This window comes from Dyadobacter sp. BE31, assembly GCF_031457695.1.
Taxonomy (GTDB): domain Bacteria; phylum Bacteroidota; class Bacteroidia; order Cytophagales; family Spirosomataceae; genus Dyadobacter.
The window spans coordinates 57,672-111,801 of the sequence record NZ_JAVDXA010000009.1; the positions used below are offsets into that span (position 1 = coordinate 57,672).

The following is a 54,130-nucleotide window of genomic DNA, read 5'->3' on the forward strand; positions in this document are numbered from 1 at the left end:
TTTCAGCCTTTTCCAATGGCTGATGCCCTGGTGCAATTTAGGAAAGAACTTGAAGCCTGCCGGTGTTTTGGCGTACCACGATTCGATGGTTTCGACGGGGAAGTTATTGTAAAAGGTCGCATTCAGCTCGATGCTGTTGAACTGCGTCGCGTAGTAGGCCAATTCGTCCTTGGTGCCTTTGGGGTAGAAACCTTTAAGATCGGTTTTGTTCCATTTGGCGCACCCGATATAGATCCCGGGCTTTCCGCCCTTTGCTGCATTGAGCAGCGCTTTGTTGGCGGGATTGTCGGGTGGTAATGTAAAATCTATGCTGTCGGCGTCGTCAACTTTTCCAAATTTCATGACTGGTCAGGTTAGGATGAGTAAGAACCGATCTGGCAGGCCATTTCGACCTGCCAGATATTGATAATGGCGATATTATCTTCCGAAATCGTCCTGTACGCGAACGATATCGTCTTCGTCCGAAGGATTGGAAGGGTCGGTATGCTGCCAGATTTCGGCTACAAAACCCCATTCGTTCACACCCACAAGGCGGTGACGCTCTCCTTTTTTGAGGTTGATAACCGTGCCGATCGGCAGTTGCTGCAATTCGGTCTCTTCGTCTGTATCGCTGATCACGATGCCGGCACTTCCGCCGATTACTTTCCAGATTTCGGCGCGGCGGTGGTGGTATTGCCATGAAAGGCGTTTGTTAGGTGCCACCACGAGAATTTTAGGGCTCAATTTCTCATAACCGGCAAAGTCGGCGAGCGACAAATGCGGGAAAAATGTAGAGATGAATTTGGGTGCCTGGCTTTCATCGAGTACGAAGAAACCTCCCCATGGGCGGGAGTGGTCTTTGGCTACAACGGTGAATCCCTGCTCATCTATAAACTGCTGTACTTTTTCAAAAACTTCATTTTTATCGGCATCAGCCGCAAAAGATTGTATCATAACCGTGAGTAATTAGTGATTCAGGTGAATTTCAAAATTAGGATAAAAAACAAAAAGATGCCCCAAAATATTCAGGGCACCTTTTGAATTATATCTACTAATTTTTCCTATTTGTCCCACCAAACTTTGGTAGTAAAGTCGTCGGGTAAAGTGGCGCCCGTCTGGTAGTTCGGGTTACCTGCCACCTCGCTGGTTGGATATTTGAGCCTTACGGGAATCGTTCCGTTGGTAACGTTGCCCGGGTAGTTGGTTGGCGTCAGCTTAGGAAAGCCGGTTCTGCGCCAGTCGTTCCACGCTTCCCACCAGTTGAAGAACTTGTTGACCCACATTTGTTCCCCGATCATTTCCAGCGCCGGTTTGGTCGTGCCGTAAGGATAAGTCGTCAAGTAAGCTGTTACCGCGGCGTCCGATACCGTCAGCGATGCGTCGTAAGGGGTGTACATTTGCATGGATGCCTTCACACCCGCTTCATAGTGCGATTTCGCCGTTCCATTAATCCCGCTTCCGATCTTCCGTTCGATCGCTTCGGCCAGCAGGAATTCCACTTCGCCATAGTTCATGATCATGTAAGGATCGGAATCCTGCAACATTTTGACGTTGATGCGGGAGTAGGTTTTGGAAGCAATCACGGGTTTTCCCTCCAATTGGTCCAGCATGGCCTGGTCGTATCCGTTGGGTAATCCTTTTTGTTTCAGTGGGTCGGTAGTTACCGGCGTGAATACGCCGCCTGCCCAGTCGCCGATACCACTGCTGAGGATCATCAGGCGGGGATCATCATCGGCTACACTGTTTGCATTGGCGCCTTTCAGGAAGTTCACCATCGTTGCGCTCAGAAATGCCGGCTGTCCGCCGTCGCCGGGGTCAAACGCACGCGAAATACCGTTCTGGTTCACCCATTCGCTGGGGCCATCGGCCAGTGGAACCCACATATTGTCGGCATTGCTGGTGAACACGCCACCAGCTACCGCTTTGCTGACATACGTAGCGGCTTTGGCCGCATCAACGTTCGAGATACGCATAGCCAGGCGTAACATCAGAGAGTAACCGAAACGCTTCCATTTGTTGATATCCCCCTTGTAAATGAAGTCGGCGTCGGTAAATCCTTCGTCGCCGTTGGAGGTATTCATGGCCGCGGCCGCTTCGTCCAGCTCTTTGAGCAAATCGGTGTAAATGACGTCCTGCGTATCGTATTTAGGGAAGAAAATACCCTCGGTACCCTTGTTGGCCTCGGTGTACGGCACGCTTCCGTAGAAATCGGTCAGGCGGGCAAAACTGAATGCACGGAGAATGCGGGCTGCATTGCGCATGTTGACATACTTACCCTCCGCAAATCCGCCGGGACCCGATTGTTTCAGGATTTCGGCGATGTTTTTCAGCTGGTCATTATAGGTAAATTCAAATGGGGCCGCATTGGTTTCGAGGTTCACCGAGTATTTATCTCCGGGAGCGATGCCGCCGCTGGCGTTGCCTAATTGCTGGATCGCGTAGGCGCACCAGCCGATGTTGGTCCGCCAGTCGATGTAACGGTTATCACCACTGGAACCGTTGGAGGCTATCGCCAGCTCAGCGGAAGTAAAAATAAAGTTGAGGTCGACCTGGTTCAGGGCCTGGGGGTTGATGTTGAGGTCATGCAGTTCTTGTGTATCGCAACCCGTCATCAACACCGCTGCCAACCCGTATTTGATGTATTTTTTGAAGTCTTTCATGTTCTTGGAATTAGAATGTTGCTCTCAGGTTGAAACCATAACTGCGTGTAGAAGGGAAACCGAAGTAATCGAAGCCTTGCGAGTTTCCGTTCGAGTAGGTAGACTCCGGATCGACGTTGTCGATGTTTTTGAACAGGATCGCGAGGTTCCGGCCTACAAACGACAGAGTGAGGTTTTGGAGCGGTGTTTTTTCAAGCAGTTTTCTTGGAAAAGTGTAGCCCAGCGAGAGTTGTCTCAGTTTAATGAAAGAAGCGTCATAAAGGAACTTCGTCGTTACCGGGTTAGCTTCTCCACCCACTGACTGCCAGTAGTCATAGGCCTCACGCGCAGTGAGTGTTTTGGTGAAAGGTTTGTACTCAGAGCCTTCCTGGGTAACGCCGGTAACTGTCAGCGGAGCTTCGCCGTCGCGCCCCTGCAACGATTGCTTGCTAACGCCCCATTGTGTGAGCCGCATGTTCGTTCCGGACAGGATATCTCCACCCCATTTGAAGTCGACAAGGAAGGATAAATCGAAGCCTTTGTAGTTAAATGAGTTGGTCAAACCGCCGGTCAGCTTGGCAATACCGTTTCCGATAATCTGGTAATTGCTTTCCGAAACCGGGCGTCCATCGGCGAAGAACACCGGTTGGCCATCGGGTGAATACTTTTGAACCTTACCGGTAATCATTCCGAACGGATGGCCGACGATATTCTTGATGAAGGCGTTTCTTGTTCTCGGTTCTTCCATTACCAGTTCAGTGGAGCCTTCGATCAGCGCTTTCACCTTGTTGTTGTTCTTCGCCAGGTTTAGCGAGACATCCCAGGTCAGGTTGTTGGTTTTGAGCGGAGTAGCCGTTATCAACAACTCAATCCCCCTGTTCTGCATTTTACCAAGGTTTACGGATGTACTTCCAAAACCGCTGGCACGTGAAATGGTGGCATTCAGGATATCGTCCGTTGTCTGTTGGTCATAGTAGGTGAAATCAACCCCCAGTTTGTTATTGAACATGCGGAAATCGATACCGAATTCTGTTTCTGTAACGGTCAGCGGTTTCAGGTTCGGGTTAGGAATGTTCCCGTTGTTGCCCATCGCCGAAGAGAAAGAAGCCATTGGGTGATCCAGGTGCGGGTTTCCATTCAGGGAGTAGGTCATGTTGGTTGAATACTCGTCGATGGTTGCGTTACCCACCTGCGCCCACGAAGCACGGACTTTACCATACGACAGCCAGGCCGGCAGGTTTTTGAATGCATCTGAGAATACAAAGCTCGTTCCTACGGAAGGGTAGAGGATGCTGTTGGTAGCCGGGTTCAATACGGAGAACCAGTCGTTACGCGCGGTTGCATTCAGGAACAGGTAGCCGTCCCATGAAATTTCGGCAGAACCCAGCAGCGAGTTGATGCCTCTTTCCCTGAAATCATAATCCCACAGCTTGGTTTTCAGGTTCTTGATCGCCGGGAAGAATGCCACGTTGAAGCCGGATCCGTAAATGTTTTCGTATTCGTATCTTCTTCTCATCCGGTTACCGCCCGCGAATACATTTACGCCCACTTTTCCGAATTCTTTGTTGAAGCCGACCGTATATTCCAGATTCAGCTCCTGCACATTCCACGATCCCGCGTTACGCGCACCGCCCAATTGGTACCCTGTACCTTCCGGCGTGAGTCCTTCCGAGCGGCGCTGATATTTGTCGAGGCCGACACGTCCCTGGATATACAGCCAGTCGGTGACCTGGTATTTCAATGCGCCTGAGGTAATGAAACGGTCTTTATTATCGGTTTTGATAAACTGGTGGGTTACCCAATACGGGTTTTGGCCCCAGTTGTTAGCTGCCTGCTGGAACTCCTGCCCCACTTTTTTACCGAAAATACTCAGGCTGTTGGCATCTGTGCCGGCTGGTATAGCACCGGGTTTGGCAGGATCGCCGTAATAATCCAGTACATTATAGTTGCCGGGGATGCGCCATACCGACTGGATTGCATTACCAGGCGAATCGGACACGTTCGGACGGTTTTTAGCCTTTTCCTCTGAATACAACACTTTGGCGTCCAGCGTCAGTCGTTTGCCGAATTTGGAATTGGTAGAAAGCGAGAGGTTGATCCTGTCGTAACCTGAATTCGGGATAATGGTGGTGCTGTTCAGGTTAGTGACAGACGCCCGGAAGTTCTGATTTTCATTTCCGCCCGACAACGCGATGTTGTTGGTGAAGGCGTGGCCTGTTTTGTAGAAGCGGGAAAAATTGTCACCCTGGTTAGCATATGGCCGCATTTTGCCGTCGAAGCCTATTACCTGACTGTTGTCGTATTTGGGGCCCCAGGAATCATCACCCCAGTCGTAGGCCTGTGCCTGGGTGGTGGGCTTGGAAGCCACGCCATTCACGTATGAGCCGCTGCCGTAGCTGTGTTGCAGGTCAGAGAGGTCATTGAATTTTTCAAAAACATAGTTGGAGCCTATTTCGATGCCGATACCTTTTCTTTTGGTACCGCGCTTGGTTGTGATGTTGATAACCCCGTTCGCAGCACGCGAACCGTAAAGGGCGGCAGCGTTGGCACCTTTCAATACCACCACCGACTCAATGTCGTCCGGGTTGATACTCGAAAGGCCATCCCCTTCATCGGAACCACCCCAGAGACCGGCTTGTCCGAAGTTATTATTGTCCATCGGAATACCGTCGATTACATACAACGGCTGGTTGTTGCCCTGAAGGGATTTGTTGCCGCGGATGATCACGCGCGACGAGCCTGCGGGCCCGGAGGCGATCTTACTTACGTTCACGCCCGCCACCCGTCCGGCGAGCGCGTTACCCAGGTTGGGTTCGCGGGCGGCTGTCATGTTTGTGCCGGCCACCTCGGTAATGGAGTAGGCGAGCGACCTTTTTTCGCGGCTGATACCCAATGCCGTGACGACCACTTCATTTAGTGCCGTTGCTTCGGCTGCCAGTGAAATGTTGAGAATAGTGGCATTGGCGACGACCTCCTTGGTAACGTAACCGATATAGCTGAAAGCCAGGGTTTTCCCTTTTTCGACAGTAATGCTGTATTCACCTTTGTCATTGGAGGTAGTACCTCTGGTGGTACCTTTTACGACCACATTCACACCGGCAATTTCACCGCCGGCGGCGTCGCTTACTTTCCCGGATACCGTCATTTCCTGCGCATACCCCCTGATGGAGAGCACAGTGAACAGTATCAGCATTTTAACGAGTAGATTTTTTTTCATACAATCCGTACATCGATAGGTTAAATGGATACTTCATTGAGGAATAGTTGCTGAAAACTGAGTCAAATATACCGCGGTTGACTCCATATGTACATAGTGCTTTTTTATCTAAAAATAACACATTTTTAACACCTTTTTAATGAGTGTATTGACACTATTCTACTTCGAGATAGGACTATTCCGTATCGAAAGTGACACTTGAAGGGTGTATGTGGTAATGTGAATTTATGCCGACACAACAGAAATACTGTATGTCCGGTTGTGGATATACGTACCGGGATGGGGCTATGTTAAAACGGGATATGCAGAGCCGCCCTTCGTTTGGCCCGGGGTAAGGAGAGCAAGGTTGCGGTCGATGAGGCTGGTAAGGGTTTTCCGGGAGGCGAGAGAGGTGAAACCATCCGGCGGGGTGTGGGTAACATAGTCTAGAAGCCGCTCTACGGATGTGGTGGCTACGTGCAGTCGGGTGTCGGAGGAGCCATAGTAAATGAATACCGAGCCATCATCATCCATAATCCAGCCGTTTGAAAATACTACATTGGAAACATCCCCCGTGCGTTCAATGCCCTCCGGTGCGAGGAAGTAGCCTGCGGGTTTGTAGATCACCTTTGCGGGATCGGCGATATCGGTCATGAAAAGGTAAAGCACGTAACGCAGGCCGGCGGCGGTGTGCCTTACACCATGGGCCAGATGGAGCCAGCCCAAGCGGGTTTTGATCGGTGCAGGGCCCTGGCCGTTTTTGGATTCGTAAACGGTATGGTATTTTTTGGCGTCAATGACCGTTTCGAGGGTTATTTGCGCATTTTCGATGCAGGGAGCCAATCCCAATGCAATACCGCCGCCGTGCCCCGCCTCAATGAACGAGTCCTGCGGGCGCGTGTAGAATGCATATTGGCCGTCGATGAATTCCGGATGCAAAACGACGTTTCTTTGCTGGGTGGACGGTGTGCGCAGGTCGGCAAGCCGTTCCCATGTGCGGAGGTCACGCGTGCGTGCGATCCCGCATTGCGCTACCGCGCGCGATTCATCGCCGGGCGCCGCGGCCGGATCTTTGCGCTCGGTGCAGAACAGACCGTAAATCCAGCCATCTTCATGTGCCGTAAGCCGCATATCGTAAATATTCACATCCGGCTCCCGAGTTTCGGGCATTTCGAGAGGATATTGCCAGAACTCGAATCCATCGGTGCCGTTGGCGCTTTCGGCCACGGCGAATAATGATTTCCGGTCATAACCTTCCACCCGGACGACCAGCAAGTACTTGCCGCTGAGCTTAATCGCGCCCGCATTGAAAACGGCATTGATCCCAAACCGCTTCATGAAATACGGGTTGCTACGGGGATCGAGGTCGTATTCCCAGAAAAGCGGCACGTGTGCGGCGGTGAGTACAGGGAACTTGTAGCGCTCGCACAACCCGTCGCCCGAGGCCAGTTTTTTGTTGGGCGTTTCGGTTAGCCGCTCCTTTTCGCTTTTGATGCGCTGAAAACGCTCTTCGAAGATTGTCATGGTCGTTTTTGTCAGGGATTGTGCATACTCACTGATGCGGGAGGTTTTTGTACCATGTTTTCCAGAGAATGAGGGAGGAGGTTAAAAAAATGGCCGTTGCCACGAGTGTTTCCCGCGGCATTTTGAGAATGCCAAAAACGGGTATAGCGGTAATGGCGGTCTGTGCGACGATGCCGAGCACTACATTGAAGAGATCTCGTGCAAAACCCTTGTTAGGTGAAAACGAGGGATCGCTTTTGAGCACTTCTTTCCGGACGGGTCCCCAGAAACCCCACGGATTGACCGTTCGGTAGAATGCTTTGAGGACTTCCATCTCCGTAGGCTTCGTGGCAAGCGAGCCGCCCACCGCCCCGATTATTGAAATGCCCAGAATGAGAGGGAAATAATAGAGCGGCAATGTGTCCTTTAAAACATACGGGCACACCAGCGCACATACGATACCCGCCAGCATCCCCCAGAAAAATCCCGAACTGTTGAATCGCCACCAGTACCATTTCAGGACATTGGAAGCAATATATCCGCCCAATAGCGCGGATACGATCCATTGGAGAATGCTGTTCACATCTTTTGCCAGCAAGCCCAGCGATATACTGATGCACACGATCACAATGCCGGAAAGGTAGCTTATCCGACTGATTTGGCGGTTGCCGGCACCAGGATTGACGGACCGCAGGTAAATGTCGTTTACAAAATAAGCCTGCGCAGCATTGAAAGTCCCTGCAAATGTGCCCATGAATGCGCCCATGAGGCCGATCAGTACCAAACCCAGCAAGCCGGATGGGATATAGGTATTGAGTACCGCGGGCAGTATTTTCTCAAAATCGGTGCCGATAGCAGCCGAAATGCCGGGTTGACGAAAATAAAGCAGCGCGAAAACGGCAATGCCGGTAATGAAGAGATACCGAGTGGGCAGTAGCACTATATTTACGATCATGCTCATCAGCGCTGCTTCTCTTGGAGAGCGTGTTGAGAGGATTTTTTGCATATCGTAGTTGGGGGCCGGGCCTGCAAGGCTTGCGAGAATGCCCTTTGCGGCCATTAATGTGAAGAAATAGCCGAAGGGTGTGAAACTGTCGTTCCGCAGCTTCGCGGCGGCGGTCGGCAGGCGATGGGACCAGTCGAGGCCAAGGTCTTTCCCAAAGAAAAGGTTTGCCCAACCGCTGGGTACGGGCAGGCTGTCCGCGCCGGGTAAAGCCATGTACGCCATAGCAGCCACGGACGCGCAAACGATTACCATGATCAGGTAATGCAGCATATCGGCCCATACAATGCTTTTCATGCCGCCAAGCAATGCATAGCAGGCGGTGAAAACCGTAAATAGTATCCCGTAAAAGTGGGCGGTATAGGCCGGCGGCAGATGGAATGGGAGAAATGCCCTGACGACCTTCCAGGGAATGAAGATTTCAATGAATTTACCCAACCCGATAAAGCCGTAAGCCATAAAACTCAGGCAACTCAGCAATGCAAAAGCGATGATGATCTTGTGCGAAAGGCCGGCGCCGTGGCGGTCGCCGAAACGGAACAGCATCCATTCCGCACCGGTAGCCGCATTGGAGCGCCTTAGCCACATCGAGAGGTAGACCATCATGAATATCTGGTTAAATACCGGCCACAGCCAGGGCAGCCAAATGCTTTTTACACCATAAACCACCATGATAGCGACCATCCAGGCTGTGCCGGAAAGGTCGAACATGCCGGATGCATTGGAAATACCCAGCATCCAGAAAGGCATGGATTTCCCGCCGAGCAGGTAGTCGTTTTTGCTTTTCGCTGCCTGCCGTTTGAGGTAAATGCCGATCACCAGGACCGTTACCAGGTAGAGTAATATCACGAGGAGGTCGATCGCCTTGATGTTCATCGGTGGGCGTGGTGATCGATCCGCGTATGGTACAAACTTATTGACAAAACTGCCGTCGGGTATAATACTTTTTTATCCATGATTAGACCAATACTAACAGTTTATAGGATTTTGGGAAGGGTTACGGGTGGCATTATCAATAATTAATCTTTAAATTGTTACCTCAATATAACATAGCGGAGGGACACCGGCCGCCTTGTTTTCAATTTAATTAAAAAACACAATTTAGCCTATGAGTGAAATCTACCGAGAAATTACCCCGTTGACACAGTACGATTGTTTTACTGTTTTTGACCGCAAAAAGACGATTTTCGACTTCCCGCTGCATAGCCACGAGGAGTTCGAATTGAACCTGATCTTGTCGGGAAAAGGAGTGAAGCGGGTCGTCGGCGATCATACCGAAGTGATCGACGATGCGGAGCTGGTGCTGGTGGGCAACAATCTGCCACATGGGTGGCTCACGCATTCCTATCGTTGGCAGGAAGGAATGCCGGAGATCAATGAGGTGACCGTGCAATTTCACCGGGATTTGTTTGATGACAAGTTTTTGAAACGGAACCAGCTGTTTTTTGTCCGCTCGCTGTTGGAGAAATCGTCCAAGGGAATCGCATTTTCAAGGGAAACGATCGAGCGGATCAAGCCTCGGCTTACCAGCCTGGCACAAAAAAGCGGATTCGATTCTATGCTCGAACTGATGTCTATCCTGCACGACCTCTCCGTCTCGCGTGATATGCGAACGCTTTCCAACAGTACATTCACCGACGAGAACATCAATTTTAACAGCCGGCGCATCGAAAAGGTGTTCGCCTATATGCGCGACAATTACGATAAGGATGTGAATCTGGCGGATGTGGCTAAGCTGGCGGGAATGTCGGAGGTGTCGTTCAGCCGGTTTATCAAAAAGCGCACGGGCAAGACATTCGTCGAAAGCCTGAACGAGATCCGCCTCGGGCACGCCTCACGGTCGCTGATCAATACTTCGAACACGATTTCGGAGATCGCTTACAAATGCGGGTTCAATAACCTTTCGTATTTCAACCGGATTTTCAAGAGCAGAAACGGCTGCACACCCAAGGAGTTCCGGGATAACTATTCGGGGACGAGGACGTTTGTGTAGCGTCCAACGTTTTTGCAAGGGAGAGGTTCAGTCAGTAGGTCAGTAGGTCAAGTATTGTGTTTTAGATAAATGAAAAAGTGCTCAAAGTTTCGGGATAAACCCTGGCTTTGAGCACTTTTAATCTTAACTACAAATGACCTACTGACTATTTCTGACTATTGACTTCTAAACTTTCAGCATCCAGCCAAAAATATCCTGCTCTTTGCCGGTACGAAGGTCGGTCAGGTAAGTTTTTACTTTGCTTACGAACGAGTCTTCCTTGATTTCCGGCAATGCGTAATCCACGCCTTCGTATGCGATCGTCGCAAATGGGGAGATTACCACCGCAGTTCCGGCCCCGAATGCGGCTTCGAGTTTTCCGGCTTTCAATGCGTCGATGATCTCTGCTACGCTGATACGGCGTTCTTCCACAGGAATACCCCAATGCTCGGCGATAGCTACGATGCTTTTACGGGTGATACCGTCCAATGTAGTTTCAGAAACGTGCGGGGTAAGCAACTTACCATCCAGCATGAACATGATGTTCATCGTTCCCGATTCTTCGATGTAGGCGTGATCGCGGGCATCGGTCCAGATCAGCTGGTCGTAACCTTCCTGCTGGGCTAGTTTCGCCGGGTACAGCGAGCCGGCATAGTTACCTGCGCATTTGGTAGCGCCCACGCCGCCTTCCGCAGCGCGGATGAAATGCGTTTCCACTTTCACGCGTGGAGGTTTGGCATAATAAGTGCCTACCGGGCTGGTGAAAATGATGAAATAATATGAATCCGACGCTTTGACACCAATGTAAGGATCGGTGGCAAACATGTATGGACGAATGTACAACGAGCAGCCGGGCTGTGACGGCACCCAGCCGGCATCCAGGCGGAGCAGCTCAGTAAGGCCGTTCATGAAGATTTCTTCCGGGATTTGCGGCATGCAAAGGCGCTCAGCTGATTTGTTGAGGCGCTTCCAGTTGTCGATGGCGCGGAAAAGCAGTACTTCGCCAGCGTCGTTTTTGTAGGCTTTCATTCCCTCGAAAATAGCCTGACCGTAATGTAGTGCGGCGGTAGCAGGGCTTAGCGAGAGGTCGCCGTAGGGGACGATGCGCAGGTCTTGCCACTGTCCGGCTTTGTATTCGGCGATAAACATGTGGTCGGAGATGTTCCGTCCAAAAACGAGGTTGTTGAAGTCAACCTCCTGCAAACGGGATTTGGTGGTTTGCTGAACTTCTATTTGTACTGTGTCGGCTGTCATGATGCCAAAAATTTAATTTTTCAAACGCTTTCCGAAGCTTATCCTTGGAGAAAAGGCAGGATTTGGAGATCCCGGCGCATTCTCTCTAAGTCCCGCAATTTAAAGAATTTAATCTATAAATAATTGATATTTAGTATAACAATTATTTTTGTCTGGAAACCCTCGGTTGCCATGTAACCTCCTCGATTCCGAGCTCGTGCGTCATGGCCCGGCAGAGCATAAAAAGGTAGTCGGAAAGACGGTTGAGATAGCGGATTACGATGGGCTCCACTTCCTCGCCCTGCTGCAAATGGATCACCGCCCGCTCGGCCCGGCGGCAGACCGTCCGCGCGATGTGTCCGAAAGAAACCGACGGATGTCCGCCTGGTAGTATGAACGAACGCAGTGGGGGCACAACCGTGTCGATCGCGTCCATTTCCTTTTCCAGTAGCGCTATGTCCTCGTCGAGCAAATCGGGAAGAATTTTCTTCTTTTGATCAGATTCGGAAGCCAGATGGGAGCCGATCGTGAACAATCGGTCCTGAATTTCTTTGAGCAGGTCTTTGCGGGCTTCATTTACAGGCTGGTCGCGGAGCATTCCGATGTAGCTGTTCAGTTCATCGACCGTTCCGTACGCGTCTATGCGCACATGGGCCTTACTCAGGCGCGTGCCCCCGATGAGCGAGGTCGTGCCTTTGTCACCGGTTTTGGTGTAGATTTTCATGTGTGGATTAAGCCTTTGCTTTCTTCGCAGATTCGGATTTAATGAGTTCTTCGATGGTGCACTTAAGAGGCTCCTTCTTGATGAATTCTTCCTCAATTTCGCGCATCTCCTCTGCGGTATGGCTGTTTTTGATAACGGCAATCCTATTTGCCTTGTATGTTTTCATAATAGTAGCGCGCAGTTTGTTTGTTGGCGGACCAGCAGCTGATCGGCCTGATTATTCCATTGTTAACTGAAAATATAGCCACTTTTACGTTTTGCGAGTTTCCCCTTCCAACAGCTTCGAACCGCTGCTCCACTGCGTTCCTTCTGCCGACGCTCAGAATCAAATCTGGATCCCTGAATATGCTTTCAATCTCCTCAACCGTATTTTCCCTCTCAGGATAATCATCAATAATATGTCTTAGGTTGTGATAATCCCACTCAAAACGCATTGCATAAAGTTATAATGTGTGTTTGTTGAAAGCCAATTAGGTTTTAGAAACTCCCCGACCTAATTTTGCGGCTTGATTTACTATGGCGAAAAGACCTCTATTTAGGTTACCAATTCATGAAAGTTACAACATTTGCAATAAAGATCTGGCGCTGGGCATCTTTATTATTCGTTATCGGGGCGCTCGTTTGGACGTATTCGCTTTTCCCGGAAATGGTGGCCGTCGACTTCGCGGATAGCGGCCTGGCAGAGCGCTACGTTGAAAAAGGACACATTTTCTATATCGTAATGGGCCTTTTTCTGCTCAATAATGTGGTGATTACCGGCATCGCCCGCCACATCCCGAATGTCGACCCAATGAACCTGCCTATCCTGAAACGCAAGGAATGGGCGCAGCACCGCACGGAGCTGAATGAGCACCTTATCAACTGGCTTTTCTGTCTCGTTGCGGTGATTAATACGATCACCGGTTTCTGCTTGCTGGCATTGGCGACGATCAACAGCACCAACTACAAAATGGACGTATTTGATTTCTCGTGGCTGTATTATGCAAGTCTTGCTCTCGTTCTGGGTGTATTCCTGCTTCCATTGCGCTTGCTCTGGCCGCCTGTACACGACGATAAACTGTAATATTGCCGGGTATGGAAGGTAAAATGGACGCAGAGGAGAACCCGGATGCATTGTGGCGGAGAGAAGCGGAGGCGATCGATCTGGAAAGTTATACCTACGACCTGCCCGACGACCGCATCGCGAAGTACCCCATGGAAGTTCGTGATCAGTCGAAACTGATGGTATATAATGACGGGTCTATTAGTCACTTACGGTTTACGGACATCACTTCTCAGCTGCCCGCTGATACGCTCCTTGTTTTTAACGATACGAAGGTTATTCCCGCACGGGCGCATTTCAGGAAGGAAACCGGTGCGGTAATAGAACTGTTGCTGTTGCATCCAGAGCTGCCTACCCGTGTCATCAACGACGCCATGCTGGTACAGCATTCGTGTGTGTGGGAATGTATGATCGGGAATAAAAAGCGTTGGAAAGCCGGCGATACCTTGTCAAACGTCATACCTGTAAATGGACAGGAAGTGCATTTGCAGGTTTCTTACCACGATTATGAGCACAATCTGGTGAAGCTTAACTGGGATGCCGACGTTACGTTTCTGGATCTGGTAAAAGCGCTGGGTGAAATCCCGCTGCCGCCGTATCTCAACCGCGATACCGAAGAGCCGGACAAGGAAACCTATCAGACCGTGTACGCGCACCATGACGGGGCCGTGGCCGCTCCGACAGCCGGGCTGCATTTCACGCCAAGGGTTTTTGACGCATTGGAGCAAAAGGGTATTCGAAAAGCGTTTCTCACTTTGCACGTCGGAGCGGGTACCTTTCAGCCAATTAAGGTAGAGAAGGTTACCGAGCACCGGATGCATTCGGAGCAAGTGGTTTTCACACGGGAATTAATACAGAATCTGCTTCAATCGGTGGGGCATGTTGTACCGGTAGGTACTACTTCGCTGCGTTCGCTGGAAAGTTTGTATTGGTACGGTGTGAAGCTTTTTAAAAAGGAAACCACCGCGTTTAACATTGAAAAACTCTATCCCTATCCGTGGAAAGAGGCAGAACTCCCTTCCGCGACACAATCCCTGCAAGCCATTGCCGACTACATGGATGCTTCGGCGCTTCAAGAGATTGTAGGCGAAACAGAAATATTCATTTTCCCGGGTTACCGATTCCGTTTATGCCGCGGGATAATTACTAATTACCATCAACCTGGCTCCACACTCATCCTCCTTGTAGCCGCATTTGTCGGAAAAGACTGGAAAACGATCTATTGTGAGGCATTGGCTAAGGGTTACCGTTTTTTAAGCTACGGTGATTCTTCACTCCTTTGGCTAAATGGTGGCGTATCCTGATCTTATTTGTTGACCTTTTCCTGTAAATTGTTTGTTAAAAAACAATAAATTATGGGATGCACACAACTAATTGAGGTAAGAATGACTGTCGAAGAATACTTCGAGTTGGAGAAGCAAAGCGAGATCCGTCATGAATATTACAATGGTAATATTTATGCAATGGCAGGTACGACTTTGAATCATAACCGAATTGTTGGGAAAGTCAGAAATTTGCTGGGGAACCACTTCCTGCCGCGTGGATGCGACGTTTTCTCGGAGAATGTCAAGGTGAAGGTTTCGGATAAATATTACCCATATCCGGATGTAATCGTTACCTGTGCTCCCAAGGACATTTCCGGCACTTATGTTGTGGAACATCCGAGCATTCTTGTGGAGGTAACTTCTAAACACTCCGAGGGCAATGATCGGGGCCTAAAACTTCAACAATACCGGACGATATCTTCTCTCCAATATTATCTTTTGGTTTCTCAAATTGAGCATAGTGTAGATATATATGCGAGGGTTGAAGGAGACAATCTTTGGACCTGGCGTTCCTTTGAAAATCTGGAAGATATCATTCGTCTTGAAGCGTTCGATTTTGAAATAAGCCTCAAAGCTATTTACGAAAATATCACATTTGAACCGGAAATAGTTCAATAAGGCCTGCTATTTCACACCCACCACCTTACTTGCCACAGATACCCCATTCTCGTTAAAAGCCTCAATGGCAAAATAATAAGGCACGCCTACATTCAACGCGCGCAGCTCGAAGGTGTTCGGCTCGTCGTTCCAGAATTGATAGGTTTGGTAAAGCTTATCCGGCGCGATGCCCCATAGCACATTGTAGCCGATCGCTCCCGGTACTTTTTCCCACTTCAAATCTGCGTTGCGTGCATCTTTTTGCCGGACGGCTGTGAAGGCTGCGGGCGTCTGCGGGGCTTTTCCGAAACCATTTCCGAAAATCCTGAATTCGCTGATGGCCAATATCGGCGAGGCCACGTACACGTGCTCGTAGCGCACGTAGCGCGCACGCACGGGTGCCGCGAGCTCGATATAGGCGCATGGACGGTCGCGTTTGGGCTCCTTGGTGAGGTCGCTGGCGAGGTTCCACTTTTTACCATCCTTTGAAGTCCAGATTTTGAACTGCGTGTATACTTTTTCAGGCTTGTTGTCAAAAATGTCGGATTTGTAGTCGGTGTAGTTGACCTGCACCGCTTTTACCTCCTGTTCGGTTTGCAGATCGATGGTTAACGTTTCGCCGGGTTTGTTTTGTTTCGCTGCCCAGAATGTCCGCGGGTTTTCGTCGGTGATCTTTTGCGCAGCCATGGTATCAAGTGTCGACGAGGCGGTTGCAGGCTTTTTGTAGGATAGGAGCATCCAGCCGGTGAAAAGCTCGTCGCCTTTGCCTGTCCAGGTTTTGGTAGGCATTTTATGGGGGAAATCGCCGAAGCGCGTGTTGGCGAACATTTGTCCGTCGTTATCGAAGCCGGCCGCGTAGCGTACAATGCGGCGCTCCATCGCCCAGTTCAGGCCGATCCACGAGGTGCCGGTGTTCCAGTAGTTGCCAAAATTATCCTGAAAAGTATTGCCGTGCCCGGCACCGGTTGCGAAACCGCCCGGTTTGTAGGAAACGGGGTTGTAAGGAGCATAAGTAAATGGTCCAAGCGGCTGGTCGGACACGTAGGTGCCATTGGCATATACATTATATTCCGTGCCCGGCGCGCCGTATTGCAGGTAGTACTTGCCTTTGTGCTTAGTCATCCAGGCACCTTCCGTGAATGGTTTGAAAGGGTCCGAGTGATTGGGCCCGAAGCGCTCCCAGCCGTGTTCGTACTGATTTAACCAAAACATGGACTGGTATTGCCCCTTGAATGCAAGCCGTTTGGAATAATCCAGCTCCGAGCCGAAGATCGGGTACACATTCGAGGAGCCCCAGTACATATACCATTTGTCGGTGTCGGGATCGTGGAACAATGCCGGGTCCCAGGGGCCGATGTCCTTGGGTAGGCGCGGCGTCCAGCGGTTGTAGAATTCCCAAATGCCTTTTTCAGGGGCAACCGAGTATAGTATCGGGCGCGATTCGAAGGTGGATTGGAATAAAAACAAGGTATCGCGCACGGAAACTGCCGCCGGAGCGCACATATCCTCGAAAGGCCAGCGGTTGGCGGTGAGGTATTTCCAGTTGATCATGTCTTTGGAATGCCAATACCCGCCGGAAATCGTCACGAAAAGGAAGTACTCGCCTCTATGGTTGATGATCACCGGATCGGCGCCGGAGCGGTAGCTGATGTTTTCGTTAAGCTGCTCAAAATTGTATTTGTAATCGATGTCCATCGGATTACAATAGGTGCTCTGGCCTGTGGCGGGCATTGCATTGAACACGAGTATAAAACCGATGAATATTCCGAAAGCGCGTAACAGCATGATTTTGTTGATGATAGGGTGCATATTATTCTTTTAATTTTACAAAAATATCTGTTTTTGGATTAATAATCTTTCGCGCAGGCAAAACCATTGCGTCTTTAAGAAGTTTTGAAACCGATAACCTTTACCTTTGCGCTCGATTTTGAAATAAGCAACAGTTTTTAGAATGGCGATTGATTTTATAGAGGAACTACGCTGGCGGGGCATGCTGCACGACATGATGCCGGGAACACATGAGCAACTTCAAAAGGAGATGACATGCGGTTACATCGGTTTCGACCCGACGGCTCCTTCGCTGCACATCGGTAACCTGGCTACCATTATGCTTTTGGTGCATTTCCAGCGCGCGGGCCACAAGCCTATCGCATTGGTGGGTGGCGCTACCGGGATGATCGGCGATCCTTCCTTCAAGGCGGCCGAGCGGTCGTTCCTCGATGAGGATACATTGCGGATCAACCAGGAGGGTATCCGTAAGCAGCTCGAATCATTCCTGGACTTCAATTCGGGCGAAAATTCGGCTGAAATGGTCAATAATTACGACTGGTTCAAGGATATCGGCTTTTTGCAGTTTCTGCGCGATGCAGGTAAGTATTTGAGCGTGAACTATATGATGTCGAAAGACTCTGTAAAAAAGCGTTTGGAAACCGGCATTTCGTTCACCGAGTTCTCGTACCAGCTTTTGCAGGGCTACGATTTTTATCATTTATATAAAACCAAAAATGTCCGGCTGCAAATGGGCGGTTCGGATCAATGGGGCAACATTACGACCGGTACGGAGATCATCCGCCGCAAGGAAGGCGACGATGAAGGCTATTTCAAAGCCTATGCATTGACCACGCCGCTCGTTACCAAAGCCGATGGCTCCAAATTCGGGAAAAGCGAGGGCGGTAATATCTGGCTCGATCCGGAGCGGACTTCGCCTTACCAGTTCTACCAATTCTGGCTCAACCAGAGCGACGACGACATGCCGCGTTACCTGCGCGTGTTCTCGCTGAAAGGCCGTGAGGAAATTGAAGTGCTGGAAACCAGCCACACTGCCGAGCCGCATTTGCGCATTATGCAAAAGGCGCTGGCATCCGAGCTGACGATCCGCATTCACTCGCAGAAGGCATTGGACCTCGTATTGAAGGCTTCGGAGGTTTTGTACGGTAAAGCGACGCTGGAAACGCTCCAAAGCATTGAAGTAGATGAATTTGACACCATTTTCGATGGCGTACCGCAAACGGAAATCACCCGTGCAGAATGGGACGAGTGCGCAAATATTACGGACCTGGTTTCCACGGTTACCCGGGGCGAAGTGTACGCCTCCAAAGGTGAAGCGCGGCGGGCTATCCAGCAGAATGCGGTAAGTGTGAACAAATCAAAGGTGACTGCGGCTGAGCAACCGTTAACCGATTTTGCATTGTTGCAAGATAAGTTTCTGTTGATTTCAAAAGGCAAGAAGAACCACCTGATCAAGGTAATATAATGTTTTGAACGGCTTGGCGGGCAATTATGACTTGCCAAGCCGTTCAAAACTGAAAATTTCGGCGTCCTTATTTTTCTTTCCCGCGATAATATCCGTGATAATGCCGGCGGCGATAATGCTGAAAAGGATGCCGTTGCCGCCAAAACCCAATGCGAACCAGGTGTTCGGGTGCTCTTTCACGCTGCCAATAAAGGGCAGTCCGTCCTCCGTCTCTGCAAAAGTGCCACACCAGGCATAATCCGTCACGAAAGGCAAATCAGGAAACATACTCCTGGCATTGTTTTCCAGTTCTTTGGATTTTCGATAAAGCAGCTTGTCCCTCTTGATCGCACTTTGAAACATCTCATCCTTTCCGCCAATTAGCATGCGGTGATCCTCGGTAGTGCGCAAATACAAATATGGCCGGGCACTTTCCCACAGTAATGCATTCTCATACCAAAGTTCCTGCTTTTCAGGCATCGGCTTGCTCACGATTGCATAGGAAGAATGCAGGCGCACGAAGTTGTGGGGAATCAGCTTTTGCGATTCATAGCCGGCTGCTACGATCAATTTCTTTGTTTTGACGATGCTTCCATTATCCAACACCAGCGTTACGCCGCGCTGCTCATGCCGGATGTCGGTGATTTCGACGGTGTCATACACGCGCGCACCCTTCTGAATGCACTCCTGCAAGAGCGCGTGTGCGAGCGCGTAGGCATCTACCTGCGCGGCGTCGTACGAGAGGATCGCGCCGCTTTTGCGGATGCCGGGGAAATGGGAACGTAATGTGGCCCGGTCCCACCATTCCACATCGATGCCGATCTTGCTACGCGCTTCGTATTCTTTTTCCAGCAATGGCAAATCAGCTTTTTTGGATGCGTAATACACACTTTTAACCAGCGAAAAGCCGGTTTTGACGGGTAGCGAATCCACAATCTCCCTGGCTTTGTGAATGGCTTCCACACATAAAAGATAGCTGCGTACGGCATGCTTTTCCCCGACAAGTTCGATCAGATCGGTGAGCATCGTGTCGATCTCATATTGAAGCAATGCCGTGGAGCCTGAGGTGCTTCCCATTCCGATGTGTCGTTTTTCCAGCACCACAACGGGAAAGCCGGCTTGCGTAAGGTGCCAGGCCAATAATGCACCGGTAATGCCGCCGCCCATAATCACGATTTCGGCAGTCAGATTCTCTGATAATGCAGGGTAAGAATAGAGAGCCCCATTTTTATAGAACCAATGAGGCTGGCCACTGAGTAGATCCATCGGGTATTTTTGTTGAACTGATGAATCCGGGTGGTTAAAATTCTGTACCAGCTATATAAAGTTTAACTAGCTCTTCCCGGTGAACGTATTTAAAACCGGGGCGGCCGTCGGGTTATATTGATACGACTGCCAGGTGTGGTCGTTGTAGATTTCGACAATGCGGTAGCCTTTGTAGGCCGTTCCCCAGTTGCCTCCGAAGTGACCGTCGAAGAAGTAGGGCTTTTTGCCGTACATTTTTGTGCTGTCCTGGTCGTGGTCGTGGCCATTGAAAATGGCTTTCACATTCGGCGTGTTTTCGAAAAGGTCGATCACTTCTTTGCATTCAATGCCGTGCGTCGTCCACTTGGCCGGGGTGATGTGAAGGAAAATGAAAATACCTTTCTTATCCTTATACCTGGCGATTTCGCTGCGGAGCCAGGTCGCATCGGGGCATATATATTCACCTTTCTCGTTGGAAGTATCGCCTACCACAAACGCATACTCGCCCTTCGCAAAGCTGTGGTTGGTGGGGTAGCCCCAGGTGCTCTGCCACACATCGAGCCCCACTTTGTCGTGGTTACCCCTGCTTACATAGTAAGGTACGCTCAGATTCGAGATCGCGTTTTTGAAGTCATACAATAAGGTCGGATCATCGTGGATAAGGTCGCCATTGAGGAAGAGGAAGTCAACGCCTTTTTGCAGTTTTTCGCGGTTCACCCAGCTCACCAGATCAGCGTGGAAGGCCTTAAACTCTGTATTCGGCTGCCCGTAATGCCCGTCGGACGCGACGATGAACCGAAGCGCAATGTCTGCGGCGGGCTGCGCTTTGGCAGGTTCCGACAAATAAGTGATTCCGGATAATGCAGGTAGGAGTTTAAGAAAAGACCGTCTCTGGAAAGTCATGGTTTAAAGGGTTTGGATGAACAGAAATAGGGGTTTCTTGTGCTTCCAAAAATAGTTATTCGTCCGTGATATTTCCTTAATCTTGCACATTGTTAAGCATATTTAATAAAAACCTGAATACATGGACCGGCTTATTCTGCAAAAAGCGGCTTCCTACTGTGCCTACCAGGAGCGAACGCAGGACGAGGTGAAGCAGCGGCTGAAAAAATGGAATGTGTGGGGCGACGAGGCCGATGAGATCATCGCCGAGTTGATTTCCATGAATTACCTGAGTGAGGAACGCTTTGCGAAAACCTATGCCGGAGGCAAATTCAGGGTCAAAAACTGGGGCCGGATGAAAATCAGGCAGGAGCTGAACCGTCGCGGCCTGAGCACTTACAGCATTGAAAAGGGGATGAACGAAATCGGCGACGAGGATTACCTATCGGGTTTGCGGGAATTGCTCTCGAAGAAACGGGATTTGCTGTCGAAAACGGAGACAGATCCCTTTAAATTGAAACAGAAACTGGCGAGGTTCGCGATGGGAAAAGGCTACGAAAGCGAGCTGGTGTGGAAGGAATTAGGGGAGTTATGAGGGGTGTCATGCTGAGCGAAAGGAACCGTTCGCTCAGCATGACAAACCGCTTAGAAGTCGGAGTCGAACGAGATTTTGTGCGCGGATTCTTTATCCTTCACGCCGCTCATTACGCCTGCTTTCTGATATTCCCCTACGCGTTTTTCGAAGAAGTTGGTCTTGCCGGGAAGCGAGATCAGTTCCATGAAATCGAATGGGTTGGCCGAGCCGAATTGTTTCGGGCAGCCGAGTCTTTCGAGCCAGAAATCGGCGATGTATTCGATGTACTGTTTCATCAAATCGGCGTTCATGCCAATCAATGATACCGGAAGCGCCTCGCTCACAAACTCTTTTTCGATTTCAACGGCGTCCATCATGATCTCGATCACGCGCTCTTGCGGCAGCTGGTTCAGAATATGTTTGGTATACAACAAACATGCGAACTCGCAGTGAAGGCCTTCGTCGCGGGAGATCAGCTCGTTGGAGAATGAAAGCCCCGGCATCAGGCCGCGTTTTTTCAGCCAGAAAATCGAACAGAACGATCCGGAGAAGAAAATCCCTTCCACTGCGGCAAATGCGATGATACGCTCTGCAAACACCGGGCTATTGATCCATTTCAATGCCCATTCGGCTTTTTTCTGCACGCAAGGGATCGTCTCGATCGCACGTAGCAGCCTGTCTTTTTCAACCGGATCTTTAATGTAGGTGTCGATCAGCAGCGAATAGGTTTCGGAGTGAATGTTCTCCATCGCCACCTGGAACCCATAGAAGCATTTTGCTTCCGCATATTGCACTTCGCTAAGAAAATTGACAGCCAGGTTTTCGTTGACGATCCCGTCTGATGCCGCAAAGAATGCCAGTACGTGGGAAATGAAATGCCTTTCTCCGTCATTCAGGTTCTCCCAGTCCTTCATATCCTGCGACAGGTCGATTTCCTCGGCCGTCCAGAACGAAGCCTCATGACGTTTGTACATTTCCCATATATCGGAATGTTTGATGGGGAACAAAACAAACCGCAAGGGGTCTTCGGTCAACAGGGGTTCCTGTCTGGTAAGTTCTTGTGACATAGTTAATTAGAGTATTTTACGGGGATCTGAAATATATAACGTTAGTACTTGCCGTTGGCTCTGACAGCCGGGCCGGAAGAAAACAAAGCTACATGCTTTGGGCTAAAAATCAAACAAGTTGGCGGACATGACGCCGTAGGAAAACCGGAACCGGAGCGCTTGCTCATTATTAACTTGGTGCGAATGAGACTGTGGGTATAATGCAGCGGGGTAGTGCTTTGGATGTCTACCCCCGAAATACTCCATATTGTTAAAATCACAAGCTATGCCCGTCGCAGGTCCGAGGAGATACATTAATTTGTTCCGGAACATCGGTAACCCGTTCCAATACATTTTCGATAAACTGCACGATCGGGGCAGGATGCTACACTTTGTCACGAAACCCAACAAGATTGTCTTCGATGTACCAGCCAGTCTGCACCAGGTATTTAAGGAGATATTTATGGCCGACGTATACAACATCGGGGAGCTGATGCGCGTATTGCCTGATGATCCGCTGGTAATTGATATCGGCGCAAACGCCGGTTTTTTTGATATATTGCTTTTATCTAAAATAAAGAATGCCCAAATTTATGCGTATGAGCCTCTGAGCAGTAATATCGAACGAATGCGGTCTGTTGCATCCTCCAATCGCCGGTTTGATAAAAGCGTGATCATCAATCCTTTTGCCGTAACAGGGGCGTCCTGTGAAATGTTGCGGCTATACGCACAGGACACGGAAGATAATCAGGTGGTCGCTTCTTCGTTAAAAGGTTTTAATACTGATAATACAAAGGAGCTGTGGATTCCGGCCATTTCACTTTCAGAAATAATGGCCAATATTCCGAAGGCGAAAATCGATTTGCTGAAAATGGATTGTGAAGGGAGTGAGTATGATATTGTTTTGAATACACCACCCGATGTAGTGCGCCGGATCGAACGAATGCTGGTTGAAGTGCACGATGTTGATAGTCAGTTTAATATAGATACATTCAGCCGGTATCTCGGTGAACTGGGCTATGATGTGAATTATACGTCCATTAACGGTTTTTGTTATGCACTGGAAGCGTGCAAAAAATGAATAATCATTTTATGTTGAAAAGAATTCTAATTGATTGTGAAAGGATGAGACACCCTCATACCGGGCTTTATCATTATTGCCTTCAATTAGGGAATTCTATTTTAAAGAAAGCGGGAGGGGATAAAGAAAAGATTGCCTTTTACCTGCCCACTTCGGCCGAGCATGCTTTCGGAGAAAATGCTAATTATGTTTCCCAGCATTTTATTCACAAACTTTTTTTTCCGGATACTAAATCGGTAGATATCTGGCATTGTACTTACCAGGGATCGAGGTATTTCCCTTTTGGAAAAAAGGTGTCCGTGGTATTGACTGTGCATGATTTGAATTTCCTTTATGACGGCAATAGATCTGAAAAGCGAATCAGTAAATACCTGAACAGGCTACAACTGAAAGTAGATCGGGCCGACCATATTGTTGCTATTTCCTATTATGTATTGGAAGATCTTAAAAAATACCTTGAATTAGGTGATAAGCCGACTTCCGTGATTTATAATGGCTGCAATATCGATGATAGTGGGATTATTAATGCGCCCGAGAGGCCCATCGAACAGCCATTTCTATTCACGATCGGGACCATTGTCGGTAAGAAGAATTTTCACGTGCTGCCAGCATTGCTGGTGGGGAACGACTTCAAACTAGTTATTGCGGGGATTGATAGCAGTCAGGAATATAAGAAGAGGATTATCCGCGAAGCACAGAAACTGAATGTGCTCGACAGGCTGGTTTTTACGGGCCCTGTCTCGGAGAATGATAAGAAATGGTATCTCAGTAACTGTACCGCTTTCGTCTTTCCTTCGATTGCGGAGGGTTTTGGGTTGCCGGTTATCGAGGCCATGTACTACGGCAAACCCGTGATCCTGTCGCGCTGCACATCATTGCCTGAAATCGGTGGGGATTGTGCCTACTATTTCGATAGCTTCGAGCCCGGTCATATGCGTAACGTGCTGAGTGATAGTCTTGAAGATTATAAAAAAACGAAGCCCAGAGAAAGAATCCGGGAACGGGCCAGATTCTTTTCCTGGGACAGGGCGGCTTCGGAATACTTGGATTTATATAGAAGCCTTGCTAATTCAGTTTAATTACCTGCTGGTATTTTAGCATCATCCGGAAGTTATTGATCACATCGATGATGCCGATATCTGACTGATGTTTTTTCATTTCACGATTAAAAGCCACCTTCTTCGCTTGCAGGTTGCCGCGATTTTTGAAGAAATCCCAATAAGCTTCTACCTTAAAGAATTGCAGCGTCAAAAGTCCCAGCAATACATCGCAAAGCAGGATTTGCAAATGCCATAATTTAAGATCCATCCCTTGCAGGTGCAGGTAATGCACGTAATAGCGATTCCTGAAATGGATTCTTTTGATCGCTTTTTTATGGTTGTGGTTTTTGGTACTTGCCGAAACCTCATGCCGGCAAACCGCATCATGCTCGTAATAACATTTCCATCCTAATCGCCAGGCTCTGATCGAAAGCTCCTGGTCTTCGCCATAATAAGGATTGAACATTTCGTTGAACCCGTTAATGGCTTTTAGTTTTTGAGTATCCATTAATGCAATTGCACCGGATAAATAAAATGTTGGTGTAAATGCATTGATGTTTTGCAAATGAAAGAAATCCGAAGACTTTATTTTTCTTCCCGATATTTTAGGTTCTCTCGCAGCTTCACGGATCAAATCATCGTTCATTCCGATGACTCTCCCCATTACACCGAAAGTATCTTCTAATTCAAAATACTTATAGAGTTTTTCCATGTAACCGGGTTCAAGGGTTACATCGGTATTGAGGAGAAAGATCAGGTCATTGGTGGCATTCTGGATACCAATATTGCATGTTTCTGAAAATCCGGAATTGGTTTCTTTACAAATGAGAGTGATTTTATCGGCGTAATGTTCTTGTAAATATGCAACAGATTCGTCTGTGGATGCATCATCAATTACAATAATCTGAACATTGGTTTCTAGTTTTTGAAGGACCTTATAGTTATGCTCAAAATATTTTTCGAACAGGTGTTTCCCGTTATAATTGGGAATTACTACTGATATACTTTTCATATACAATCGGTTATCAAGTTAGTTGAGAGTTTTTTCAATACCCGATTCTTTACTACTTCCTTGTAACAGGATGGCGTTCATGATCTTCTCCTTTGGTGAAATTATATAGCTCATTTCCATATCCTTGCGGATATTTTTTGTACAAATATCAAGCCAGCGTTTGCGGGAGCTACGCCGCCTGAACTTATGACTCTGCTGTTAGGGAAATGGTTGGAAGAGGGTTGGTTGCACCAGGCACACAACCTGGGTGCTGAAATATAACTTCTATACTAACACTATGGCGAAATATTTATTGTATTCTCCCGCCACAATAAAGATTACATTAAAATTATACCCGCAACGTATAATGATTAGAAAAAATAGCTGGCATAGAAATATTCTTTTCTAAATCCATTTTTTTCTCCTGAAAAACCAAAGAACGATGAGGGATGAAAAGACCATGAGCAGCAGCGAAAGCCAGAATCCCCACGGTTCACCGGTAGAGGGTATGTGTTGGTAGTTCATGCCGAAAATACCGGCGATCAGCGTTGGCGGCATGAAAATAATCGTCACCACGGTGAATATCTTGATCACCTGGCTCTGTTCGAGGTTGATCAAACCCATAAAGGTGTTCTGGAGGTATTCGAGTCGTTCGAAATTGAATGTGGTATATTCGAGGAGAGAATTAATGTCTTTCAGAATAATACGCAGGTGTTCCTTTCGGTCTTCCGGGAAATACTGACTCCGGAGAATGCCCGAGAGCACACGTTGCTTGTCAATACTTGTTTCGCGGAGCATCATGGTGATCTCCTGCAAGCCGCTGATGCGGATCAGGACTTCCTGCCGTGTCTTTTGCTCGTGCGTGAGATCCTTACTGATCGCCGAAATATCCCTGGAAATACCTTCCAGCGCGTCGGCATCCGCCTCTATACGTGTTTCGAGGAGTAAGAGCATAAAATCAACCCCGCCCTGTATGCTATCCGGGCTCACTTTCATCTTCTTGACCGTGTCGGCGAATGTTTTCGAATCGCCGCGACGATAAGTAAAGAGCACATTCTGATTCAGAATGAAGGAAACCGGATAGGTTTCGTAACCTTCCCGCTCTATTTTGAGAAAGTTGGAGTTGGCATTAATCGTCTCGTTCTGCTCAAAAAAACGCGAACTGCTTTCGATCTCCACGATTTCCTGAGGGGTTTGAAAACTGATATTACACTTGTTTTCCACCCATTCCTCTTCTTCCGCACTCGGAGATTGCAAATCAACCCATACGAGGTTCGGGACCTTTCCCAACTCACGGATATCGTTTTCGCGCTTAATGACTTTACCTTCCTTGTAGAATATGCGTACCATGGGTCAAAGTTGGGAAAAAAAGCCAAATGCTTAACCGTTCGTTCATCGGTGCTGCATTGGCTTGGAGCGGTCGACGGTTAAAGCTAACTTGTATTCCTTTAATACGCACACTGTGAAAGAGAAATTTTACCCGTTCAGGGTTTCGGAGGATTACTTGTCCTATTATTTCGAAAGTCGTTCGGAAGAGCGGACGATACATAAGGCTATTGAGCTTGTGAAAATTGATGAAAATACGTATAATCTTGCGCTCGGCGATTTAGGCGATGATGGGAGCTTGAATGATTCAGTTGTCAGCAATAATGGAGACATGCACAAAGTATTGGCGACGGTTTCACAAATTATTGTGACTTTTTTCGGCATGTATCGTGATAGACGAATCTATTTTACCGGGAGTTCTCCATCCAGAACCAGGCTTTACCGTTTAATTTTAAGCAGGGAACAAGCGAATTGGTCAGAGATTTTTGAAATTAAGGGCATATTGAAAGGGGAGCCATTTAACTACCAAAGTGGAGTTGACTATGAGGCATTTGTTATAACTCACAAAAATAGAGACTATGAAACCAAAGACGAAAAAGGAAGATACCCTTGACTTACCTAGGGTAACGGTGGATCCGAACCTGAAAAGCCACGCGAACGATCCATTTGTTGTCCGTAAAGTCGAAGAGGCAAAACGTGTATTAGCTACTTTAAAAAAGCCATTGTCGGAATACTATAAGTAAATTCCGCTCTTTCTGGAAAGTGTCGTATTTTTGCGTGATGCAAAATACAGCTTCTCCCGGAATATTGACGACGCAGTTCTGGTTGCTGGGCCTTAGCTCGTTTCTCTTCTCATCCAGCTTCAATATGCTGATCCCCGAGCTCCCAGCCTATCTTTCAAGTATGGGCGGGGCCGAATACAAAGGGGCAATTATTGGTTTGTTTACTCTGACAGCGGGCCTTTCCAGGCCATTCAGCGGCCGGCTCACCGACCGCGTCGGGCGTGTCCCCGTGATGGCTTTCGGTTCGCTGGTCTGTTTCGTATGTGGGTTTTTGTACCCGATCTTCACGACGGTAATGCCGTTTCTGTTGCTCAGGCTGGTACACGGCTTTTCGACAGGCTTTAAACCGACGGGGACCGCAGCTTATGTAGCGGATATCGTACCGATCAATCGCCGCGGGGAGGCAATGGGCATCCATGGCATGTGTATGAGCGTCGGTTCGGCGTTCGGGCCGGCGATAGGGAGTATGATCAGCCAGGAATTTTCTCTGAATGCCCTTTTCTATACATCGTCGTTTCTGGCATTTCTTTCCATCGCGATCCTTTTGAATATGAAGGAGACTTTGCAGGAAAAGCAAAAACTTAGCTTGAAGTCTTTTCAGATCACCCGCCGGGATATTTTCGAACCCGATGTGTTCAGTCCGGCCCTCATTACATTCCTTTGCTATTTCGGTTTCGGCGCTGTGGCTACGGTTACACCGGATTTCAGCGGTTACCTGGGTTTGCAAAACCGGGGATTGTACTTTATGATGTTTACGATATCGTCCATCATGGTGCGTCTCTTTGCCGGTAAAATATCCGATCGCCATGGTCGGATGCCGGTCACGATTGTGGGATGCATTGTCCTGATCATCGCGATGATCATTACCGGTTTTGCCGAATCAGTGTTCATGTTCCTGACTGGCGCGGCGTTTTTCGGGATAGCAATGGGTATTCTTTCGCCGGTGCTTTCAGCCTGGACGGTCGATCTGAGTGGCGACCATAATCGCGGGCGTGCAATCGCGACGATGTTTATTTCTCTCGAAGCAGGTATCGGCCTTGGGGCATTCTTGTCTGCCGAATTGTTTGAAAACCAGCGTGAGAACCTGCCGCTGGTGTTTTTCTGTATGGCTGCATTTGCATTGGCTGCGCTTTCGTATACAGTAGTTATTTACCAGTTTAAAAAGCGACGTGCCCGTGTTATTTGACGATACTTACCAAAGCATTGCTGCACCGGCAGAAGGCTTTTTCAAAGATAAGGGGAGTAAGTTTCTGGCTTATGCCTAGCCCATTGAGAACGATGAGCAAGCCAAATCGTATCTGAATGAACTGTACGAATTGCATCCCAAAGCAGTTCACCATTGCTATGCGTACCGCCTGGGTGCCGACAGGATGAGTTATCGCATGAGCGATGACGGTGAGCCGTCGGGAACAGCAGGTCGGCCGATCCTCAATACATTATATTCGAGAAATGTTACGAATGTGCTGGTGGTGGTAGTGCGGTATTTCGGTGGCACATTGCTCGGAGTGCCGGGGCTGATCAACGCGTACAAGACCGCGACCGAAGCGGCTTTGGACTTATCCGAAGTTATCACGCGGCATTATTTCAGCGTTTACAAGCTTTCATTCCAATATCCGCAAATGAACGACGTCATGCGGATCGTGAAGGAAATGGAGTTACCGGTGCGTGCTCAGACATTTGAAATGCTATGCACCGTGGAGGTGGAAGTGCGCTCCACGCTCGTCGAGCGGTTTATGACGCGCTCTGAAAAAGTGGAAGGCCTTTCCGTGGAATTGGCAGTTTAGTTGTTTTCACGAAGCATTCGTACAAAATCATCTTCGTATTCCTTAATCGCTTTCAGGAGTTCTTGCAGCTCTTTTTCTTCCGGAGTCCCTTTCTTGGCATCGAATATCTCGTCGGCTCGTTCGGAGGCTTTTTCGTATTCAGTTTCGTTCGTGATTTTCATGATCGCAGGTATTTGAATATTTCCTCAAAAGTATTCCATTGTTTTTCAATGCACAAAAAAACCGGCACGAAGGCCGGCTCTTTTGCGGGTGCGTTAGTGGGTTATGCCGGTATTAATATCCCGGATTTTGTGTCAAGGTAGGCTTGCCGTCCTTCTGGCTATTCAGGATTTCGTCTTGTGGCAGAGGATAGTACAGGTTTTTCTGAGTAAATGTTTTACCTGCCATGTATCCCCGCTTGTTGAACGTACGTCCGGATGGCTCTTTGCCTGGTACAGCTTCTTCCGCTGCATATTTGTTCAATACTTTTTCAGCAATGCCCCAGCGTACAAGGTCGAAGAAACGGTGGCCTTCCATCGCGAATTCCAGACGTTGTTCCATCCGTACCGCATTTCTAGCATAGTCAGCACCTTTTGCAGCGAAGGTTCCTGCCGGATATGGCTCTACTTTGTAAGTTACAGATTCGTCCTGTACGGAGCCGGTTTTCGCCCGGACACGGATCTGGTTCACCAGATCCTGAGCCACTGCCAGGTTACCGAGTTCGACTTCGCATTCGGCCAGCCATAAGAGCACGTGCGATAGTTTAATAAGGCGGTAGTTGTTGTTCACGTTCCGCTTGCTGGTCGAGTGGGTAGTGCTGTTTTCTTCTGCGAGATAGTACATCCATTTTTTACCAGTGAACGGTCCTGCATAAGCCTGGTCGCGGATCCAGGTCGAACCTGGCATCGGACCCCAGTCAAGGAAGTTCACACCGCGGCGGCCGACAGTCCAGTCGAGGCGGGGATCAACCGGAATGGTTTTGTCTAATGTAAATGCTGCTGATGCTACAATTCCCTCGTCGTTTGGCAAATCCACTTTGTTGTAGGTATCCAAAGAACCGTCCGCAGCAGCACCGATCATCGGAAGTCCGTTCTCAGTTTTGAATGCATTCACGAGGTTGTGTGAAGGCTGATAGAAACCGCAGCATCCACGTCCGGGAGCAGTTGCCGAATAAGGCCAGTTGAGGTTATCACCGGCGTTACCATTGTTACCGTTCGTGCCGTCGTTTACAGAAAACTGTACTTCCATGATCGACTCGGTGTTGTTGTTGCCGGCTGTGCGGTAATTGTCATGGTAGTTCGCTACCAGTTTTTTACCGGAATTCTTAACAACATCATCCAGCAAATCTTTGGCTTTGGCCCATTTTTTCTGGAAAAGAAGCGCTTTGGCAAGGTATGCTTTGGCGGCCCATTTCGTAGCACGACCTTTCTGTGCCTGTGTGGCAGGCAGATTGTCGGCTGCAAACTGGAAGTCGGCTTCTATTTTACCCCAGATATCTTCCGTATTTGGGACTTTTGTCGAGTTGGGATCGCCGGCGTTGTAAATTTTCTCGTCGATGTAAGGTACGTTGTTCCACATTTTCTTGGCCTCGAAGTGATAATGGCCGCGGAGGAAACGTGCCTCGGCAATTACCTGTGTCTTTTCGGCGTCGGTCATGTCTTTCACGTCCGGACTTCCTGCGATCTGGATTGTCTCGTTGGCACGGGCAACACCGTCGTAGGAATGCCACCATTTGCCAAGGAAATAGGTGTTGTCGGAAAGCCAGTTGTATTGTTCGATAAACGATTGCTCGGGCTGGTCACCGGCATCGGTGCCTTTTACGGCGTCGTCACTGCTGATACCCCCGAAAACGTAATTCGAAATCGTCGATTGGCGGCCTGTGTTACCGGCGCCCACGCCATCGAGTAGCGAGTAAGTGCCGATAAGCAGCGCATTTACACCGTTTTTATTGCTAAGCTGTTCTTTCGACGCTCGCCCCTGAGGTTTCAGATCAAAGAAGTCGTCGGAGCAGGAGAAGCTCAGGCCGACCAACATGCATATTAATAATGTCTTTTTCATTGTATGGTTCTCTATAATGAAGATCAATGGATGAACTAGAAATTGAAACGCAAACCGCCGAGGAACGACTTGGCCACAGGATAGGAGCCTTCGTCAACGCCCATGTGGGTATCCTGGTTGTTTTCGCCGGATCTTCTCAGGTTAATATCCGGGTCAAGTCCTGTGTATTTGGTGAATGTAAACAGGTTCTGTCCCTGAACGTAGATCTGCGCCGATCCGAGTTTCGCTTTTTTCAGCCAGTTTGAGGGAAGGTTGAATGTCAGCTGGATGTTTTTCAGGCGGAAGTAAGAACCGTCTTCCAGGAAGTAGGACGATACTTGCTGGCTGGTAGCATCACCCGAGTTCAGGCGCGGCAGCTTCGCGTTGTCGCCCGACTTCTTCCACGAGTCGTACAGCATGGTTTTGGAGCGGTTGCCCTGGAACACGTTGAAGTCTGTCCAGTATTTTACGTAGTTGAAAATCTGGTTGCCTTGCACGCCCTGGCCGAACAATGTCAGATCGAACCATTTCCAGCCTACACCCACGTTGATACCATAGTTGAAGTCGGGGTGTGGGCTACCGATAATGGTACGGTCAGCAGCAGTAATCACACCGTCGCCGTTCACGTCACGGAATTTGAAAGTGCCTTCTCTCGTATATGATCCGAATTTCGGAGCGGCATCAGCTTCGGCCTGATCTTTGATTACACCATCCACAAAGTAACCGTAGTAGCTCGCGATCGGCAGCCCGGCTTTGGTTGCGGACATTGCCGGCAGACGAGTTGTAAAACCGAAAATGGTCGCATTCGGGTCATTGTTCAATTTCAATACTTCGTTTTTGTAGTGACCAAAGTTGATACCCACCATGTAGTTGAAATCACCTTTTTTGTCACGGAAAGTGATGCCGAGGTCTACACCACGGTTGCGTACTTCACCGATGTTGGTATAAGGGATCGTACCGGAACCGGCTGTTCTCGGAATAGCGATCTGCGTCAGCATGTCGGAAGTAATACGGTTGTAAACGTCAAGCACCACTTCCAGTTTGCTGTTGAACAAGCTCGCGTCGAGACCAATGTTGGTAGAGGTGTTGGTTTCCCACTTACCATTCGAGTTTCCAAACTGAACAAGGTCAAATCCGCCTACGATCGATGTACCGGTACCGTTGATGTCATAGGCGTTGTTCTGCGGATCGGCCGCGTACAGGGTGTAAGCATTATAAACGTTAGGGATGAGTTGGTTACCGGTTTTACCCCAGCCAAAGCGCAGTTTCAAATCGTCGACGAACTTAACCGGCTTCATGAATGCCAGTTCCGTCATACGCAAACCCAGCGAGAATGCAGGGAATACACCGTAGCGGTTGGCAGCCGAGAAACGCGATGATCCGTCGCGACGTAATGTTACGTCGGCAAGGAGGAGTTCTTTAAATGCGTAGTTGATCTTTCCGAACTGCGAGAACAGCGCACTTTCCGTTGCACCGGGGCCTGCATTGCTCAAACCGGCTGCCGAACCTGCGTCGAGGTAGCGGTAGTCGAGGTCGTCGAATGCGAATGCACTCCGGCTGGCGCGGAACTCCGCTGCGTAGGTTTTCACAGCTTCTGTACCGAGCAACACGCTGAAATTATGCACACCGAATGATTTGGCATAGTTCAAAGTGTTGAACCAGGTGAACGAACGGTCAACGTTGTTGATCACGTTCAAGCTGTTGGCATTTCTCGCTTCCGCGGCTTCAATATCACGGTGGAAGTATTCCGAGCGGTTGAACTGGTTGTATTCGATACCAAGGCTCGTGCGTGCGTACAAGCCCGGAAGAATGTCCACCTGTGCAAATACGTTACCAAAAGCGTGCGTACCTTTTGTGAGGTTGTCTTTCTCGCGGTAGAGGCGCGCCAGCGGGTTGGGAGCGTTACCGAGGTTACTGCCGCGGCTTCCTGCAAATCCGTTATAGTCGGAAGTATTGGTTCCGCCCAATGCTTTCGGACCACCTGTAATATCGAATACCGGGATAATCGGGTGCACGCGGATCGCGAACATGATCGGGTTACTTTCGTCGTTGTTGGTAATCCCTTGTCTTTCGTCGTAAGAGAATGTAAAGTTCTCACCCACAGTTACCGGACCTTTCTTGAACTCGGTGTTTGCACGGAGTGAATATCTTTTGTATTTGGTATATCTCAAAATACCATTCTGCTTGAAATAGTTGGCCGAAAGCGCATATTTAGCTGCCTCGGAACCTCCGGATGCGCCTATTTGGTAGTTGGAAATCGAAGCCGGGTCGAAGATCACATCCTGCCAGTTGGTTCCCTCTTTGTTCGCCTTGGTGATGTTGAATGCAGTTTTACCAAGGGCCGGATCGGCAATGTCGTTGGTGTAGGTGTAGTTGCTGGGCAGCTCGCCATATACGTTTGGATAAATGTAATCGGCGACGGTCTGGTTACCGTTTTCATCGAACTTGTATTGAGCAGAGGGAGATGTTACCGACGGGTTTTTGCCTGCGCCAAGGTCAGCTTCGTAGAGGTACTGGCCCAGCTCCTTCGTATTCAGCAGGTCGAGCATCTTGCCGGGACGCTGGGTACCGGTGTAAAAGTCGAATGTAATGTTCGGAGCGCCGGTCTTACCTTTTTTAGTAGTAATGATCACCACCCCGTTCGCTGCACGAGCACCGTAAATGGATGCTGCGGAAGCGTCTTTCAGTACCTGCATCGACTCGATGTCGTTCGGGTTGATCTGGTTCAGCGTTCCCTGAGTAGGTACCCCGTCGATCACATAAAGCGGACTGTTGTTGTTGATCGAACCGAAACCGCGGATACGGACCATCGTACCGCCACCGGGAGAGTTGTCGTTTCCGACAGTCACCCCGGAAGCCCGTCCTTGCAGCATTTGCGTTACACTCGCAGTAGGAACGGAGGTGAGTTCTTTGGGGTTAATCACCGTTACAGCACCGGTAATATCCTTTTTACGCTGTGCCGCGTAACCGGTTACCACCACTTCGCTCAGGTTCTTGATATCGTCTTCCATCGACACATCAATGGTCGTCTGATTTCCGACAGGTATTTCCTTTTTAATCAAACCGATTGATGAGAAAACCAGGATTGCGCCGGATCCTTTCGCTTCGATCGAATAAACGCCATCGGCATCAGTGACAGTACCGACATTCGTTCCTTTCAGTTGCACGTTCACACCGGGGATGCCGGTTCCATCAGTAGAGGAGGATACTTTACCCTTGACCTGATGATCCTGGGCGTAGGACAGATGAGCTGTTATTGCGAACAGCAAAATCATGACACCCCGGAAAAGCGGGACTAGTAAATGTTTGTTCATAAATTGAGTTGGGGATGATGTTAAAAATGTATTACTAAATGTCAATATACTGTTAAAGGTAAAAATTTGAGCATTGTTTTTGGTAATATTTTTATAATTAATATTAATATACAAACGGTTACAAACTATTTTTTCTTTGAAAAATCTTATTATGCAATCGTTTGCATTGTGGGAGGACGTCTTGGAAAAAACCAATCTTCAAATCGTATACGCAAGTGGTTGCGTGTGAGAAAATTTGCAACTCAAAGCGTATTTTTGTGGTTATCAGAATTACAACTTCATTTAACAGACTAACTCACAAACTATCATCAGATTTTGGAATATTTAAATGGCCTCGAAGTGGCAGAGCAGGACCTCATCGAGGTACAGGGCGCCCGCGAACACAATCTCAAAAACATCGATGTAGCTATCCCGCGTAACAAGCTCGTGGTAGTGACGGGTATCAGCGGCAGCGGCAAATCGTCGCTCGCATTCGATACAATCTATGCCGAAGGACAACGCAGGTACATGGAGAGCTTCTCTTCCTACGCCCGCGGCTTCATCGGCGAAATGGAACGGCCCGATGTGGACAAGATCAGCGGCCTCTCGCCGGTGATCAGCATCGAACAGAAAACGACGTCGCGAAACCCGCGTTCGACAGTAGGCACGGTGACGGAGATATACGACTTTCTGCGCCTGCTCTACGCACGCGCGGGCGAGGCATACTCCTACGTGACGGGCCGGCGGATGATCAAGCAATCGCAGGATCAGATTGTGAATCAGCTCATGAGTCAGTTTCTGGGGCAGAAAATCGTGCTGCTGGCACCGGCTGTGAAAGGCCGGAAAGGGCATTACCGTGAGCTTTTCGTGCAGATTGCCCGCCTCGGTTACACCAAAGTGCGCATCGACGGTGAAGTGCAGGACATTACACCCAAAATGCAGCTCGACCGCTATAAGGTCCACGACATCGAGATCGTGATCGACCGTGTGATCCCGAAGAAGGAAGAGGAAGACCCGCAGTCGAGGTACCGCATGAGCCAGTCGGTAGCGACGGCCATTAAACAGGGTAAGGGTGCATTAATGGTGCTCGATGCGAAAGGTAACACCCATTATTTCTCCCAAAACCTGATGGACCCGGAGTCGGGTATCAGCTACGACGATCCGGCACCGAATGCATTCTCGTTCAACTCGCCTTACGGCTGGTGCCCTACCTGCCAGGGGTTGGGTATTATCGAGGAGATCACCGAAGATTCTATTATTCCCGACAAGTCGCTGAGCATTAGCCGGGGAGGCATTGCACCGATGGGCGAGTATCGCGAGGCGTGGATATTCAAACAGTTGGAGGTTTTATTAAAGAAATACAAAATCACACTTACCACTCCGCTTGAAAAATTCCCCGAAGAAGCATTGAAACTGGTGCTTTACGGCAGCGAAGAAGCAGTGCCGGTACCTTCGAAAAAATACCCGGGAACCGAATGGGAAACCAAGTTCGACGGGATCATCAACTTCCTGAAAAGACAGCAGGAATCGGGCAACGAAAAAATTCAGGATTGGCTGAAAGATTTCATGGTCACCCAAACCTGTCCCGAATGCAAAGGCAAGCGCCTGCGGAAGGAGTCGTTGCATTTTAAAATAGATAAAAAAGACATTGCCGAACTGGCCGACAGCGACATTCGCGAATTGGCCGAATGGCTGGTAGGATTGGAGGACCGCCTGGAAGAAAAACAGCGCGTGATCGGACATGAGGTTTTAAAAGAAATCCGGAAACGTGTCGGCTTTATGCTCGATGTAGGATTGGATTACCTGACATTGAACCGTGCATTGCGGACATTGTCCGGTGGTGAAGCGCAGCGTATCCGATTGGCGACGCAGATTGGAACCCAGCTGACGGGCGTGCTCTATATTATGGATGAACCGAGCATTGGCCTGCACCAGCGGGATAATGTGCGGCTCATTAATTCGCTCAAAAGCCTGCGCGACCTGGGCAATACAGTGCTCGTGGTAGAACACGACAAGGACATGATGCTCGCATCGGATTACATTCTGGACATCGGTCCGGGCGCAGGACGTCACGGCGGAAGCGTAGTTGGGGCCGGTACGCCGGAGAAATTCCTGCAAAACGGCTCTCTGACGGCCGATTACCTGGCCGGTCGTGAAGCCATCGACGTGCCTAAAAAGCGCCGGAAAGGCAAGGGCGAATCCATCGTGTTGAAAGGATGTACAGGCCATAACCTGAAAAATGTCTCCGTTTCGATCCCGCTGGGCACGATGATCTGTGTAACGGGTGTGAGCGGCAGCGGTAAATCGTCGCTGATCCACGAAACACTGTTTCCGTTGCTTAATCAGCATTTTTACAGGTCGAGAAGGGAGCCGCTTCCTTACAAATCCATCGAAGGGCTCGAACATATTGATAAAGTAATTGAAGTGGACCAGTCGCCGATCGGCCGCACGCCGCGTTCGAACCCGGCTACTTATACCAACCTGTTCACCGACATTCGTACGCTTTTCGCAGAACTGCCGGAGGCGAAAATCCGCGGTTATAAACCCGGTCGTTTCTCATTCAATGTTAAAGGCGGGCGCTGCGAGGATTGCGAAGGTGCGGGGATGAAGAAAATCGAAATGGATTTTCTGCCCGATGTACACGTGAATTGCGAAACCTGCAAGGGTAAGCGCTTTAACCGGGAGACATTAGAAGTGCGTTTCAAGGGCAAATCCATTGCCGACGTGCTTGATATGACCGTAGAGTCGGCATTGGAATTCTTCGAAAACCAGCCGAGATTACTGCGTAAAGTGCAGACTTTGAATGATGTAGGCTTGGGGTACATCACCCTTGGCCAGCATGCTACCACATTATCCGGCGGCGAGGCGCAGCGTGTAAAATTGTCGGAAGAGCTATCAAAGCGCGATACCGGCAAGACACTGTACATTCTCGACGAACCTACCACCGGTTTGCATTTCCAGGACATCCGCCATTTGCTGAATGTCCTGAATAAACTGGTTGAAAAAGGTAATACGGTGCTGATCATCGAGCATAACCTCGACGTGATCAAGGTCGCCGACTACATTATCGACGTAGGTCCCGAAGGTGGTGCCATGGGCGGCCGCATTATCGCCGAGGGAACGCCTGAGAAAGTGGCGAAAGTGAAGGGCAGCTTTACCGGCTATTTTTTACAGGAAGAGTTGAAATAAGGATTCTTGAAATCCAAAGAAGCAAAAATCCCGCGTTACACATTCGTACGCGGGATTTTTTTACATCCATTTACTCAAAAACTGGTTGAATGCCTCCTTGTACTGGTCGCTTACCGGAATGGAGGTGGCGCCGATCTGGATCGTGTTCCGCGTTACCGCACTGATTTTGTCCAGATTGACAATGAACGACCGGTGCACGCGCATGAACTTGGAAGCGGGTAATTTTTCTTCCAATGCTTTCAGGCTCGTGAGTGAAAGAATGGGCTTCGGGTCCGATTTGAGATGGACTTTTACATAATCTTTGAGTCCCTCCGTGTACAGAATGTCGTCGTAGGCGATCCGTACCAGCTGATATTCCACTTTCAGGAATAGATATTCATCCTTCGGCTCCGCAGAACCGGCCGACGAAGCCTTTTGAACCAGCTCTACGTAAGCCTGCGCCTTCGAAGCGGCACGGAGGAACTCTTCATAGTTAAAGGGTTTTAGGAGATAGTCAATGGCGTCTACGCGAAAACCATCGAGTGCGTATTGGTTGAATGCGGTAGTAAATATGATCCTCGGCGCCTTGTTTCCGGCTTTTTCAAGGACCCTGGCAAGTTCGATGCCGGTTAGGTCCGGCATTTGAATATCCAGAAAAATGACATCGATAGGCTTACTGTTTATCACCTGCAGTGCCTCCACAGCGCTGGAATACCTGCCGGCCAGGTTCAGGAACGGCGTTTTTTCGATAAATGCGCACACCAGTCCGAGCGCTAAGGGCTCATCGTCGACAGCGATGCACTCCAATGTGATACTCATGCCGTTTCCAGTTCGAGGTGTACTTCAAACTCTTTTTCCTCCTTATTCTCGGTTACTTCCAGCTGGTATTTGCCGGGATAAAGCAGGTCGAGGCGGCGCTGGGTATTGGCCAGACCGATGCCGTTACTCTCATCCAGAATAGCCCTTTTGTCGGTGAACAGCGTATTTTTGACTTCTACAAAAATCTTGTGTCCTTCCTGGCGGATCTGAATGTCGATCCGGCTGGGCTGAACGGCACTTACACCGTGTTTGAATGCATTTTCGATAAAGGGTAGGAATAGCATAGGTGCAATGGAAACGTCGTGGAGCGGGTTAGGCGGATCGAGGTGCACGGTTACCTTGTCGGTAAGGCGCAGCTGCATCAGCTGGATATAATCCTGTGCAAATGCGATCTCCTGACTCAGTAACACCGTGCCGTGCTGGGTTTCGTACAGCACGTAGCGCATCATACGCGAGAGCTTGTGCAACGCCTCACGCGCGGCCTCCACGTCAATCACAGTGAGTGCATAAATGTTATTCAGGGTATTGAAAAAGAAATGCGGGTTGATCTGCGCTTTGAGGAATGAGAGCTCGGAGTTGATTTTTTCCTTTTCCAGGTTCTGGCGGTATTGCTTGTCGAGTTGCGCGGTACGGACTGCCGCGACGCTGGTACTGAGCCCGATGATCATCAGGGCGGTGAGTAATGCGAAGTAATCGAGGCGGTCGTGGCGTTTCTTGTCGCCATTGGCTTCCCGGGCCAGTTTAAAAGCACGGTCCATTTGCTCACCGTGGTTGATCGCTATTTTTACCTGCTCGGTAATGACCGCCAGCATGACTACCGACACGATATTGAACAGAATAAACCGGGAGTACTTGTTTTTGGCGAGGAATTTCGGGAACCAGATGTAGTAGTTCAGGTAAAATATCGTGATCAGCAGTGAGAACAACACAGCCTGTTTTACCCAGAAGCTCATCGGAAACTCGATCTGCCAGCTCAGGGGTTGCCACATCAAGAATAAGGCCAGAAAACTCCATCCGAGTAAATGGAGGAATAACGGGGGGTATTTCCGGGCAGTACGCGTATCCATTTAGCAATTAGTTAGTTTCAATGTGATTTGAACGCAACACATCACTGCAATCTTACGGGGAATTTACGAAACCACCTATTTCAATCGATCAACGTGCCCCGAATACCGACCGGCGGCGCGTCGTAATCTATTAATGGAGCACTTTGTTAGAGCTCTGTCATTTCCAGGGATATATCGTTTGAAAACGCCCTTTGATCGGTACATCTATCCTATCCATCTATTCCTTTTTTTTAGCCGGACTTTACCTGGTTATTTTGAAATTCGAAAAGTACACTTTTAAAACCCCAACCATGAAACTTGTTTTACAACTTACATTCCTGGCTGTGTTCTCAGGGCTTACATCAACGGCTTTCGCCCAGTTTCCGGGCGGAGGAGGCGGTGGCGGCGGATTTCGCGGTGGCGGCGGAGATTTCCGCGGAGGCGACAGGCAGCGGCAGACGGTCATTCCGGGAACGGCAGAAGACACTCCTAAGGGCAGCGGAAAGATCACGGGCGTACTCGTGGATTCTACATCCAAAAAACCGGTAGAATTTGCAGCATTATCTTTGGTGGATACCAAAACCAACAACCCTATCGATGGTACTACGACCGATGAAAAAGGGGAATTTACACTTACGAAAGTCGCGTCGGGTAATTTCAAGATCCTGATTTCCTTCATTGGATATAAAACAAAGACGATCAACAATGTGAAGATCGATCGCAAGACGGAACTGAACATGGGGACCGTCACGCTGGTGCCGGATGTGGTTCAGCTCAATGAAGTCGAAGTGGTAGGTATGGCGCAGATGGTGGAGGAAAAAGTGGACAGGCTCGTTTACAATGCTGAAAAAGACATTACCAGCAAAGGTGGCGATGCGTCCGACGTGATGAAAAAGGTGCCGATGCTGACCGTCGACCTGGATGGTAACGTCTCGCTCCGTGGTAGCTCCAACGTACGTGTTTTGATCAACAATAAGCCTTCGACCATTATCGCAACCAGCGTGGCCGATGCATTGAAGCAGATTCCGGCAGATATGATTAAGTCGGTGGAAGTGATCACTTCCCCTTCTGCACGTTATGATGCGGAGGGTTCTGCGGGTATTATCAACATCATTACCAAGAAAAGCACCATCCAGGGCGGTACGCTCAATCTCGACACAGGTATCGGTAACCGCGGCTCTAACCTCGGCTTGCGTGGTAACTATCGGGTGGGTAAAATGGGTTTCAGCCTGGGAGGTTTCGGCCGGTTCAACTACAATATGCCGGGTAAATCGGAGAACACCCAGACCGGGAAACAGAGTAACTTCAGAACGCTTCAGACCAGTGATTCCAAAAACAAAATGGCGTTCGGGTCGTATAACTTCGGCTGGGACTGGGAGATCGATGCGAAAACTTCTTTGTCTGCAGGCGTGCGTTATGGAATGCGTAATAGCAAAATCGATCAGGAACTTTACACTTATAACACTGTCAACGACACCACCCGCACGAGCTTCCGCGATGTAAACAGCAAGGACCTTTCAGGTACCTGGGATGTGAATGTCGATTATATGAAGACATTGGCCAAAGCGGGCCAGGAATTGAGCATTTCGACTCAATACAGCCGCAATAACCGCACGAACGATTACGACGCAGATGTGTATTCGCTGAGTAATGCGCAATTGAAGGATTTACTAGGTTCGACAGGTAACAACAACAGCAGCCACAACCAGGAAAGCACCGTTCAGGTCGATTACCAGACGCCGATCAAGGATAACCAGATGCTGGAAGTTGGTGGTAAAGGTATTTTCCGCCAGGTTGTGAGTAACTATGATTATTATTCTAATGGCAGCCTTGGACAGCCGCAGCCAGCCAGCAATCTGAACTACGATCAGAACGTGGCTGCCGGATATTTATCCTATACTTACACTACCAAAAGCCGTTTTACGGTGAAAGCAGGTACGCGTTACGAGTACACGAGCATCGACGCGCAGCAAGGCGAGGGCGGGGATTTGAAACTGCCTGCTTATGGTAACCTCGTGCCGAGCATCAACCTTTCGCAGACATTCGGCAAAGGGCAAACCATTAAACTTGCCTACAACCGCCGTCTGCAACGCCCGGGTATCCAGTTCCTGAACCCGAATACGAATGCTGCTAACCCGCAGAATATCACCGTGGGTAACCCGAACCTGAAACCCGAGCTTACCGACCAGGTAGAATTAGGAACGAGCTTCTTCAAAAACTCGCTTTATGTGAACGTTTCGACATTCGCGCGTTTTACCAACAGCTCCATCGAGAGCATTCGTACCACCAGCGCCGATGGTGTGATCACGACGACGTACGGCAACATTGGTTCGAAGAAGAACTATGGCGCGAACATTTTCGGAAACGTGACATTCTTTAAAAGATGGCAACTGGGCGGAGGTTTCGACTTCTACTATGCCGATTTGTCGAACAACAGCCCGGATCCTGCATTGCAGAACTCCAACAGCGGTTTCGTGTTGAGCGGCCGTTTCCGTACCAGCTTGAATATCAAAAACGGCTGGGGTTTGCAAGCGGGCGGATTCATGCGTGGACGTGATGTGCAGTTGCAGGGAACACAGGCCGGTTTCAGGATGTACGATTTCGGTGTACGCAAAGATTTCAAGAACAAGCGCGGAAGCATCGGCTTCGGAATGGAGAATTTCCTCGCGCCTTCGTTCAAAATGAAGACGAGCCTGGAATCGAAGACATTTACCCAGAACAATACCAACTTCTTGTATAACCGTGGTTTCCGCGTAAACTTCTCTTACCGTTTTGGTAAAATGACTTTCGTGGAGCAGAAAACCCGCAGAAGAAAGTCCGTCAACAACGACGACCAGAAATCTGATGGCGGCGGTAATATGGACACCGGTGGCGGCGGCGGAGCGCAAGGAGGTGCCCCAACACCGGCAGTTACACCAGCGGCGGGTGGTCGCGGTGCAGGTGCACCGGGAGGTCGTCCGTCAGGGGCTGTGGCTCCCGGAGTGGCAACTCCCGGCACAACAGCGGACAGCACAGCTCGTCCGGCACGCCAGGGGGGATTTCAGGGTCGCCCCGGACAGCCGGGAGCACGCCCGGATTCGACACAATTCAAACCGGATTCAACCCGCGTACGTCCCGACAGCAGCACGGTGAAGCCTGACAGCACTGCCCGCCCGGCAATTCCGGCGGATTCTACTGCATTGCCAGCGAAACCAGCTACGCCGGCTGATTCTACCAAGAAAGATTAACAGATTTCTATAAGCAAAGAAGCCCGGCTGATATCAACCGGGCTTCTTTTGTTTTTGACAATATTTTAAAGGGAGCTGTTTTGCTGCTTAATGCTCGCCAGAATGCGGTCGGCGCCTGCTGCCAGCAATTCTTCTGCCAGCGAGGTGCCCAGTTCCTGTGGAAACGCGTGTCCGCCGCTTTCTGCTTTGCGAATGATTTCCGAGCCGTCGAGGCTGATAATGCCGCCCGTCATCCGGATTTCCTCCTCATGCAATGTCGCCATCCCGAACACCGGAATGCTGCAACCACCTTGCAGGTGTTTCAGGAATGCCCTTTCTGCCAAGAGACAGGTTTCGGTAGGTTCGTGGTTGAGGAGTTCTCTCAGCTTGCTCTTTTTCTCAGCATCCAGTGAAACCGCGCATTCAATAGCGACGCTGCCCTGGCCTACTGCCGGTGTAAATTCGTCGAGGAGCAAATGCTCAGCGATTTTGTCGTCGTATTCCATGCGGTGTACGCCTGCGTATGCAAGCAGGAGCGCATCGCACTGGCCTTCCTCCAACTTGCGGAGGCGCGTTTGCAGGTTGCCTCGCATATCCACCGTTTTGATATGCGGGTAATAATGTTTCAAAACCGCCACCCGGCGTGTGGACGACGTCCCAACTGTGAAGGACTCGCCGCTTTTGAGTGACAATGTGGTATCGTGGCTTACGAGGACATCATTCGCATGCTCGCGCTCGGTGAATGCGATGATTTCAAATGCATCGTCCAGTTGTGATTGAAGGTCTTTGGCGCTATGCACCGCGATATCGATAGCGCCGCTGCGGAGCTGGTCTTCCAGCTCTTCCGTAAAAACCCCCTTACTGCCGATTTTCGAAAGCGACCGGTCGAGGATTTTATCACCCTTCGTTTCAATAATAACGATTTCCGTTTCAATACCGCCCTGCTGCAAGAGAGCCTCGACATAATACGCCTGCCAAAGTGCGAGCTTGCTCCCGCGGGTTCCTATTTTTATATGCATGGTAATTTGTACAATGTAAGGCCAGTTTCTGTTTTTAATAGGCCTGTATTAAAATCTCCGCCGGAATATGAAGCTTCTCATTCAGCCTGCGGATCATACTTAAATTCAATTTTCGTTTGCCGGAAAGGATTTCTGATTTACGGGACCGGTACCCCAGTATCTCCGACAGTTCTTTTTCTGAAATACCCATTTGCTCCAACCGAAAACGGATCGCCTCCAACGGGCTCGGTTTGGGAATCGGGAAATGCACATTTTCGTAATCCTTTACCAATATGGAAAGCACTTCCAGCTCGTCCGATTCCTTCGAGTCAGGCGCAATATCGGCTTGCATCAATTCATAAATGCGTGCCAGGTAGTGTTCGTACTGTTCGTTATTTTTTATTGGCCCGATCATAGCTGATTGTTCTTGCGTCAATTTTGTCGTACTCCTCATGCGTTCCAAACCAGACGATAAAAACGATTTTCAATCTATATTCAATATCCACAATCAGCCGGTAATGGTTCCCGTGGATGTTGAACACCACCCGTTTCTGGTTGAGCACCGACGCATTTCGGTATTGCCCTTTCATTTCATTCGGAGAATTCCATTCGGCGGACTCGGCCTCCTGGTTCCAGGCAAGCAGCGATTGTTCCGCTTTGGGGTAGGCCCTCGTGTAATTTCGTAGTGTCTGTGTAGCGATGATACGCATCTTTCGTGCAAAGATAAAGGATTGTTACCATTTTGGTTACGTCAAATTTCTTTAAATGGAACGTCGATCGTTGCAGTAATGAAAGTGCTTCTTTTTCAGGCGGCGAAGTTATTAGTTTATGCCAAAATGAGCCAGCCCAATTTTCACGATCATGGTAATTATTTGCGACTGATTTCTGGTACAATGACTGAAAAATACCCGTAAATTGACCTAGTCAAACTCGCCACCATGGAAAACAAAGGCCTAATCTTCATTCCCGACATCAGCGGGTTTACGCGGTTCATGCATGAAATCGAGATACAGCACGGACGGCAGATTATCCAGGAATTGCTGGAAACGATCGTGAATGCGAACCAGATGGGCCTTGAAATTTCCGAGATCGAAGGCGATGCGATCCTTTTCTTCAAATTTGGCGAAGCGCCGGAACTCGAAACACTATACCGGCAGGTGGAGAAGATGTTCTGTGATTTTCACCAATACATCATCGCTTATGACAATCGCCGGTTCTGCCAATGCAAATCCTGCATTTCGGCTGTGAATCTGACGTTGAAAGTCGTGGCGCATTATGGCGAGTTTACTACTTATCAGGTCAAGAATTTCAGGAAGCTGATCGGGAAGGACATTATCGTTGCGCATCAGTTACTGAAAAACGATATCGACCAGCACGAATACTGGCTGGTCACCCAAAACCTGCTGAATGGGCAGAAACCGGATGGTTTTACGGAATGGATGCAATGGTACCCGGGTTCCAAAACGACCGAAAATGAGCAGATTCCTTTTCAATACACTCAAATAGGACCACTGAAAGACAGTATTCCGCCGTATACTCCGCCGCTGTTAGAGCCGAGGGAAAAAGTGCAGGTACTGTTGGTCGCCAGAGAATATGATGCGAATATTAAAAAAGTATTCTTCACTTCCGGGCACCTCGAATTGCGTTCCCGATGGCAGGATGGTCTGAAATCCATTGAAGAGCTCGATCATTTCCTCCCGGGGATAGGCTCGCGCCACAGGTGCATACGCGAGGACGGTGAAACGGTGATGTATGCCAGCGGCTTTTCGTACGACCCGGAGACCCGGATCGTTTTTAGCGAGTCCGATGAAAAGCTTACCAGCACGCTTCATTTCGTGCTCGAAAAGCTGGCAGAAAACCGCACGCGCCTCAGCTTGGAATATTATCTCAAAAGAGACCCTTTGAAACAACTTGCATTCAGGTTGTTCAAAAAGGACAAAATGGAAGAGGAATTCCGGAAATCGCTGGCAAATCTGGAACAGCTGCTCCCGGAAATCACCTTACCTATCGATTTTTAAATCCCGACGGTATCACCTTCGTCGGTAACGATTTTGTCTTCAATGTAAGACACGATCAGCGATGCGATGTCGATGCCGCTGACTTCCTCGATACCTCGTAAGCCAGGCGAAGAATTGACTTCCATGACCAACGGCCCACGTTCGGATTGCAGCATATCCACCCCGGCAATTTTTACGCCCAATGCCTTCGCCGCCGCAATAGCCGTATGCTCTTCTTCGGGCGAAAGCTCGATCATACAGCCCGAGCCGCCGCGGTGAAGATTGGAGCGGAAATCGCCTTCGGCACCCTGGCGCTTCATGGCGGCGATCACCTTGTTGCCGATCACAAATGCACGGATATCGGCACCTTTGGATTCCGCCACATATTCCTGGATCAGGAAGTTGGCCCGCAGGCCATAGAATGCCTCGATGGTCGATTTCGCTGCTTTGATTGTCTCGGCGAGTACAACGCCCACACCCTGGGTGCCTTCCAGCAATTTGATGATCACCGGCGGGCCGCCTACCATATGAATGAGCTCATTGACCTGTGCTGGATTTTTGGCAAAGACCGTCTTTGGAATATCGATACCGGCCTTCGCGAGTACCTGCATGCTGCGCAGCTTGTCGCGCGAGCGCAGAATGGCCTGCGATTTTACTGTGGTAAATACCTTCATCAGTTCGAGCTGGCGAACCACGGCGCAGCCGAATGCATTCACCGATGTGCCTATGCGGGGAATAGCGGCGTCGATGCCGGTAACGGGCTTACCCTTGTAAACAACGGTCGGCTTGCCGCCTTCGATCATGACAAAGCATTTGACGTGGTCGATCACAACCGCTTCGTGTCCCTTTTGTTTGATTGCCTCCACCAGACGCCTGGTTGAATACAGGTCCGGATTGGTGGATAATACGGCGATTTTCATAAAAATGTTTTTAGAAAATGTGGAGGTTGGGTTCCGGCGCGGAGCTTGGAGGCGCGCTGCCTTGGGCCCAGGATTTAGGTCTGAGGTAGTTTTGGGGAACGAGTTGGTGTCTGCGAATGCCTTGCCGCGGACAGGTTCTTTTGGGATACGTCCACGATGAACCTGTTTTTGAGCAGTTTTCGCCCGAGTAGTATGGGGTAACTCATTTTCTGCCGGTTGGCCAGCGAAAATTCGGTACGTATTTTTCGGCCGAAAAGCCTTATTGGTGTCTTGATCACAAACCGTTTCTCTTCCTTCCCGAAGGAATTTCGGATCACGGTTTCTTTAAAATCGGTAACTATAAAGAAATGTTGAGGTGCCCCGCGCTTGGCGTCGAGGTACACGTGGAGCTCCTGGCGCCCATCAGCTTCCACCAATTTCACGCGGGAACAATGGATGGCCGAAGTTGCCGCGCCCGAATCCACCCGCACAGGCACATTGTGCCAGCCGAGCTCCGGCAAATCTGCAATATCGGTCGCGCCGATAATTTCCAATGGACGTTTCATCTGCGCTGGAAAAACTGGGCGACCGTCAACGACAGGTCCAGAAACACCATTTTGGCCCGCACATTGCGCTCAATGTGGTAATAGGCCGTATTCACTTCCCCGATCATCCTTTCCAGCGACTCAAAATTGACGGTTTTGGAAAAATTCTGTACGAAAGTAAGCTCTTCCTGCGGAACACGCAAAAGCTCACCCGCGCCGTGGCTCCACACAAGCATGTCCCTGAACAACCGCAATGCATATTCGAGCAGGCCTTTTTGCTTTTCCTTGCTCATGACATCGTAGTTGTCGGCGAGCTTTACCAAATGTGCTACATCGAACTTATATGAAGAACGCATCCAGTCGGCGAACCATGCCGAGCGGTCATCCTGCTCTTCCTGGACGAGTTTCAACGCCTCGGCCATGTTCCCGTCAGATAGGAATGCTACCTGATTGGCTACGGCCTCGGTCACGTCGCCTCGTTTCAGGTAGGTCTTGATTTCCGAGTCGGTGAATGCGGGAATGGTAATGCGCTGCGTCCGGGAGATGATCGTGGTCAGTAATTTGTCCGACTGATCACTTACCAAAAGGAACAATGTTTTTTCAGGCGGTTCTTCGAGAATTTTCAAAATCGCGTTGGAAGAAGCCGCATTCATAATATCGGCTTTCCAGATCAGCAGGATTTTGTATTCGCCCTCGTAAGCTTTTACGGATAATTTCCGCAAAATCCCGCGCGCTTCTTCTACCGAAATGTTACCTTGCTTGTTGTCCGCCCCGATGTGGTCGAGCCAGTCGGGGAGGACGCGGTAGGGGTTTTCCAGCAAAAATGAACGCCAGAGCGGCAGGAATGCTTCACTCGTTTTGCCATCCACCTTTTTGGAAGTGGCTATGGGGAATATGAAATGGAAATCGGGGTGGATGAGCTTGCTCATTTTCACGCACGACGCGCAGGTGCCGCAAGCGTCTTCCTCGTTCCGGTTTTCACAGTTAATGTAGGTAGAGAATGCCAGCGCCATGGCCAGGCCAGCCCCGCCCATGGGATAATCAAAAAGCTGAGCGTGGGCCAGATGGCTGTTCCGGACCGAGCGCCGCAATGTCGCTTTGATATTTTCAAGCCCCGGAATATCTCTGAAAAGCACGATTTAAATCAATTAATGGATGTGTAAAACGCTATTGACCGCGCGTATTTTTAAAAACTACACGCATAATATCTTCCTCGATCTGCCCGAATGCGACGCCCCGACGGCTTACCGTATCTTTCGCTACCGCCACAGCCTTGTCGAAACGGTACTCCATGCATCCCTCGGCGGCACCACCCCAGGTGAAGGAGGGGACGTGCTTGTTCTGGAATCCGGCACCGAATACATTCACACTTACGCCGACAATCGTTCCGGTGTTGAACATGGTGGAAATTCCCGCTTTGGAATAATCACCCATCATCAACCCACAGAAGAGCAAGCCCGTGTCGGCCAGCATATTGGTGGCATAGCTATGCAACTTCACATTCGTGTGGTCGTTTTTCAAATTCGAGTTGTTGGTATTCGCGCCAAGGTTACACCATTCTCCCAGTACAGAGTTGCCCAGGTAGCCGTCGTGGCCTTTGTTGCTATATCCGAAAACCACGCAATTACTCACTTCCCCGCCGACTTTGGACGAGGGGCCAACAGTGGTATTAGGCCGGATCTTAGTTCCTTGTGCCAAAACACCATTTTCACCGATCGCAAATGGCCCCTGGATCATCGATCCTTCCTGGATCAATGCGTTTCTGCCGATATAAATAGGCCCGTTCTCTGCATTCAGAATGGACGCTTTGATTACCGCACCTTCTTCTACAAATATATTCTCCGGTTTGTAGCAATGCGTAAAAGGATCGGCAATGCCTACCGATTTTCTAAGGGAAGCAATGCGTTCATAGTCGATTTTGATTTGCGCCCCATTCTGCCCGAAAATATCCCACACATTGCGGATCATCGTAAAGGGTTCCGCATATTCCACTACCGAAAGGCCGTTGGTGCCATCCGAAGCCTTCCAGGTTGAATGCGTCCGCACGGCCATGATTTCCCCGTTGCCGGAAATAAGCGCATTGCCATGTGGCAGGCCTTTGACAATGCCGGTCAGGTGATCGTCCGGGCATAATGCGCCGTTGATATACAGGTTATCCCCCGAAGTATTTTCAGGGTATTTGATGGCGAGATAAGCTTCCGTTTGGAATGAGACCGTGGAGTGGCATCTGTCGGCCCATTTTTCGGCCAGGGTGTGGATACCGCACCGGATACCGGCGACTGGTCTTGTATAGGTAAAAGGTAAAAGCTGGATTCTAATCTTGGGATCGTCGAACAGAATGGTACTGGGCATAAATTAAGTCGTATGTGCCTGCCAAAGTTCGGGCATTTTATTGGTTACGGCAAAAAAAGAAGCAGTCTCCCGAGCATATTTGTCGGGAGACTGCCACTGTATTTTTTTTGTTCTCCTGATGTGTTCGACCACACAGGAAGAAGCCAATGCGTTGCTTATTTTCCGTAACGCTTTCTGAACTTGTCAACGCGACCAGCTGTGTCAACCAGTACGTTTTTACCAGTGTAGAAAGGGTGTGATTGCGAAGAAACCTCGACTTTGTACACAGGGTAAGTTTTGCCGTCTTCCCAGGTAATGTTTTCAGAAGTTTCTATGGTAGAGCGAGTAATGAATTTAAAGTCGCTTGATAGATCCCAGAAAACTACCTCTCTGTAATTGGGATGAATATCTTTTTTCATTGGTATATGGTATTATTTGTTTCTATACGATTTCCAAAAGGATTGCAAAAGTAAAAAATCCAGATTTGTAAATCAAGTATTGAAGCGCTATCTTTTTTAATATTAATACAATACGGCGGAAATTAACGTCCTAGACTTCACTAAGTTGCTGTTTGAGCACCTCTACGCCGCGTTTGGCCTCCTTCTCGAAATCGGTATACACGAAGCATTCGATCGAAAGTCCGCCTTTATACCCGATTTTCTTCAAAGCGCCCAGGTAAGCCCTGAAATCGTCGCCCTTCACGCCCGGCGGCGTGCGTTTTTCCTTCTCGGCAATGTGGCAATGCACGATGTGCTTACCATATTTAACGATTTCCGATGCCGGCTCGTCCTCCTTTAACATATGATATATATCGCAAAGCAGCTTCACGCGCGGGCTTTTCACGGCATCCACGATCTCGACGCCCTCGGCCAGGCTGTTGATGAAATTGGTTTCCCCGCGGTTCAGGGGCTCTACGGCGATGGTAACCCCGTATTTCTCGGCGATCGGCGCCATTTTTTGGGTTAATTCAATGTGCTGTGCCTTTGCTTTGGCTCTATCGAAGCCGTCAGGTATGATTCTTGAAGCACCGCTTCCGAATACGACAAACTGTGAACCGCATTCCTTGGCGCGCTTCAAAACGGTCTCCGTTCTTTGGAGGATCGCTTCATGGTTCGCTTCCGGGCCTAGTGTTTTCAGGCTCGCAGGAAGCAGGATCACGTAAGACTTGATAGGGAAATGCTCGCTTTTGAGTTGTTGGAGGTTTTTCTCGTAACCGGCGTCGCCGCCTTCGGGAATCAGAAAGCCCGCCACCGACTCCTCTATATATGCACATCCCGATTGACGTAAAAAATCGGCTTTGTCGTAAGCTGCATATACTCCGAGTGGAATGCTGTAAGCGGTGTTTCCGGTGGCCTTGGCCATGGCTTCGGTGAGCGACCCGCCCATTGCAAGGCCGGCGACGAGTCCGGAGCTCGTTTTGAGGAATGTCCGCCGGTCAGCTTGTTCGATAATTGTGCTCATATGGTTGAGTTTTTATGGCTATGGATTGCTATTTTGTGTTGAAACGAAATATGTTATGCTGTGTAAAGTTTGCAAGTTTAGAATTATTATAAATAAATTAATTGGTGCTAAATCGTTGATTAACAGCAGCTATTGTTAAATTAACGTTTCTCTGTACAAAATTTTTATTTGAAAAAGTTTGCAAAATTTGAAATGCATTTTTCTGAAAAATTTTTCTTTGAAACAATTTAGTGTAAGCTTTCCGTAAACAACTAGTTATTAGTTTCTTAACAATTTCGTAATTTGGACTCTGCTGATAAGGCATGATTTTGTAGAGAAATCCTGATTGCGAATCTGATTTCTTTAGTGTTATTTCAAGAGATTTTTAAAGTCATCTCCGACTGATCTTCCAAGAATATACATCACTAACGTTCTATCAAACACCACATTACTTATGTCTATGTATGTCATAAAGCGTGATGGTCGCCGCGAATCCGTGAAATTCGATAAGGTGACCGCCCGCATAGAGAAACTGAGCTACGGCCTGGACGCCGCTTACGTTCAGCCCGTGGAAGTGGCCAAGAAGGTTGTTTCCGGCATTTACGATGGCGTTACCACCGCCGAGCTGGATAACCTCGCTGCCGAAACCGCAGCTTCCATGACCACCAAGCACCCTGATTATGCAATCCTGGCTGCCCGCGTCGCTATCTCAAATCTCCACAAGAACACATTGAAGTCGTTTTCGGCTACAATGAAGCGTCTTTATACATATGTAGATTCCAAAACAGGCGAAAATGCATCGTTAATCTCCAAGGAGGTTTACGAGGTGATCCGCCAGAACGCATCGCTGCTTGACTCCACTATTATATATGACCGCGATTATTCCTACGATTATTTCGGCTATAAAACCCTCGAAAAGTCGTATTTACTGAAAGTTGAAGGGAAAATTGTCGAGCGCCCTCAGCATATGCTCATGCGCGTCGCGATCGGTATCCACCAGGAGGACGTGCAGGCGGCGATTGAGACTTATCATTTGCTTTCGGAAAAATGGTTTACCCATGCTACGCCTACCTTGTTCAACGCAGGTACACCGAAGCCGCAAATGTCGTCTTGCTTCCTGCTGACGATGAAGGAGGACAGCATCAATGGTATTTATGACACCCTCAAAAACTGCGCATTGATTTCGCAGTCGGCCGGTGGTATCGGTTTGAGCATTCACGACGTCCGCGCGACGGGTACTTATATTAAAGGAACGAATGGACAATCGAACGGTATCGTACCGATGCTCCGCGTGTTCAACGATACGGCGCGTTACGTGGATCAGGGAGGCGGTAAGCGCAAAGGTTCTTTTGCGATCTATATTGAACCATGGCATTCCGACATCTTCGATTTCCTGGATCTGAAAAAGAACCACGGGAAAGAAGAGCAGCGTGCGCGCGACCTTTTCTATGCATTGTGGATTCCGGATTTGTTCATGAAGCGCGTTGAGGCGAACGACACCTGGTCGCTCTTCTGTCCGCACGAATGTCCGGGGCTGGCGGATACGCACAGCGAGGAATTCGAAAAACTGTACGAACAATACGAGAGAGAAGGCAAAGCACGCAAGACGATCAAGGCGCAAGACCTGTGGTTCGCGATCATGGAATCGCAGATCGAGACAGGTACTCCATATATGTTGTATAAGGACCATGCGAATAGCAAGTCTAACCAGCAGAATTTGGGGACTATTAAGTCTTCCAACCTTTGTACCGAAATCATCGAGTACACGGCTCCCGACGAAGTAGCGGTTTGTAACCTTGCTTCCATCGCATTGCCGAAGTTCGTGGAGCAAGGCGCGGATGGTTTCATGCATTTCGATCACAAGAAGCTGTACGAGATCACGAAGGTGGTAACGCGCAACCTGAACAAGATCATCGACCTGAACTTCTATCCGGTTCCCGAAGCAGAGAAGAGCAACAAACGCCACCGTCCGATCGGTATCGGCGTGCAAGGCTTGGCCGATGCATTTTGTATGATGCGCATGCCATTCGACTCCGACGAAGCACGCCAGCTGAACAAAGACATTTTCGAAACGATCTATTACGGATCGATGGAGGCCTCAATGGAGCTCGCCATGCAGCACGGCCCATACGAATCCTGGGCAGGCAGCCCGATCTCGAAAGGCGTTTTCCAATTCGATATGTGGGGCGTTACGCCGGAAAGCAAACGCTGGAACTGGGAGAAGCTACGGAAAGAAGTGGTACAAAACGGTGTGCGCAACTCGTTGCTCCTTGCCCCGATGCCGACCGCATCTACGAGCCAGATCCTCGGTAACAACGAATGCTTCGAGCCATTCACTTCTAATATATATGTAAGAAGGGTGTTGTCGGGTGAATTCGTGGTGGTGAATAAATACCTGCTCAAAGACTTGGTGAGACTGGGTCTGTGGAGCGAGGAGATGAAAAACAACCTCGTTCGCGCCAGCGGATCGGTTCAGGCCATCCCGAATATCCCGCAAAATATCAAGGATCTTTATAAAACGGCATGGGAGATCAAACAGCGCAGCCTGCTCGACATGTCGGCGGATCGCGGAGCTTACATTTGCCAGTCGCAGTCGCTGAACATCTTCATGGAAGAGGCGAACTTCGGCAAGCTGACTTCGATGCACTTCTACGCTTGGAAAAAAGGCCTCAAAACAGGTATGTACTATCTGCGTACCCGCGCGGCTTCCGATCCGGTACAATTCACCGTCAGCAAGCAAGCAGAGCCGCAACTGGAACCTGCTACTGCCGTGGTGGCCGAGAAAGAGCTCAACTACGTGCAGTACGCGGAGGAGCACGCCAAGCCAGTTGCACCACGTGATAATCGCTCCGACATGCAATGCTCCCTCGATGATCCGGAAGGATGCGAGGCTTGTGGATCGTAATAAAGGTTAAAATCGCAATAGCGAAGAGGTGCCTGATCGTAGATCGGGCGCCTCTTTCATTTTCCGGCGGGCGGGCTGGTAATGTAGTGTAAGTTTGTGTTGTATTAATAAATGGAAAAATTGGACGTGCTGGAATCGGTTTTCGGCCATTTGAAATAGGAGCGGAAATGGAGGTAAAAAACTTTCGATTTTTTTGAGGGTATATTATTTTCGTTATCAGGTGTTTAGGTAAAGTCGGGTAAAAAGATTCAAAAATATTTGTGTCTTGCAC

44 protein-coding genes (1 of these 44 running past the window's edge) are annotated in these 54,130 nt (G+C 49.3%); 15 read left to right on the forward strand and 29 right to left on the reverse strand.

Annotated elements, in window-relative coordinates; translation table 11 throughout:
- From J2Y43_RS32170 to J2Y43_RS32195, 6 genes are all read right to left on the reverse strand, one after another.
- On the reverse strand, nt 1-342 hold the 5' end (the start) of the coding sequence (locus J2Y43_RS32170) for a DUF72 domain-containing protein (protein ID WP_309993101.1). 558 nt of this gene lie to the left of the window's left edge; only the first 342 of its 900 coding nucleotides appear in the window; its start codon is at nt 340-342; the stop codon falls past the left edge of the window.
- Nucleotides 343-417: 75 nt separating this feature from the next.
- Entirely contained in the window at nt 418-933 is a 516-nt protein-coding gene (locus tag J2Y43_RS32175) for a phosphoheptose isomerase (protein WP_309993099.1), read from the reverse strand.
- A gap of 107 nt (nt 934-1,040) precedes the next feature.
- Nucleotides 1,041-2,639, reverse strand: coding sequence for a SusD/RagB family nutrient-binding outer membrane lipoprotein (locus J2Y43_RS32180; RefSeq protein ID WP_309993096.1), 1,599 nt, complete (start codon nt 2,637-2,639; stop codon nt 1,041-1,043).
- Nucleotides 2,640-2,649: 10 nt separating this feature from the next.
- Nucleotides 2,650-5,835: a SusC/RagA family TonB-linked outer membrane protein gene (locus tag J2Y43_RS32185; protein WP_309993095.1), complete on the reverse strand. Its 3,186-nt coding sequence runs from the start codon at nt 5,833-5,835 to the stop codon at nt 2,650-2,652.
- A gap of 285 nt (nt 5,836-6,120) precedes the next feature.
- Nucleotides 6,121-7,338 (reverse strand): glycosidase, encoded by a 1,218-nt coding sequence (locus J2Y43_RS32190; RefSeq protein ID WP_309993093.1) that lies wholly within the window; start codon nt 7,336-7,338, stop codon nt 6,121-6,123.
- Nucleotides 7,339-7,366: 28 nt separating this feature from the next.
- Entirely contained in the window at nt 7,367-9,196 is a 1,830-nt protein-coding gene (locus J2Y43_RS32195) for a sodium:solute symporter family protein (RefSeq protein ID WP_309993091.1), read from the reverse strand.
- A 232-nt stretch (nt 9,197-9,428) separates the two neighbouring features.
- Here J2Y43_RS32195 and J2Y43_RS32200 point away from each other — a divergent pair, with 232 nt between their 5' ends.
- Nucleotides 9,429-10,313: an AraC family transcriptional regulator gene (locus tag J2Y43_RS32200; protein ID WP_309993089.1), complete on the forward strand. Its 885-nt coding sequence runs from the start codon at nt 9,429-9,431 to the stop codon at nt 10,311-10,313.
- A gap of 165 nt (nt 10,314-10,478) precedes the next feature.
- On the opposite strand, the gene J2Y43_RS32205 is transcribed toward J2Y43_RS32200, so the two are convergent.
- The 3 genes from J2Y43_RS32205 to J2Y43_RS32215 all read right to left on the reverse strand — a co-directional run bounded on the left by J2Y43_RS32205 (nt 10,479) and on the right by J2Y43_RS32215 (nt 12,415).
- A complete protein-coding gene (locus tag J2Y43_RS32205; protein ID WP_309993086.1) occupies nt 10,479-11,546 on the reverse strand; it encodes a branched-chain amino acid aminotransferase in 1,068 nt (355 codons plus the stop codon).
- 142 nt (nt 11,547-11,688) lie between these two features.
- Nucleotides 11,689-12,249 (reverse strand): cob(I)yrinic acid a,c-diamide adenosyltransferase, encoded by a 561-nt coding sequence (locus tag J2Y43_RS32210; RefSeq protein ID WP_309993083.1) that lies wholly within the window; start codon nt 12,247-12,249, stop codon nt 11,689-11,691.
- A 7-nt stretch (nt 12,250-12,256) separates the two neighbouring features.
- A complete protein-coding gene (locus tag J2Y43_RS32215; RefSeq protein WP_309993080.1) occupies nt 12,257-12,415 on the reverse strand; it encodes a hypothetical protein in 159 nt (52 codons plus the stop codon).
- Between the two features lie 384 nt (nt 12,416-12,799).
- Between J2Y43_RS32215 and J2Y43_RS32220 the strand changes: the two genes are divergently transcribed.
- The 3 genes from J2Y43_RS32220 to J2Y43_RS32230 all read left to right on the forward strand — a co-directional run bounded on the left by J2Y43_RS32220 (nt 12,800) and on the right by J2Y43_RS32230 (nt 15,234).
- Entirely contained in the window at nt 12,800-13,312 is a 513-nt protein-coding gene (locus tag J2Y43_RS32220; RefSeq protein ID WP_309993076.1) for a hypothetical protein, read from the forward strand.
- A gap of 11 nt (nt 13,313-13,323) precedes the next feature.
- Entirely contained in the window at nt 13,324-14,595 is a 1,272-nt protein-coding gene (locus tag J2Y43_RS32225) for an S-adenosylmethionine:tRNA ribosyltransferase-isomerase (RefSeq protein ID WP_309993074.1), read from the forward strand.
- Between the two features lie 81 nt (nt 14,596-14,676).
- On the forward strand, nt 14,677-15,234 hold the full coding sequence (locus tag J2Y43_RS32230; RefSeq protein WP_309993071.1) for a Uma2 family endonuclease: 558 nt from the start codon (nt 14,677-14,679) through the stop codon (nt 15,232-15,234).
- A gap of 6 nt (nt 15,235-15,240) precedes the next feature.
- Here the strand turns inward: J2Y43_RS32230 and J2Y43_RS32235 are convergent, their stop codons facing one another.
- Nucleotides 15,241-17,022, reverse strand: a complete 1,782-nt coding sequence (locus tag J2Y43_RS32235; protein ID WP_309993069.1) for a family 43 glycosylhydrolase — start codon at nt 17,020-17,022, stop codon at nt 15,241-15,243.
- Between the two features lie 148 nt (nt 17,023-17,170).
- Here J2Y43_RS32235 and tyrS point away from each other — a divergent pair, with 148 nt between their 5' ends.
- Nucleotides 17,171-18,466, forward strand: a complete 1,296-nt coding sequence (gene tyrS, locus J2Y43_RS32240) for a tyrosine--tRNA ligase (protein WP_309993244.1) — start codon at nt 17,171-17,173, stop codon at nt 18,464-18,466.
- A 24-nt stretch (nt 18,467-18,490) separates the two neighbouring features.
- Here tyrS and J2Y43_RS32245 read toward each other — a convergent pair whose 3' ends face one another.
- Nucleotides 18,491-19,711, reverse strand: a complete 1,221-nt coding sequence (locus tag J2Y43_RS32245; RefSeq protein ID WP_309993066.1) for an FAD-dependent oxidoreductase — start codon at nt 19,709-19,711, stop codon at nt 18,491-18,493.
- Between the two features lie 66 nt (nt 19,712-19,777).
- Nucleotides 19,778-20,593, reverse strand: a complete 816-nt coding sequence (locus J2Y43_RS32250) for a metallophosphoesterase (protein WP_309993063.1) — start codon at nt 20,591-20,593, stop codon at nt 19,778-19,780.
- A gap of 121 nt (nt 20,594-20,714) precedes the next feature.
- Here J2Y43_RS32250 and J2Y43_RS32255 point away from each other — a divergent pair, with 121 nt between their 5' ends.
- Nucleotides 20,715-21,167 carry a regulatory protein RecX gene (locus J2Y43_RS32255; protein WP_309993061.1) on the forward strand — a complete coding sequence of 151 codons (453 nt, stop codon included), beginning with the start codon at nt 20,715-20,717 and terminating at the stop codon, nt 21,165-21,167.
- Between the two features lie 50 nt (nt 21,168-21,217).
- Here the strand turns inward: J2Y43_RS32255 and J2Y43_RS32260 are convergent, their stop codons facing one another.
- The gene (locus tag J2Y43_RS32260) at nt 21,218-22,213 is read right to left on the reverse strand and encodes a ribonucleoside-diphosphate reductase small subunit (RefSeq protein ID WP_106599093.1); all 996 of its coding nucleotides are present in this window, start codon (nt 22,211-22,213) and stop codon (nt 21,218-21,220) included.
- 442 nt (nt 22,214-22,655) lie between these two features.
- Between J2Y43_RS32260 and J2Y43_RS32265 the strand changes: the two genes are divergently transcribed.
- Both J2Y43_RS32265 and J2Y43_RS32270 read left to right on the forward strand, forming a co-directional pair.
- The gene (locus tag J2Y43_RS32265; protein ID WP_309993057.1) at nt 22,656-23,273 is read left to right on the forward strand and encodes an FkbM family methyltransferase; all 618 of its coding nucleotides are present in this window, start codon (nt 22,656-22,658) and stop codon (nt 23,271-23,273) included.
- A 44-nt stretch (nt 23,274-23,317) separates the two neighbouring features.
- Nucleotides 23,318-24,352 carry a glycosyltransferase family 1 protein gene (locus J2Y43_RS32270; RefSeq protein WP_309993055.1) on the forward strand — a complete coding sequence of 345 codons (1,035 nt, stop codon included), beginning with the start codon at nt 23,318-23,320 and terminating at the stop codon, nt 24,350-24,352.
- On the opposite strand, the gene J2Y43_RS32275 is transcribed toward J2Y43_RS32270, so the two are convergent.
- Both J2Y43_RS32275 and corA read right to left on the reverse strand, forming a co-directional pair.
- Nucleotides 24,339-25,325, reverse strand: a complete 987-nt coding sequence (locus tag J2Y43_RS32275; protein WP_309993243.1) for a glycosyltransferase family 2 protein — start codon at nt 25,323-25,325, stop codon at nt 24,339-24,341. The genes J2Y43_RS32270 and J2Y43_RS32275 overlap by 14 nt on opposite strands.
- Nucleotides 25,326-25,709: 384 nt before the next feature.
- On the reverse strand, nt 25,710-26,654 hold the full coding sequence (corA, locus tag J2Y43_RS32280; protein ID WP_309993052.1) for a magnesium/cobalt transporter CorA: 945 nt from the start codon (nt 26,652-26,654) through the stop codon (nt 25,710-25,712).
- Between the two features lie 112 nt (nt 26,655-26,766).
- Between corA and J2Y43_RS32285 the strand changes: the two genes are divergently transcribed.
- The 3 genes from J2Y43_RS32285 to J2Y43_RS32295 all read left to right on the forward strand — a co-directional run bounded on the left by J2Y43_RS32285 (nt 26,767) and on the right by J2Y43_RS32295 (nt 29,196).
- Nucleotides 26,767-27,243, forward strand: coding sequence for a DUF6934 family protein (locus J2Y43_RS32285; RefSeq protein ID WP_309993050.1), 477 nt, complete (start codon nt 26,767-26,769; stop codon nt 27,241-27,243).
- A gap of 167 nt (nt 27,244-27,410) precedes the next feature.
- Nucleotides 27,411-28,598 carry an MFS transporter gene (locus J2Y43_RS32290; RefSeq protein WP_309993047.1) on the forward strand — a complete coding sequence of 396 codons (1,188 nt, stop codon included), beginning with the start codon at nt 27,411-27,413 and terminating at the stop codon, nt 28,596-28,598.
- 82 nt (nt 28,599-28,680) lie between these two features.
- Entirely contained in the window at nt 28,681-29,196 is a 516-nt protein-coding gene (locus J2Y43_RS32295) for a YigZ family protein (protein ID WP_309993241.1), read from the forward strand.
- Here the strand turns inward: J2Y43_RS32295 and J2Y43_RS32300 are convergent.
- The 3 genes from J2Y43_RS32300 to J2Y43_RS32310 all read right to left on the reverse strand — a co-directional run bounded on the left by J2Y43_RS32300 (nt 29,193) and on the right by J2Y43_RS32310 (nt 34,526).
- Nucleotides 29,193-29,357 (reverse strand): hypothetical protein, encoded by a 165-nt coding sequence (locus J2Y43_RS32300; RefSeq protein ID WP_170118904.1) that lies wholly within the window; start codon nt 29,355-29,357, stop codon nt 29,193-29,195. The two genes, J2Y43_RS32295 and J2Y43_RS32300, sit on opposite strands and share 4 nt — an antisense overlap.
- Nucleotides 29,358-29,469: 112 nt before the next feature.
- Entirely contained in the window at nt 29,470-31,233 is a 1,764-nt protein-coding gene (locus tag J2Y43_RS32305) for a RagB/SusD family nutrient uptake outer membrane protein (protein ID WP_309993045.1), read from the reverse strand.
- 35 nt (nt 31,234-31,268) lie between these two features.
- Nucleotides 31,269-34,526, reverse strand: a complete 3,258-nt coding sequence (locus J2Y43_RS32310; protein WP_309993043.1) for a TonB-dependent receptor — start codon at nt 34,524-34,526, stop codon at nt 31,269-31,271.
- A 315-nt stretch (nt 34,527-34,841) separates the two neighbouring features.
- Between J2Y43_RS32310 and uvrA the strand changes: the two genes are divergently transcribed.
- Nucleotides 34,842-37,694 carry an excinuclease ABC subunit UvrA gene (gene uvrA / locus J2Y43_RS32315; protein WP_309993041.1) on the forward strand — a complete coding sequence of 951 codons (2,853 nt, stop codon included), beginning with the start codon at nt 34,842-34,844 and terminating at the stop codon, nt 37,692-37,694.
- Between the two features lie 60 nt (nt 37,695-37,754).
- Here the strand turns inward: uvrA and J2Y43_RS32320 are convergent, their stop codons facing one another.
- Nucleotides 37,755-38,486, reverse strand: coding sequence for a LytTR family DNA-binding domain-containing protein (locus tag J2Y43_RS32320; protein ID WP_223408287.1), 732 nt, complete (start codon nt 38,484-38,486; stop codon nt 37,755-37,757).
- Between the two features lie 2 nt (nt 38,487-38,488).
- Nucleotides 38,489-39,559: a sensor histidine kinase gene (locus tag J2Y43_RS32325; protein WP_106599102.1), complete on the reverse strand. Its 1,071-nt coding sequence runs from the start codon at nt 39,557-39,559 to the stop codon at nt 38,489-38,491.
- Nucleotides 39,560-39,849: 290 nt separating this feature from the next.
- On the opposite strand from J2Y43_RS32325, the gene J2Y43_RS32330 reads away from it, so the two are divergent.
- Nucleotides 39,850-42,765, forward strand: a complete 2,916-nt coding sequence (locus tag J2Y43_RS32330; RefSeq protein WP_309993037.1) for a TonB-dependent receptor domain-containing protein — start codon at nt 39,850-39,852, stop codon at nt 42,763-42,765.
- 65 nt (nt 42,766-42,830) lie between these two features.
- Here the strand turns inward: J2Y43_RS32330 and hemC are convergent, their stop codons facing one another.
- From hemC to J2Y43_RS32345, 3 genes are read right to left on the reverse strand one after another with little or no spacing between them, the layout of a single operon-like run.
- Entirely contained in the window at nt 42,831-43,763 is a 933-nt protein-coding gene (gene hemC, locus J2Y43_RS32335; protein WP_309993035.1) for a hydroxymethylbilane synthase, read from the reverse strand.
- A 34-nt stretch (nt 43,764-43,797) separates the two neighbouring features.
- Nucleotides 43,798-44,157 carry a transcriptional regulator gene (locus tag J2Y43_RS32340; protein ID WP_309993032.1) on the reverse strand — a complete coding sequence of 120 codons (360 nt, stop codon included), beginning with the start codon at nt 44,155-44,157 and terminating at the stop codon, nt 43,798-43,800.
- Complete coding sequence (locus tag J2Y43_RS32345; RefSeq protein ID WP_309993030.1) at nt 44,135-44,452, reverse strand: type II toxin-antitoxin system HigB family toxin; 318 nt, start codon at nt 44,450-44,452, stop codon at nt 44,135-44,137. Before J2Y43_RS32345 ends, J2Y43_RS32340 begins: the two co-directional genes overlap by 23 nt.
- Nucleotides 44,453-44,680: 228 nt before the next feature.
- On the opposite strand from J2Y43_RS32345, the gene J2Y43_RS32350 reads away from it, so the two are divergent.
- Nucleotides 44,681-45,760, forward strand: a complete 1,080-nt coding sequence (locus J2Y43_RS32350) for a DUF2652 domain-containing protein (RefSeq protein ID WP_309993027.1) — start codon at nt 44,681-44,683, stop codon at nt 45,758-45,760.
- Here the strand turns inward: J2Y43_RS32350 and rimK are convergent.
- The 6 genes from rimK to J2Y43_RS32380 all read right to left on the reverse strand — a co-directional run bounded on the left by rimK (nt 45,757) and on the right by J2Y43_RS32380 (nt 50,975).
- Complete coding sequence (rimK, locus tag J2Y43_RS32355; RefSeq protein WP_309993024.1) at nt 45,757-46,659, reverse strand: 30S ribosomal protein S6--L-glutamate ligase; 903 nt, start codon at nt 46,657-46,659, stop codon at nt 45,757-45,759. The genes J2Y43_RS32350 and rimK overlap by 4 nt on opposite strands.
- A gap of 74 nt (nt 46,660-46,733) precedes the next feature.
- Nucleotides 46,734-47,204, reverse strand: coding sequence for a RimK/LysX family protein (locus J2Y43_RS32360; RefSeq protein WP_309993022.1), 471 nt, complete (start codon nt 47,202-47,204; stop codon nt 46,734-46,736).
- Nucleotides 47,201-48,319, reverse strand: a complete 1,119-nt coding sequence (locus tag J2Y43_RS32365; RefSeq protein WP_309993020.1) for a DNA polymerase III subunit delta — start codon at nt 48,317-48,319, stop codon at nt 47,201-47,203. The genes J2Y43_RS32360 and J2Y43_RS32365 overlap by 4 nt, the downstream gene beginning before the upstream one ends.
- A gap of 31 nt (nt 48,320-48,350) precedes the next feature.
- Nucleotides 48,351-49,535: a putative sugar nucleotidyl transferase gene (locus tag J2Y43_RS32370; RefSeq protein ID WP_309993018.1), complete on the reverse strand. Its 1,185-nt coding sequence runs from the start codon at nt 49,533-49,535 to the stop codon at nt 48,351-48,353.
- 155 nt (nt 49,536-49,690) lie between these two features.
- A complete protein-coding gene (locus J2Y43_RS32375) occupies nt 49,691-49,933 on the reverse strand; it encodes a type B 50S ribosomal protein L31 (RefSeq protein WP_015812727.1) in 243 nt (80 codons plus the stop codon).
- A gap of 130 nt (nt 49,934-50,063) precedes the next feature.
- Complete coding sequence (locus J2Y43_RS32380) at nt 50,064-50,975, reverse strand: sugar phosphate isomerase/epimerase family protein (protein WP_309993014.1); 912 nt, start codon at nt 50,973-50,975, stop codon at nt 50,064-50,066.
- 439 nt (nt 50,976-51,414) lie between these two features.
- Between J2Y43_RS32380 and J2Y43_RS32385 the strand changes: the two genes are divergently transcribed.
- Complete coding sequence (locus J2Y43_RS32385; RefSeq protein ID WP_309993012.1) at nt 51,415-53,859, forward strand: ribonucleoside-diphosphate reductase subunit alpha; 2,445 nt, start codon at nt 51,415-51,417, stop codon at nt 53,857-53,859.
- Nucleotides 53,860-54,130 lie beyond the last annotated feature (271 nt).

Excerpts from the sequence above, each read along its gene's own strand:
- J2Y43_RS32175 (WP_309993099.1), bottom strand. The coding sequence starts at position 933 with ATGATACAATCTTTTGCGGCTGATGCCGATAAAAATGAAGTTTTTGAA.
- J2Y43_RS32180 (WP_309993096.1), bottom strand. The coding sequence starts at position 2,639 with ATGAAAGACTTCAAAAAATACATCAAATACGGGTTGGCAGCGGTGTTG.
- J2Y43_RS32185 (WP_309993095.1), bottom strand. The coding sequence starts at position 5,835 with ATGAAAAAAAATCTACTCGTTAAAATGCTGATACTGTTCACTGTGCTC.
- J2Y43_RS32190 (WP_309993093.1), bottom strand. The coding sequence starts at position 7,338 with ATGACAATCTTCGAAGAGCGTTTTCAGCGCATCAAAAGCGAAAAGGAG.
- J2Y43_RS32195 (WP_309993091.1), bottom strand. The coding sequence starts at position 9,196 with ATGAACATCAAGGCGATCGACCTCCTCGTGATATTACTCTACCTGGTA.
- J2Y43_RS32200 (WP_309993089.1), top strand. The coding sequence starts at position 9,429 with ATGAGTGAAATCTACCGAGAAATTACCCCGTTGACACAGTACGATTGT.
- J2Y43_RS32205 (WP_309993086.1), bottom strand. The coding sequence starts at position 11,546 with ATGACAGCCGACACAGTACAAATAGAAGTTCAGCAAACCACCAAATCC.
- J2Y43_RS32210 (WP_309993083.1), bottom strand. The coding sequence starts at position 12,249 with ATGAAAATCTACACCAAAACCGGTGACAAAGGCACGACCTCGCTCATC.
- J2Y43_RS32215 (WP_309993080.1), bottom strand. The coding sequence starts at position 12,415 with ATGAAAACATACAAGGCAAATAGGATTGCCGTTATCAAAAACAGCCAT.
- J2Y43_RS32220 (WP_309993076.1), top strand. The coding sequence starts at position 12,800 with ATGAAAGTTACAACATTTGCAATAAAGATCTGGCGCTGGGCATCTTTA.
- J2Y43_RS32225 (WP_309993074.1), top strand. The coding sequence starts at position 13,324 with ATGGAAGGTAAAATGGACGCAGAGGAGAACCCGGATGCATTGTGGCGG.
- J2Y43_RS32230 (WP_309993071.1), top strand. The coding sequence starts at position 14,677 with ATGACTGTCGAAGAATACTTCGAGTTGGAGAAGCAAAGCGAGATCCGT.
- J2Y43_RS32235 (WP_309993069.1), bottom strand. The coding sequence starts at position 17,022 with ATGCACCCTATCATCAACAAAATCATGCTGTTACGCGCTTTCGGAATA.
- J2Y43_RS32245 (WP_309993066.1), bottom strand. The coding sequence starts at position 19,711 with ATGGATCTACTCAGTGGCCAGCCTCATTGGTTCTATAAAAATGGGGCT.
- J2Y43_RS32250 (WP_309993063.1), bottom strand. The coding sequence starts at position 20,593 with ATGACTTTCCAGAGACGGTCTTTTCTTAAACTCCTACCTGCATTATCC.
- J2Y43_RS32255 (WP_309993061.1), top strand. The coding sequence starts at position 20,715 with ATGGACCGGCTTATTCTGCAAAAAGCGGCTTCCTACTGTGCCTACCAG.
- J2Y43_RS32260 (WP_106599093.1), bottom strand. The coding sequence starts at position 22,213 with ATGTCACAAGAACTTACCAGACAGGAACCCCTGTTGACCGAAGACCCC.
- J2Y43_RS32265 (WP_309993057.1), top strand. The coding sequence starts at position 22,656 with ATGGCCGACGTATACAACATCGGGGAGCTGATGCGCGTATTGCCTGAT.
- J2Y43_RS32270 (WP_309993055.1), top strand. The coding sequence starts at position 23,318 with ATGAGACACCCTCATACCGGGCTTTATCATTATTGCCTTCAATTAGGG.
- J2Y43_RS32275 (WP_309993243.1), bottom strand. The coding sequence starts at position 25,325 with ATGAAAAGTATATCAGTAGTAATTCCCAATTATAACGGGAAACACCTG.
- corA (WP_309993052.1), bottom strand. The coding sequence starts at position 26,654 with ATGGTACGCATATTCTACAAGGAAGGTAAAGTCATTAAGCGCGAAAAC.
- J2Y43_RS32290 (WP_309993047.1), top strand. The coding sequence starts at position 27,411 with ATGCAAAATACAGCTTCTCCCGGAATATTGACGACGCAGTTCTGGTTG.
- J2Y43_RS32300 (WP_170118904.1), bottom strand. The coding sequence starts at position 29,357 with ATGAAAATCACGAACGAAACTGAATACGAAAAAGCCTCCGAACGAGCC.
- J2Y43_RS32305 (WP_309993045.1), bottom strand. The coding sequence starts at position 31,233 with ATGAAAAAGACATTATTAATATGCATGTTGGTCGGCCTGAGCTTCTCC.
- J2Y43_RS32310 (WP_309993043.1), bottom strand. The coding sequence starts at position 34,526 with ATGAACAAACATTTACTAGTCCCGCTTTTCCGGGGTGTCATGATTTTG.
- J2Y43_RS32325 (WP_106599102.1), bottom strand. The coding sequence starts at position 39,559 with ATGGATACGCGTACTGCCCGGAAATACCCCCCGTTATTCCTCCATTTA.
- J2Y43_RS32330 (WP_309993037.1), top strand. The coding sequence starts at position 39,850 with ATGAAACTTGTTTTACAACTTACATTCCTGGCTGTGTTCTCAGGGCTT.
- hemC (WP_309993035.1), bottom strand. The coding sequence starts at position 43,763 with ATGCATATAAAAATAGGAACCCGCGGGAGCAAGCTCGCACTTTGGCAG.
- J2Y43_RS32340 (WP_309993032.1), bottom strand. The coding sequence starts at position 44,157 with ATGATCGGGCCAATAAAAAATAACGAACAGTACGAACACTACCTGGCA.
- J2Y43_RS32345 (WP_309993030.1), bottom strand. The coding sequence starts at position 44,452 with ATGCGTATCATCGCTACACAGACACTACGAAATTACACGAGGGCCTAC.
- J2Y43_RS32350 (WP_309993027.1), top strand. The coding sequence starts at position 44,681 with ATGGAAAACAAAGGCCTAATCTTCATTCCCGACATCAGCGGGTTTACG.
- rimK (WP_309993024.1), bottom strand. The coding sequence starts at position 46,659 with ATGAAAATCGCCGTATTATCCACCAATCCGGACCTGTATTCAACCAGG.
- J2Y43_RS32360 (WP_309993022.1), bottom strand. The coding sequence starts at position 47,204 with ATGAAACGTCCATTGGAAATTATCGGCGCGACCGATATTGCAGATTTG.
- J2Y43_RS32370 (WP_309993018.1), bottom strand. The coding sequence starts at position 49,535 with ATGCCCAGTACCATTCTGTTCGACGATCCCAAGATTAGAATCCAGCTT.
- J2Y43_RS32375 (WP_015812727.1), bottom strand. The coding sequence starts at position 49,933 with ATGAAAAAAGATATTCATCCCAATTACAGAGAGGTAGTTTTCTGGGAT.
- J2Y43_RS32380 (WP_309993014.1), bottom strand. The coding sequence starts at position 50,975 with ATGAGCACAATTATCGAACAAGCTGACCGGCGGACATTCCTCAAAACG.
- J2Y43_RS32385 (WP_309993012.1), top strand. The coding sequence starts at position 51,415 with ATGTATGTCATAAAGCGTGATGGTCGCCGCGAATCCGTGAAATTCGAT.